At 42.8% G+C, this 57,671-nt stretch carries 16 protein-coding genes (1 of these 16 running past the window's edge); all 16 read left to right on the top strand.

The genetic code is table 11. The features are described from left to right. Positions 1–665 carry the end of an extracellular solute-binding protein gene (locus CTER_RS03005; RefSeq protein WP_004623665.1) on the top strand. 1,753 nt of this gene lie to the left of the window's left edge, so the window shows 665 of its 2,418 coding nt (coding positions 1,754–2,418); its start codon lies off the left edge, out of view; its stop codon occupies positions 663–665. Between the two features lie 455 nt (positions 666–1,120). Then, positions 1,121–1,720 carry a flavodoxin family protein gene (locus tag CTER_RS03000; RefSeq protein WP_165585944.1) on the top strand — a complete coding sequence of 200 codons (600 nt, stop codon included), beginning with the start codon at positions 1,121–1,123 and terminating at the stop codon, positions 1,718–1,720. A 151-nt stretch (positions 1,721–1,871) separates the two neighbouring features. Next, entirely contained in the window at positions 1,872–3,842 is a 1,971-nt protein-coding gene (locus tag CTER_RS02995) for a cyclic peptide export ABC transporter (RefSeq protein WP_004623660.1), read from the top strand. An 85-nt stretch (positions 3,843–3,927) separates the two neighbouring features. Next, positions 3,928–4,635 (top strand): thioesterase II family protein, encoded by a 708-nt coding sequence (locus CTER_RS02990; protein WP_004623651.1) that lies wholly within the window; start codon positions 3,928–3,930, stop codon positions 4,633–4,635. 27 nt (positions 4,636–4,662) lie between these two features. Continuing rightward, entirely contained in the window at positions 4,663–5,967 is a 1,305-nt protein-coding gene (locus CTER_RS02985; RefSeq protein ID WP_004623682.1) for a C45 family autoproteolytic acyltransferase/hydrolase, read from the top strand. Between the two features lie 147 nt (positions 5,968–6,114). Then, positions 6,115–17,040, top strand: coding sequence for a hybrid non-ribosomal peptide synthetase/type I polyketide synthase (locus CTER_RS26745; RefSeq protein ID WP_004623654.1), 10,926 nt, complete (start codon positions 6,115–6,117; stop codon positions 17,038–17,040). Then, positions 17,037–21,740: a type I polyketide synthase gene (locus CTER_RS02975; RefSeq protein ID WP_004623650.1), complete on the top strand. Its 4,704-nt coding sequence runs from the start codon at positions 17,037–17,039 to the stop codon at positions 21,738–21,740. The genes CTER_RS26745 and CTER_RS02975 overlap by 4 nt, the downstream gene beginning before the upstream one ends. Beyond that, on the top strand, positions 21,718–32,250 hold the full coding sequence (locus CTER_RS02970; RefSeq protein WP_004623626.1) for a type I polyketide synthase: 10,533 nt from the start codon (positions 21,718–21,720) through the stop codon (positions 32,248–32,250). The genes CTER_RS02975 and CTER_RS02970 overlap by 23 nt, the downstream gene beginning before the upstream one ends. Positions 32,251–32,269: 19 nt before the next feature. Continuing rightward, a complete protein-coding gene (locus tag CTER_RS02965; protein WP_004623636.1) occupies positions 32,270–38,332 on the top strand; it encodes a hybrid non-ribosomal peptide synthetase/type I polyketide synthase in 6,063 nt (2,020 codons plus the stop codon). A gap of 48 nt (positions 38,333–38,380) precedes the next feature. Continuing rightward, positions 38,381–40,321 carry an oxidoreductase gene (locus CTER_RS02960; protein ID WP_004623633.1) on the top strand — a complete coding sequence of 647 codons (1,941 nt, stop codon included), beginning with the start codon at positions 38,381–38,383 and terminating at the stop codon, positions 40,319–40,321. A 229-nt stretch (positions 40,322–40,550) separates the two neighbouring features. Continuing rightward, on the top strand, positions 40,551–42,851 hold the full coding sequence (locus tag CTER_RS02955; protein ID WP_004623676.1) for a condensation domain-containing protein: 2,301 nt from the start codon (positions 40,551–40,553) through the stop codon (positions 42,849–42,851). Next, entirely contained in the window at positions 42,852–44,123 is a 1,272-nt protein-coding gene (gene fabD, locus CTER_RS02950) for an ACP S-malonyltransferase (RefSeq protein ID WP_004623652.1), read from the top strand. Positions 44,124–44,162: 39 nt separating this feature from the next. Further along, positions 44,163–49,004, top strand: a complete 4,842-nt coding sequence (locus tag CTER_RS02945) for a type I polyketide synthase (RefSeq protein ID WP_004623644.1) — start codon at positions 44,163–44,165, stop codon at positions 49,002–49,004. Further along, complete coding sequence (locus tag CTER_RS02940; RefSeq protein ID WP_004623662.1) at positions 49,004–55,186, top strand: SDR family NAD(P)-dependent oxidoreductase; 6,183 nt, start codon at positions 49,004–49,006, stop codon at positions 55,184–55,186. The genes CTER_RS02945 and CTER_RS02940 overlap by 1 nt, the downstream gene beginning before the upstream one ends. Continuing rightward, positions 55,173–56,408: a glycosyltransferase family 2 protein gene (locus CTER_RS02935; RefSeq protein WP_004623624.1), complete on the top strand. Its 1,236-nt coding sequence runs from the start codon at positions 55,173–55,175 to the stop codon at positions 56,406–56,408. Before CTER_RS02940 ends, CTER_RS02935 begins: the two co-directional genes overlap by 14 nt. Before the next feature lie 82 nt (positions 56,409–56,490). Continuing rightward, complete coding sequence (locus tag CTER_RS02930; protein WP_004623671.1) at positions 56,491–57,516, top strand: D-alanyl-D-alanine carboxypeptidase family protein; 1,026 nt, start codon at positions 56,491–56,493, stop codon at positions 57,514–57,516. The last annotated feature ends 155 nt before the right edge of the window (positions 57,517–57,671 follow it).

Raw genomic sequence — 57,671 nt, 5'->3', positions numbered from 1 at the left:
AGTCGTTCACCGACAGCAGCCTGGCCGACAGCAGTATTAAAACGGATATGGTTTCGGTACTGGATGCCGCAGGCAGAGGAGCACTGGTATTTTATCCGTATACTATCACGGATTATAATATGTACGCATTAATGAAGTCCGCTTATAAAGAGAAATTAAGTCTTTATGAGCTTCCTTCCGAGGGAGCTTCCAATGGCAAAACCTTTACCTCAAGTTCTTTATATGCCATAAATAATAATTCCAAATATAAGGCTGAGAGTTGGGAACTGCTAAAGACACTTATTTCGGAAGAAGTACAGGCACAGAGCACCCAGAGTGGAATGACCCAGTCAAAAGGAAATGGAAATGCCGGAGGCTTTTCAATAAACAGGGCTGCCCAGTTGAAGAAGGCCCAACAGGCCATAGATGCATCGGCAGGAGGAAAAACGAGAATGATGATGAAAGGTCCCAACGGAAATATTTCTCTAAGTCCCGCGGCAATGTCACAGTCGGATATTGACTATATTGACGGATTCATATCAAAACTGAATAAATTTGCAAATGCAGATGAAAATATCAACAGCATTATAGTTGATGAAACAAAGGCCTTCTTCTCGGGTGAAAAATCCGCGGAAGAGACAACAAGGCTGATTCAGGATAGAGTAAATACCTATCTGGGGGAATGATTACAATATAAAACAGCCGTCTTAAAACAAGGAAGTTGTTATTAAACATGTTTCGAAAAGACCTGCAGGACAGTGGAATGTTCTACAGGTCTTTTGTTATTTTCAATTCCGGTTTTCTGAAGCTCTGAGTTAATGATAATACGAGGATAAACGATTAAAAACAATTGCAATAAATTGTCGACGAAGGCAAAGTATGATTTAAATAAACAGGATAAATTATTAAATTTTTATAAAATAAATGTTATAAATAATTGGCTATTATCGACATATAAGTATTTTAGTGGTAATATATAATAAATTACTATAAAACAACATAAATAACTGATAATACCATATAGGCTGTCTGATATATGCTTTTTCGAAAGTGAGGGTTTACAATGGTAAGACAAATTTCAATACTGATATTGCTGCTTACTTCAGTTTTGCTTATTCCGGGAGGCTGCTCGGCAGAATCTATGGAAAATGCCTATTCCAATTCCCGATTAGCCTCAAGCGCAAACGCTTCGACGAACACAATGTCGAATTCACCTGAAAGTTCAAATGCAGAATCAACCCAATCATCCAAAGCCGGCAATGAAAAAATACTGGTAGTTTATTATTCATTAACAGGAAACACAAAAGACATAGCAAATATTATTAAGAATGAGACCGGAGCTGATATTTTTGAAATCAAGTCAGAATTTGATTACTATCGCAAAGATGTGGAAGAAGTAGTAAAAAAACATTTAAGTGAAGGCTATAAGCCAAAACTGACAAGTTCATTACACAATATTGATCAATATGATTTGATTTTTGTCGGAGCACCAGTTTGGTGGTTTTCTGTTCCTCCTCCAGTTATGTCATTTCTGTCTCAATATGAATTAAAAGGTAAAAAAGTTGTACCATTTTGTACATGTGGGAGCGACTATGGAGATTTCTTCAAACAGTTTGAAAACGAATGTTCAGATGCAGAGCTGCTCAAGAGTATAAGTTTTACAAAAAATCAGTTAAGTAAAAAGGACAATGTTAAAAAAGATATAATTGAATGGCTCAAAGAGATTGGTATTAAAAAATAATCCAAAAGCAAAAAAATATAAATCAAAAAAATGGAAAAATGTTGTATTTTAAAATAAAAATGTTATAATGAGTATAAATATGTAAAATAACCCCGATATTTGTAAAACAGTTTAATAAATAGCAATTTGTTAATCATTGGCATGGAAGGGGATGCTCCAAGTGAGTGTAGCAGCAATATCTATTATATGCATTTCAGTTTTATTTTTAATAGCAACACTGTTTTTCTTTATAAAAGGAATTTGGGGAATATTCAGCAGGAAAACAAAATTCATCGGTTTTAGTATAAAAGGGCTTATCGGTTTCATATTCTCAGTGGTTTTATTTCTTGCAGTTATGTATTGCATTTACCACATGCCCGATATTTTGTTAGCCAGCGGCACATGGCCGTTTTTAATGGTTGAGGGGCCCATAAGTGTTATATATGCCGGTCTGTCTCTGGCAATAGTAGTACCTGTTTTTTACATATATCTGATTTTTTCCATTTATTTTGTCAATTCTGAAGAAATCCCGTATTTTACTTTGACGGGGTTAAGTATTATTGGCGGTCTTGGAAACACTCTTCTGATTTTTACAATTAACAGTGCGGTCAATAGAAATGACAGAGTAGATAGCGGATTATATTTATACCTTATCATTGGACTTGTTGTATTTGCCGCATGCTCGGTAATGTCAAGAAATAAGTTGGTTGTTTATACCAACCAGCTTGTCTTTAATAAAAGAATGCAGATTACAGATAAAATTCTGCATATGCCGTATGAGGAGTTCGAGGCGTTTGAACAGGGTAGTATACAGGCTGCTCTCAATAATGATACAGAAACGATCAGCAGCTCGGTCAATATAATAATCAGCGGATTAACATCAGTTATATCACTTGTTTGCTGTCTGATCTACCTTGGAAATCTAAACATTTACGGTCTATTCTTTTCGGTTGTAACCATATTGCTTGCAGCAAGTATTTTTTATATGGCCGGAATGTCTGTAAACAAATTTTGGGAAAAAACAAGGGATATACAGAATAAATTTTTTAAATATATAGATGAATTAATCAGCGGATTTAAAGAGCTTTATTTGAATAGCAGCAAGAAATCTGAATTCAGAATGGATATGCAGAATACTTGCCAGGACTATAAAGAGAGCCGTTCAAAAGGTGATTTCAGGTTTGCCAATGTTACTGTGATGGGAGAATTGTTATTTACATCTGTCATTGGAGTTGTTGTTTTTGTATTTCCATTAATCTTTAATAATGTTGATAATGCAACATTGAACAGCTACGTTTTCATCTACTTATACATGTCAGGGGCAGTCAATGTTTTATTAAATGCAATGCCTAATATTGTTAGAATATCAATCAGCTGGAAAAGAATAAACCAAATTCTTAATTCAATTTCCTATGAAAAAAAATCCCGGCAGAATCTTTCGGATGCCTGCAGTTCCGGCAGTATAGAATTGGTTTTAAAGGATATAGTTTACGAGTACAGGAGTGAAGAAGGGGAAGAGAACAAAATGTTTTCTGTAGGTCCTGTCAATTGCAGCTTTAAAGCCGGTGAAGTCACATTTATTACCGGTGGAAACGGCAGCGGAAAATCCACTCTTGCCAAGCTGATTACAGGGTTGTACAGTCCCAAAGCGGGTGATACTATTCTTAATGGAAGCAAAATTGAGCCTGTTGATCTGGGAAAGTACTCCTCCACTATATTCAGTGATTTCCACCTCTTTGAAAAATTATATGGAATAGACAGCGAAAGCAGGAGCGATGAAATAAAAGCCCGGTTGAAAGAATTACGTTTACAAGACAAGGTTGAGGTTATTGATGGTATGTTCAGCACTACCAAACTTTCGACCGGTCAAAGGAAAAGACTGGCATTGATGCTTTGCTATCTTGAGGACAGGCCCATATGTCTTTTTGATGAATGGGCTGCCGATCAGGATCCTGAGTTTAGAGAACTGTTTTATAATCAGCTGATTAAAGAACTGAAAGATAGAGGAAAGTGTGTTATTGCAATAACACATGATGACCGTTACTTTGATTTGGCCGATAAGGTCATAAAAATGGAAAGAGGTAAAATAACCGGATATGTTGGAGAAATCAATAATTTACAGCTCGACCTGGTCGGTGTCTGACATATCAATTGCGTTTTACGAAAATCAGTCTATACATACAATTAAAATAAATAAAATTCATCTGCAACCGTAAAGGAAGTTATATATGGAAAAAATTAAACTAATTTGTTTACCATATGCCGGAGGTTCGGCAACGGTTTATTTCAAATGGAAAAAATTAATCGCGGAAAATATTCAGATTGAACCGGTAGAACTGGCAGGCAGGGGTAAAAGATTTAATCAGCCTTTTTACAAGGATGTTGATGAGGCGGTTGACGATATCACAAAAGCGGTTTATGAAAAAATAAATAATTCTCCTTATGCTGTTTTTGGGCATAGTATGGGCAACCTTTTGGCATATGAGCTGGTTAATAAACTGATGAAGCTGGGCTGCCGGGAACCCGTACACATTTTCTTTTCAGGAAGGTGTCCGCCACATATAGTAAAGAACGAGTCCAAGCTGCATTTGCTTCCTGATGAAGAATTCAAGGAATGCATACTGGGCATCGGCGGAACCTCCAAAGAAATATTTGAATCAACAGAATTATGTAATATATTTATTCCGGTGTTAAAAGCTGATTACAAAATCGTTGAAGAATATGTATATAATCCTGACAGAGATTACAGGTTCAGTTGTCCGATAACTGCACTCAGCGGAAGTGACGATGAAGGAACACCTTTCGATGAGATGCTGGAATGGAAGAAGTATGCCGGCAACGAATTTAACTGCTGTCAATTTAACGGAGGACATTTCTTTATTCATTCTCAGATGGAAAATGTTTTAGACCTCATAAATAAATCATTGATAAGATAGAACAAAATCAATTATTGGAGGTATCCAATGTTTAAAAAATTGTGTTGTATGTTTATGATAATTATATCACTTCTGCTTTCAGCATGCGGAGAAGCAACACTACCTGTTATTAAGGGTCAGGATACCTATTCGGCTGAAAATGTAAAAATAATAAATGAAGGCGATTATTTCCGGGTTGAGCTTGATTTTTCAAAAATGTCAAGCCACATGCAAATAGGTAAGGATTATTCCGAAGGTATTCTGAAAATGGTGCCGGATTTTGAAATGTTGGTTGATACATATCTTGAAGAGATATTCAGCAATCAGGACACCTATGATGAAATGCTGAGAAGAATTGAGGATTTGAAGCCCCAGATACCTCAGCAGTTCAGAGATGAAATAGAAGGAATGGCTTCCAATTTTTCAGGAGGAAGTCAAAATGTAAGAGGAGACGACAAGGTTTCTATTGATGAATTTTATATGTACAACTTATTTCCGGATATTCTGAGAGCCACACAATGCACTTTTGTATCGGTTTTCGGCAGCCGCTCCTCTAATGGAAATACAATTTCAGGAAGAAATCTGGATTGGTATGGCGGCTCACAAATGCAAATATCCAGGTTTCCGGCAGTGACATTTATAAATAATTCTTCAAACCGCATATGTTCGGTTGGGTATTTGGGTTTTATGGGAATTCTGACCGGATTTAATGGTGAGGGGGTTTTTGCAGCAATTCTGGATTCTGCATCGGGTTCAGTGTATACCTCCCAGGGAAGAATATCTTATGTTTTTGATTTGAGGCTTGCACTTGAAAATGAGAAAACATTGACCGGTGTTGCGGATTATATGAAAGCACCTGCCAAACTTTATACATTTAATCATATTGTAGCTCTTTCCGATTCTAAGGAAAGTAAGGTGCTGGAGAATAACTTCAGCGGTTCGGGACCTGATGATGAACGTGTAAAACGTGAGCTCAGGAGCGACAGTTCAACATTAAACAAAGGTATAACTTGGGGAATTCAAAACGCAGTGGGCAGTGTAAACTCATTTGTTCTGAAAGGTAATAGCGATAACCATACCGATAACAAGTATAATACCAAGAGATGGAATAATATGAGGGAACAGCTGCAGGCCAAGGGTGACAGTGTCACACTGGACGAGCTCAAAGATGTTATATCCTTCGGAAAAGGTTCACCAGGAACCTTCAATGACAGCGGTCATCTTTATAACAGATTGACAAACCAGTCTATTATTTTTGAACCCGCTACATTTTTATTGGAAATATCTTTTCATCCCAAAACCAAAATGTGGGCTAACGCACCTACATATCATAAAGTAGCTGTTGATTGGTAATCAATTTGAGGAGTCGTTCTTTATTAAGGAGGGGCCAGCGTGAAAGATAAATTTGTGTTTACATACTGAAATTTCACGCACAAAAATCCACAAGCGGATTTTCATTCCTATTTGTGACGCCGCAATTGCGGCGAAATGGAGGTTGTAATGAGCTTATCTGAAAAAGAAGCAGGATTTGATTTTTCTGATTTGGTTGAACTGCTGCAATACCGGGCCAAAAAGCAGATAGATAAGAAAGCATTTATTTTTCTCGAAGACGGGGAAGTTGAGGGGCCGAGCTTTACATATCAGCAGCTTGACAAACAGTCAAGAGCTATTGGTGCTGAACTGCAGGCATGTACACAGAAGGGTGACAGGGTGCTCCTGCTTTATCAGCCTGGATTGGCGTTTATTGAAGCATTTTTTGGCTGTCTTTATGCCGGAGTGATGGCCGTACCCGCGTATCCGCCTAAAGTTAACCGGCCAATGCCCAGACTGCAGTCCATTATATCCGATTCCTGCGCAGCTGCAGTCTTAACTGAGGAAGCAGTATATTCAGGCATGGAAAAAAGGTTTGAGATGGCGCCCGATTTGAAACTTATGAAATGGATTGTTACCGACCAGGTCAGAGAAGACCTCGCAGATAACTGGGTAAATCCTGAAATAAACAGCGAAACCATTGCATTTCTTCAATATACCTCGGGATCAACCGGGGCGCCCAAAGGTGTTATGGTAAGTCATGGTAATCTCATTCATAACCAAAGAATGATAAAAAAAGCGTACAATCACACTGAAAATACAATATATTTAAGCTGGCTGCCGCTATTTCATGACATGGGTCTGATCGGTAACGTAATTCAGACTGTTTATCTTGGAACCACATGTATAACTATGGCTCCGGCAGCCTTTCTGCAAAAACCTTACAGGTGGCTCAAAGCAATATCGGATTATAAGGCAAATACCACCGGAGGGCCAAATTTCTGTTATGACCTGTGCGTTAAGACCATAACTCCCGAACAGCTGCAGACAATTGATTTAAGCAGCTGGACAGTAGCCTACAGCGGCGCCGAGCCTGTCAGGAGTTCAACTCTTGCCTCATTTGCCAAAATATTTAAAGAACGCGGTTTTAATGAAAATAATTTTTATCCCTGCTATGGACTTGCAGAAGCGACTCTGTTTGTTACAGGGCTTTTGAGAAATAGCCCGCCAGTGATTGTTGGTGTTGATTCAAAAGCCCTTGCAGAAAACAATATTATTGAAACCGAATCAGATAATGAAAATAGACAGGAGTTCGTCAGCTGCGGGCATGTCTGGCTGGAACAGGAAATAGTAATTTCAGACCCGGAAAGGTTTGAGGAACGCCCTGAAAATCTGGTCGGGGAGATAATGCTATCCGGCCCCAGCGTGGCAAAAGGTTATTGGAACAGAAAAGAAGAATCGGATTATACCTTTAAAGCATATTTGAAGGATGGCCGGGGCCCCTTTTTAAGAACCGGTGATTTGGGTTTTCTCAGACAGGGTGAACTGTTCATCACAGGCAGATTGAAGGATCTGATTATTATCAGAGGCAGAAATCATTATCCCCAGGATATAGAATTCACAGTGGAAGAATGTCATGAGGCATGCCGGCAAGCGGGAGGCGCCGCGTTTTCAATTGATGCCGGCGGGGAAGAGAGGCTTGTAATTGTTCAGGAGGTTGAAAGACAGTACCGCAATAAAAATTTGGATGAGGTTTTAGCTGCAATCAGGAGAAATATTTCTGAAAATCATGAACTGCAGGTTTATGCTATTGAACTGATAATGCCCGGGAGTATCCTGAAAACCTCAAGCGGCAAAATACAGCGCCGTGCAAATAAAGCGGCATTTTTATCAAATGAGCTAAGTCTTGTTTGTGAATGGAGATCCGAGCTTAGTTCGGTACATGAATCTGAATATCAGGATTATAATTATAATGAAAGCAGTAATGATATAAAGTCCTTATTAAGGCAAATGATTTCAGCAAAACTTGGGATTCAAAACGAAATGCTGTATGAAGATCAGCCCATAGCCAACTACGGTTTGGATTCTCTTCAGGTAGTTGAACTTATGCACAATATTGAGGCTTTATTTGGAATACAAATTACCTTTAGCAGCTTCTTTGACTTAAGTTTTAACGAAATGGTTTCAAATATTGCTGCTCAAAAAGCAGCATTGGAACTTCCTGGAGATACAGCTTCTAACGTTGGGAATGTCAATGTCATTCCCAAACAGAACAGGTTTATTGAAAGGCCGCTGTCAAGAGGGCAAAAAGCTCTTTGGTTCTTGCAGCAGGTGCAGCCGGATAATATAGTTTACAATATAACAAGAGCGGTATGGATTGATACAGGTCTTGATGTTCATGCGCTTGAGAGGACTTTCAACAGATTGGCAGAACGCCATTCCATTTTAAGAACCACCTTCCATGATAGGGACGGTGAACCGGTTCAACATATCTATGACATACCGGGAAATTTATTTAGGGTTGAGGATGCTTCGGCTTGGAATCAGGATTATTTGGAAAAAAGAATATTCGAGGAATCCAACAAACCTTTTGATCTCGAAAAAGGCCCGCTTTTCAAAGTATGTTTATTTACAGCTTCAGAAAACAGGCATTTGATGCTCATATCTGTTCATCATATAATTACTGATTTCTGGTCGTTATCAATAATATTAAACGATATGGCGGTATTTTACAATGAGGAAAAAAGCGGTGTTAAGACTGAACTTGCTCCAATTAAATACGACTATTTTGAATTTGTGGAACAACAGGAAAAAATCCTACAGGGAGAAGAGGGAAAACGTTTATGGAAATACTGGAAAAATCAGCTTGGTGGGGAGCTGCCCGTACTAAATCTTCCAACCGACAAACAGAGGCCGCCGGTACAAACCTATAAGGGACAAACCATATCATTTAAAATCAACAATGAAATTGCCGGAAAACTTAAAGAAATTGCCAAAAGGAACGGTGCCACACTTTACATGGTTCTGCTTGCTGCATATGAGATACTGCTGCACCGCTATTCAGGCCAACACCAGGTTTTGGTCGGATCACCCACGTCAGGAAGAGAGGATGCTGCCTTCTCGGAGGTAGTCGGATATTTTATAAATCCGGTAGTTCTTAAATCTGAATATGCTGATAATCAAAAGTTTTCAGAATTTCTCTCAGCAACACGGAAAACGGTATTGGAAGCATTCAGTAATCAGCGTTTTCCGTTCCCTACGCTGGTGGAAAGGCTTCAACCGCAAAGAGAAACCGCCTATTCTCCTGTATTTCAGGCTATGTTTGTGCTGCAGAAGGCACATGTACTTAATGATAAAGGACTTACCCCATTTGCTCTTGGAATGCCTGATGTACAGATGCAGCTGGGGGATCTTACGCTCAGATCTGCGGAAATCAGTCAAAAAACCTCCCAGTTTGATTTGACTGCAGCTTTTGCTGAAACAGAGGATGGTCTGGCGGCTACATTGGAATATAACTCGGATTTGTTCTACCCTTCAACAGTGGAGAGAATTGCAGGGAACTTTGAAGTTCTGATTATGGATATTTCAAACAATCCGGATAAAGTTGTTTCAAAATTGCAGATAATCAATGAAAAGGAACGGGAAAAGGTTCTTACAGACTGGAATAAAACTGAAGGTGACTATCCGCAATCCTGCATTCATCAGATGATTGAAGAACAGGTGAGAAAGACTCCCGATAAAACTGCAGTAACTTTTAAGAATGAAAGGCTTACATATCTGGAGTTGAATAAAAAATCCAACCAGCTGGCACATTATTTAAGAAAACAGGGGGTTGGTCCGGGTACATTAGTGGGGCTTTGCATAAACAGGTCGTTAAATATGCTTATGGGACTATTGGCCATACTTAAGGCCGGAGGAACCTATGTACCGTTGGATCCGTCATATCCGGCTGAGCGGCTGGCTTATATGGTTCAGGATTCAAAGCTGCCATTGTTATTGACAGGTAGTGACCTTTCTGCCTTTGCATCGGACATTCCTGTGAAAATTACTGACCTTGATGCTTTATGTGTACAAGTATCAGATGAGAACTCAGAGAATCCCGAAAATGATGTATCGCAGGATAATGCCGCATATGTTATTTACACTTCGGGCTCGACAGGCAAGCCCAAAGGTGTACAGATATCACACAGAGCACTGGTGAATTTCATTATTTCCATGCAGAAGGAACCCGGACTGACACAAGGGGATAATTTACTCTCAGTAACTACCTTATCCTTTGATATTGCCGGTTTGGAGCTGTATTTACCGCTGTCTGCTGGGGCAGGTCTGGTTATTGCAAGCAAAGAGGCAGTATATGATGCCGATGAACTGATCAGCGAAATCAGCAGGAATAATATTACTGTTATGCAGGCTACCCCTGCAACATGGAGAATGCTTATTGATGCCGGATGGAATGGCAATGGTAAACTAAAGATTCTGTGCGGGGGCGAGGCAATGCCAAGGGAGCTTGCAGATCAACTGCTGAAAAGATGCGGATGTCTTTGGAATATGTACGGCCCGACAGAGACTACAATCTGGTCCACAATAATGAATGTAAAATCAGGTAGAGGGCAAATATCAATCGGACGCCCCATTTTAAATACTCAAATATATATCCTGGACAGCAATATGGAACCCGTGCCCATTGGTGTTACCGGTGAAATCTACATCGGAGGCCATGGACTGGCCGATGGATATTTGAACAGACCCGAACTGACCTCTGAAAGATTCGTTGATAATCCTTTCAAAAACGGCCGGAATTATAAAATGTACCGTACAGGCGATTTAGGACGGTATTTGCCTGATGGAAACATTGAAGCATTAGGAAGAGTCGACAATCAGGTTAAAATCAGAGGTTTCCGCATAGAACTGGGCGAAATTGAAGCGTTGTTGGCAAGACATCCTGATATACATGAAGCAGTGGTGGCAGCAAAAGAGGTAAATAGAGGTGACAGGCAGCTTATAGCCTATTACACCTGCGGGAATGAGACGGTACCGGCTGATATTGAACTCAGAAACCTGTTGAAACAGGACCTTCCCTCGTATATGATTCCGTCTGCCTTTGTCAAAATGACTGCTTTGCCCTTAACTCCCAACGGGAAGGTAGACCGGCTGTCACTTCCGGTGCCCGAAGCTTTAGCAGGTGCTGTTACAGCTGTTGTAGCAGATAACGTTGAAAAAAGAAATACTAATCCGCGGAGCAGCATTGAAAAAATGATTGTTGAAATCTGGAGGGAAGTACTTCACATAGAAAATATCGGAACTGAAGATAACTTCTTTGATATCGGAGGCCATTCCCTGCTCCTGTCAAGGGTTTATAATCTCCTTAAGAAACAAGTCAACAAGGAGATAACAATGGTTGACATGTTCAAATATCCAACAGTTCAGTCATTGGCAGGATTTTTGGACACTGATGGAAAACAGGATAAAAAGGATTCAAATAATTCAAAGATCAAGCTTTCCTATGGAACTAAAAAGGAGGACATCGCCATTGTCGGTATGTCGGGAAGATTTCCGGGGGCAAAAGATGTGGAGGAATTTTGGGACAACCTGTCAAAGGGAGTCGAAGCCGTATCCTTCTTTAATGATGAAGAGCTTAGTAAAGCAGAGGTTGATGCAGCTTTACTGAATAATCCCGATTATGTAAAGGCAAGAGCTATACTTGATAAGGCCGAATACTTTGATGCCGCATTCTTTGGCTTCAGTCCCAGGGAAGCAGAAATCCTTGATCCACAGCACCGGCTGTTCCTGGAATGTGCATGGGAGGCACTTGAAAATGCCGGCTACAACCCAGACCGTTTTGAAGGAAAAATAGGAGTGTACGCCGGGGTGGGACTTAACCACTATTTACTGAACTTGTATTCGGAAAACGGACTTATTGACTCACTGGGTACTTATCAGACCTTTATTGGCAATGATAAGGATTTTGTTCCCACAAGAGTTTCCTACAAGCTTAACCTGAAGGGGCCAAGCATAAATGTGCAAACCGCCTGTTCAAGTTCACTGGTTGCCATCCACCTGGCGAAGCAAAGCCTCATAAGCGGAGAATGCGATATGGTGCTGGCCGGCGGTGTTTCAGTAAAGACGCCGCAGACCGAGGGCTATATATACCAAAAGGGAGGCATTCCGTCACCGGACGGGCACTGCAGAGCATTTGACGCAGAAGCACAGGGGACGGTGTTTGGCAACGGAGTTGGCATTGTAGTATTGAAGCGTCTGGAGGCTGCAATCTCGGATGGCGATTATATTCATGCAGTCATTAAAGGAACGGCCATTAATAATGACGGTTCCTCGAAAATAGGGTATACCGCGCCAAGTGTGGTCGGCCAGTCGGAGGTTATTGCCGAGGCATTAATAAACGCGGGTGTAACTGCCGATACCATAGGATATATTGAGGCACATGGTACCGGTACGCCTCTGGGAGATCCCATTGAAATCTCAGCTTTAAAAGAAGCTTACAGAGATGTAAAGCTTAAGCAGCAATGCAGGGTAGGTTCGGTCAAAACGAATATCGGTCATCTTGATACAGCTGCCGGAGTGGCGGGAATTATCAAAACAACTCTGGCCTTGAAGCATAAAGCCATACCTCCGAGTTTGAATTTTAAATCACCAAATCCACAGCTGGGTTTGGAAGACAGTCCATTTTGTATAAATGACAGGCTGTCGGACTGGACTGCAAGCGAAACCGGCAACCCGCGCAGGGCAGGTGTCAGTTCCTTTGGTATTGGCGGAACCAATGCACACATTATACTGGAGGAGGGTCCTGATATTATAAAATCCGGAGAAGTCAGGCCCTGGAAACTTCTTATGCTTTCTGCCAGAACCGAAACCGCATTGGAGACTGCTTCCTTGAACCTTTCCAATTATTTAAAAAAGAATGCAGAGGTTGAACTGGCAGATGCTGCTTTCACTCTCCAGACAGGACGAAAGTCAATGCAGTGTAGAAGGTTTGCCGTTTGCCGTGATACGGAGGATGCAGCTGCTGTTTTGGAAGCGCTTGACCCTCAAAGAGTGATTAATGGAAATTCAAGCGTCAGGAATCCGGCAATTACCTTTATGTTTCCGGGCCAGGGTGCCCAGTATGTCAATATGGCACATGGATTATATCAAAGCGAACCTGTCTTCAAGGAAACAGTTGACAGATGCTGTATAATTTTAAAACCTATTCTTGGCTTTGATCTTTTGGAATTGATTTATCCGGAAGAAGCCGATACTGGAATTCATGGGGAAAAACTTCAGCAAACAGCTATAACCCAACCGGTTCTGTTTGTAATTGAGTACGCTGCAGCAGCGCTTTTCATGTCGCTTGGAATATATCCGGCTTCAATGATAGGCCACAGTATAGGAGAATATGTTGCAGCGTGCATTGCAGGGGTTTTTTCACTGGAGGATGCACTCAAGCTGGTGGCAGCCAGAGGGAGACTGATGCAGTCTGCGGCTCCGGGTTCAATGCTGGCAGTGCCACTGCCGGAAGAAAAGGTAATTCAATATTTGAGGGAAGGGCTTTCTATTGCTGCAGTCAACAGCCCTTCATTATGTGTGGTATCCGGGACCCATGAGAGTATTAATGAACTTGAGCAGCAGCTTGCTCAACTTGATACAGCCTGTAAGCGCCTGCATACATCCCATGCATTCCATTCAGTCATGATGGAGCCGGTTTTGGATGAATTCAGACAAATAGTTTCCCGGATAAAAATGAATTCACCTGAAATTCCGTTCATTTCAAATCTGAAAGGTGATTGGATATCAGATAGCGATGCTGTTGATCCTGAATACTGGGCAGGTCATTTACGCGGTACTGTGCGCTTTGCTGACGGCATAAGAAAGCTCTTGCAGCAGCCGGATGGAATATTGCTGGAGGCCGGCCCCGGACAAACCCTTTGCACTCTGGCAAGGCAGCAGCCCGGTTCAGGAAATACACATGCGATACTTTCCTCAATACGCCATCCCAGGGAGAACCGGGCCGATGAAGAATACTTTCTGAATGCCGTAGGAAGAATCTGGCTGGCAGGAGTTGAAATTGACTGGAAAAACTATTACTCAAACGAAAGAAGATACAGAATTCCACTGCCTGCATATCCATTTGAGCGACAGCGCTATTATATTGAAGTTAATAAAAATAAACCCGATAAAAACAACAGGACTTTGAATAAAATCAATGATATGGCCGACTGGTTCTACATTCCGTCCTGGAAAAAGACAATGCCGCCGGTACTTGAACAAGCTGAAAGAACTACTGAAAATTGGCTGATTTTCACGGACTCTTGGGGATTAGGCGTTGAGACTGCGTCACTTTTGATTAATAAAAATATAAATGTCATCTCGGTTGCAAGAGGCAATAAATTCGATAAAGTATCAGCTTCACAGTACACAGTGAATCCTCTGGAAAAGAAGGATTACACAAGTCTCTTTGAAGAACTGGAAAAAGAAAATCTGCTTCCCGGTGCAATAGCTCATTTCTGGAGCCTTACTGAAGAAGTTGTACCTATGGGTGCTCTTGACGAGGGCTTGAATGCAGGCTTCTACAGTCTAATGTATATTGCACAGGCGGCGGGAAAATACCCTGCCGGAAATCCTATCAGAATAGAGGTTATTACAAACGGTATGGAAAAAGTTGAGAACAGGGATATTATCTATCCTGTCATGGCCGCTCTTAAAGGTCCTCTGAAGGTAATACCGCAGGAATATCCGGGGGTATCCTGCAGATGCATAGATATAGGTACGGCATGTACAGATTGCAGTTGGCGGGAGGATGCGGCTGAACAAATTATTGCCGAACTGTTGTCAAAACCCCAGAATGAAATAGTTGCCTACCGTGGAGCCGAACGTTGGGTTCAGAGCTACGAAACAGCTAAAATTGGTGAGAGCACCGGAATTCCTCAAAATTTGCGGGAAAAAGGAGTGTATCTCATAACAGGCGGCCTTGGCGGAGTTGGATTGGAGCTTGCCGGTTATCTGGCTGAAAGAGTGAAAGCCAGACTTATACTGATAGGCCGTTCGGTATTTCCTGAAAGAGAAGAATGGGGACAATGGATTTCGGGGCATGATGTGCAGGATGAAACAAGTCTCAAAATTAATAAAATCAAGGAGATTGAAGAGCTGGGCGGAAAGGTTTCGGTGCTTTCGGCCGATGTTTCAAACGCCGAAGAAATGAAAGCTTGTGTTGACTTTGCAGTAAAAACCTATGGTGATTTAAATGGAGTTATTCATGGAGCTGGTTTGCCGGGCGGCGGAATTATTCAGCTGAAAACCCGGGAAGCTGCAGGAAGGGTTTTGCTCCCAAAAGTGCAGGGTTTAACCGCACTTGCTTCAGCGCTGGAAAATACCAAGCTTGATTTGTTTGTGCTCTGTTCATCTATAAATTCTGTTATAGGAGGTTTCGGACAAATTGATTACACTGCAGCGAATGCTTTTCTTGATGCATTTGCAGTAAATAAAGCCGCAAGAAAAGGAACCAGATATATATCGATCTGTTGGGACCGATGGAAAGATGTGGGGATGGCTGCTCAGGCCGGAGGAACAAATGATCACCAGAAAGGCGGCTCTTTGAGTACTACACCGGTTCATCATCCTCTTCTGGACAAATGTATAGTTGAAACACTTAACAGGGATGTTTATTCCACTTCATTCCAGGTTGAAAAACATTGGGTATTATCGGAGCATACCATTGCAGGCAAGCCGACGGTACCGGGTACCACCTATCTTGAAATGGTAAGAGCTGCCTTTGAAAAACATGCAGTCGGCAAAGGCATTGAAATTTCCGAAACTGCATTCATGGCACCTCTTGTTGTTAATATGGATGAGACAAGGGAAGCTCTTACCATACTTGATGAGAAAGGTGAAGCTTTTGAGTTTAAAGTAATGAGCAGACTTGTTTCCCGGGACGGAAAAACAATGTCGTGGCAGCCGCATGCCGCAGGAAAGATAAGAAGCTGCGAGGAACAGCCTTTAAAGCAGTACGACATTGATAGTCTTATTTCACGCTGCAATATAAAGGAAATGGAAGTCAATAAAAATGATATTGTCGGAGAAGCTGAAAGGTTTGTGGGCACCGGTCCAAGGTGGAATAATCTTAAAAAGATATACTTCGGTGAAAACGAAGCCTTAACGGTGCTGGAGCTTTCTCATGAGTTCCTGGGCGATATGGAGCATATGAAACTGCATCCTGCTGTAATGGATGTAGCAACAGGCTTTGTTCAGCGTTTTGCAGGTGATGGGAATTATCTGCCTCTGGCCTATGAAAGGCTGACTGTTAACGATAGTATGGCTGCCAGAATGTACGGATATGTGAGGTTTAAGGATAAAGGACCAAAAAGCCAAAAGGATACCATAACCTGTGATATATCCATAATTGATGAAAACGGCACAGTACTTGTTGATATTGCCGGATTTACCATGAAAAGAGTCAATCAGGAGCTTACTGCTTCTCTGAATAACTCTTTTGCAGAAGGCAAGCTAGAAGAAATAGAAAGTGAGGGGTTAATAGCCGCTGCCAATCCGCTTTACGGAAGGTTGTCGGAGAAAGCACAGTGGCCGCTGGATGGAGGTTTATCGTCAAAAGAAGCTATAGCGGCATTTGAAAGAGTACTTTCAGGCTGTACGGTGCCAAATGTAGTAATATCAACAAGAGACCTGACCTCTGTTATTGAAAGTATTAATTCATTCAACAGAGATACAATTGCCGGTGAAATAGCTTCGATTGAGATAAGCCAGCCTGTTCACGCCCGGCCTAGTATCAACAGTGCATTTATTGCACCGGGAAATGAATTGGAACAGACCATCGGCAGTGTTTGGCAGAAGGTGCTCGGAATAGATCAGATAGGTATCAATGATAACTTCTTCGAGCTTGGAGGGACTTCTCTGACAGGTATTCAGGTAGTGTCCGAACTTAAAAAAGTTTTGGGTAAGGAACTTCCTACAGTCAGTATTTTCGAAGCCCCCACAATCAGCCTTATGTCCAGGCTCCTCAGCCCCGAGAAAAATCAGCAGACCTTTGAACACACAAGAAATCGTGCCGAGAAGAAGAACGAAGCATTAAACCGGAGAAAAATCCAGTCAAAGGAGAGTAGAAGATGAAGAAGCCAATCAACCCGGACTTAATCGGAGAGAAGGATATAGCAGTTATAGGAATGTCAGGCAGATTCCCCATGTCAGAAGATCTGGAGAAATTCTGGAAAAACCTGAGAAACGGTATTGAATGCGTTACTCACTTTACTGATGAGGATTTGATTGCATCACGAATAGAGCCTTCATTATTAAGCGACAGTCATTACATTAAAGCAGCTCCCGTTTTAAAGGATGTAGAAAAGTTTGATGCGGCTTTTTTCGGATATTCACCTAAAGAGGCTGAAATAATGGACCCGCAGCAGAGAATTTTTCTTGAGCTGTCCTGGCAGGCTCTGGAGGATGCAGGATATGTCCCTTCTACATATGAAGGTTTAATAGGAGTTTACGGAAGCATTGCATGGAATACGTATCTGCTGAGCAATCTTTGTTCAAATCGGGAGCTTTTCAGGCCGGGCAGTGATTTTCAGGTGTTTACCGCAAACGATAAGGATTTCATGACCACACGCGTTGCATATAAGTTAAATCTGAAAGGCCCCAGCATGACCGTTCAGACGGCCTGTTCCAGTTCACTGGTGGGAATTCATATGGCTGTTTTAAGCCTGCTGAACTATGAGTGTGATATGGCGCTGGCAGGGGGATGTACCGTAAAAGTACCGCAAAATGCAGGCTACTATTACCAGGAGGGCTTATTGGGCTCCCCGGACGGACATTGCAGGGCCTTTGATGAGAAAGCTCAGGGAACCATATTCGGCAGCGGTGCCGGTATTGTAGTGTTGAAGAGACTTTCCGAGGCAATGGAGGACGGAGATAATATTTACGCGGTAATTAAGGGAAGTGCCATAAATAACGACGGATCTATCAAGGTCAGCTACACGGCTCCAAGTGTTGACGGGCAGGCTGAGGTCATTGCCGAAGCTCAGGCTGTTGCGGGCATTGACCCGGAATCTGTCAGTTACATTGAAGCCCATGGCACCGGCACATCGCTGGGAGATCCCATAGAAGTTGCAGCTCTGTCGAAAGTATTCTCGGAAAGTACCTCCAGGAAGGGATTTTGCTCAATAGGTTCGGTAAAAACCAATATTGGACACCTGGATTCGGCTTCCGGAGTTGCAGGCTTTATAAAAACAGTACTGGCGCTTAAGAATAGGGAGATCCCTCCCAGCATTAATTATGAAAAACCAAATCCCAAAATAGATTTTGAAAACAGCCCTTTTTTTGTTAACAGTTCACTCAAAAAATGGACAAGCACAGACGGGCCGAGAAGAGCCGGTGTCAGTTCCTTCGGAGTAGGCGGAACCAATGCTCATGTTATTCTGGAAGAAACGCCAGAGTTTGAGCCTGCAGCCGACACTGGCAGGGAACAGCTGCTGGTGCTTTCTGCTAAAACACCGGCGGCGCTTGACATGGCCACTGCCAGGCTTGCCGAATATTTGAAGAACCACCCGGATACCAACCTGGCAGATGCAGCCTATACATTAAAAGTGGGAAGGACTGTTTTCAGGCATAGACGTATAGTTATCTGCAGTGATTTGAAGGAGGCGTTTTCAGCACTTGAGGCCGTTGATCCGGCTAAAGTGTTTACAGCTGACGATTCTCTTGAACCCAGACAGCGTCCGGTAATATTCATGTTCACAGGTCAGGGCTCACAGTACGTCAATATGTCCTTACAGCTTTACCGGCAGGAACCTGTCTTCCGGGAGAATATTGACAAATGCTGTTCAATTCTTAAACCGTATTTGGGGCTGGATCTGAGAGAAGTTATATTCCCGGCGGACATAAATACAGAGGAGATGGCAGTCAAACTGGGTCAAACTTCCTTTACGCAGCCGGCACTTTTTGCTGTTGAGTATTCAATGGCAAAGCTGCTTATGGATTGGGGTATAGAACCGAAAGCAATGCTTGGGCATAGTATTGGTGAATATGCGGCCGCCTGCGTTGCCGGAGTATTCCGTCTGGAGGATGCCCTGATGCTGGTGGCAAAGCGCGGGCAGCTGATGCAGCAGCTGCCTTCTGGTTCCATGCTGGCGGTTTCACTTCCGGTAAAAGACATGGAAAAGTATATTGGAAACGAAATCTCTCTTGCGGCAGTAAATAGTCCATATCTTTGTGTACTATCAGGAGCTGACGAAGCTATAGCGGGACTTGAGAAAGAATTATCCGCTCAGGGGAATCACTGTACAAGGCTGCATACCTCCCATGCATTCCACTCGTACATGATGGAGCCAATATTGGATAACTTCAGAGCATGCTTCAGAGGAATTGAACTGCAAGCACCCGAGATACCTTATATATCAAATCTTACCGGAACATGGATAAAGGAAACGGAAGCAACAAGCCCCGATTACTGGGCAAGGCATCTGCGCAGCGCAGTACTGTTTTCGGAGGGCGTGAAGGAGCTATGCAGACAGGAGGATGCCATATTTGTAGAGGTTGGACCGGGGCAAACCTTAAGCACACTTGCAAAACAGCATGTGGATGGTGATAGTAAAATTGCCATAGTTAACACCATACGCCATCCCAGGGATAGCCGTTCTGATATGAGCGTACTGCTTGGGGCTCTCGGCAAGCTTTGGCTGGCAGGATTGGATATAAGTTGGAGACAGATATATAAAAACGAAGAACGCTGCCGTGTTTCGCTGCCGGCATATCCCTTTGAGCTCCAGCGTTACTGGATTGAGCCGGGGGTGCAGAATTATGCCCGGAATGAGAAACGCAAAGACGTTGAGAAGATAAGCAATGTGGCAGAGTGGCTCTATGTACCGTCATGGAAATCCTCATTTGTCACTGATAAATTTACAAAATTGTTTGAAAAAAATAGAACCGGACGTTGGCTTATATTTGTTGATGAATATGGTATTGGCGCCCGGATGACGGATATTCTTAAAGCTAATGGATGTGAGGTTGTCACAGTTACCGCCGGAGATGAGTTCGTGCAAACAAGCCGGGATACCTTCAAAATGAACTTCGAAAGCAGTGAGGATTATAAAACGCTTTTCAGTACTTTGAAATCAAGGGAAGAACTTCCCGGAGAAATCCTTCATTTATGGAGTATGGATGAAAGCCGTAAAGCCGGACAGGAGGAGTACACTTTCTTTGAAGAAGCTCAAAGCAAAGGCTTTTACAGCATGCTGTACCTGGTTCAAGCCCTGGATAAGCTTGATATATCACAGCCTGTAAAGATTGCCGCAGTTTCGAATTCCTCTTTCAATATTGGAGGCGGCAGTACATATTGTCCTGAGAGATATACGCTGGCAGAACTTTGTAAGATCATTTCGCAGGAATTTGCCAATATCTCATGCAGATTTATTGATGTTGAGGTTATGACGTCACAACCTGCTGAACTGGCCAAAAAGTTGATTGGCGAAATTGCCTGTGTTGATGAGAAAAGGGAAATTGCTTATTGCCGGAATAAAAGATGGGTAAGAGACTTCGAACGGATAAGAGCTGAAGAAATTGGCGAGTCGGAGCCTGTAAAGGAAAAGGGTGTTTATATAATAACCGGCGGTACCAGTAATATGGGATTTGAGTTCCTGAAATATATTTCCAAAAGAACAAAGGGAAAAATAATAATTCTTGAAGAGCTGCCCTTTCCCCATGAAAGAGAGTGGGAACAATGGCTGGAAAAACATGCCTCCGACGATGCTGTCAGTCAAAGGATCAGGGAGCTGCAGAAATTGAAACATGAGGGTCCTGACATAAGAATAGTACCGGCTGACTTCACAGACCAGGAGAAAATAATTAAATTGGTCAGCGAGGTTAAAGGCTTGGGAAGTATAAACGGTGTAATACATGCGGCTGAGGTTGAGGAAAATGAAATCTTCAGTCTTATAAGTGAAACAGATAAGAAGAAATGTGAAAAACACTTCAAGTACAAAGCAAAAGCCTTGTATTTACTGGATAATGCTTTAAAAGGCTCAAACCCGGATTTTGCAATTGCGGTATCCTCGCTTGCAACCATTATGGGAGGCCTGGGATATGCTGCATATGCCTCCTCCAATGCTTTTATTGATGCATATGCCAATAAAAATGCCGGTGATGGCAATTTACACTGGACAAGTATAAATCTGGATGCATGGAAAGCAGCCGGCAGGCAGGATCTTGTCACTGACTTCAGCACCAGCCTGTCCCGGCTTGCAATGACATCTGAAGAACTGGAAAAGGTAATCGGAATGGTATTGTCTCTTTCGGAAGCCGAGCAAATCATTGTATCGACTGCCGGCTTATCTGAAAGAATTGAAGAAATCAATGCCAGAAGCAATTCCGGTGATGAACAGGAGAAGGATTCCGGTCTGAAAGCTGAAAAGCTCCACACGCGTCCCAATCTCCAGACCCCTTACGCCGCACCCGAAAATGATCTGGAAAAGACTATTGCGGAGGTATGGGCAAAAGCTTTTGGTTTTGATAAAGTAGGTGTTTTTGATAACTTTTTTGATCTGGGCGGTGATTCCCTGGTTGCCATTCATGTGGTAAATCAGATAAAAAAACTGCTGAAGAGAGAGATACCGGCGGTAAGCCTGTACCAGACATTGAATATAAGGGGAATGGCACAGCTGCTGCAGCAGGATGAGCTGCAAAGCCAGGAAGAAGCAGCAGCGGAATTTGAAGCCCAAAAAGACAAAATGAACAGGCGCAAACAACTACAGCAAAGAAAGCGCCTGAGTAAAACCGAAAAGGATGGCGGGGACGATGAACAATTCTCAGATTATTGAAAGCCTTGATGGATCGGAAATTGCCATAATCGGAATGGCTTGCAGATTTCCGGGAGCAAAGAATCTCAGGGAATACTGGACCAATTTAATAGAAGGTAAGGAATCCATAACTCTCTTTACTGATGAGGAACTATTAAAGGCAGGGGTTGACGGTACTGTTCTGAAGGACCACTCATATGTCAAAGCAGGATCAATTCTGGAGGATTATGATAAATTCGATGCGGGCTTTTTCGGATACTCACCGCAGGAAGCTCAGCTCATGGATCCTCAGCACAGGGTGTTTATTGAATGCGTTTGGGAGGCCTTTGAAGATGCAGGCTACAATCCCGAAAGCTATAAAGGTGAAATCGGAGCCTTCAGCGGAGCAAAGACCGATACATACCTGCTGAATATAGCTGCAGTTCCGGATTACTTGAAATATCTGGATACCATGCAGGTTGCTCTTGGTAATGACTTGGGCTGCCTTTCAACAAGACTGGCCTACAAATTTAATTTAAAGGGTCCCAGCTATGCTATTCATACAGCATGCTCAACTTCGCTTGTGGCAGTTCATCTGGCGTGCCAGAGCCTTTTGATTGCAGAATGCCAGATGGCGGTTGCCGGGGGTGTTACAATAAATGTTCCTCACAAGACAGGATATTTTTACCAGCCTGGAGGAGTAGCTTCTCCTGACGGCCATTGCAGGGCTTTTGATGCCCAGGCCGGAGGAACTGTTTTTGGAAATGGCGCCGGGGCGGTTGTTTTAAAACGTCTGGAGGATGCGATTCATGATGGGGACAACATATATGCGGTAATTAAAGGTTCGGCGGTCAATAATGACGGCTCCAGAAAGGCAAGCTTTACAGCGCCCGGTGTTGAGGGACAGACGAAGGTTGTACTGGAGGCAATGGCAAGTGCCGGTGTTGAGGCGGACACAATTTCGTATGTTGAAGCTCACGGTACCGGAACCAATCTGGGAGATCCAATTGAATTGACCGCACTTACAAACGCATTTCGCGCCAGTACCGACAGGAAAGGCTATTGTGCCATTGGTTCTGTAAAAACCAATATTGGACATCTTGACGCAGCCTCAGGTATTGCCAGCCTGATTAAAACTGCGCTTTCCATAAAGAACGGAATGCTTCCTCCAAGTCTGAATTACTCAAAGCCAAATCCCAAAATTGATTTTGACAATAGTCCGTTTTATGTGAATACCAGGCTTTCCGAATGGAAGAATACAAAGCTGCCTGTCAGAGCAGGTGTCAGTTCCTTTGGTTTTGGAAGTACCAATGCGCATGTGATTCTGGAGGAGGCACCCAAAGCAGAGGCAGTTGTTGATAAAGAACCCTGTAAACTTTTACTGTTATCAGCAAGATCGGAAGCTGCTCTGGAAGAGTCAACCTGCAGACTGACCGATTATTTGAAGCAGAATCCCCAATCCAGTATGGCTGATATAGCATATACACTAAAGGTTGGAAGAAAAGTCTTCGGATACAGAAAAATGGTTGTATGCAAAGAAAAGACAGATGCTGTTGAGCTTTTGGAAGCTCCCGATTCTCAGGAGGTTTTGACAGGTTATGAGGAGAGGAGTGACAAGTCCGTCATATTTATGTTCCCGGGACAGGGAGCTCAATACGTGGATATGGCCAGGGAATTATATGAAAGTGAGCAGGAATTCAGGAAGGATATGGACCGGTGTGCTGAAATTCTGAAACCATATCTTGGCAAAGATATCCGCTCAATATTATTCCCCGGTAAAGAAGTCAGTGAGGCTGCAGCAGCCGAGCTAAACCAGACTTATATGACACAGCCGGTTCTGTTCAGTGTTGAATATGCGCTTGCAAAGCTTTTTATAAAGTGGGGAATAAAACCCAAGGCCATGATCGGACACAGCCTGGGCGAATATGTTGCGGCATGTCTGGCGGGAGTTTTGTCCCTGGAGGATGCTCTCCTGCTGGTGGCTCAAAGAGGACAGCTGATGCAGAGTCTTCCGGGAGGTGCAATGCTTTCGGTAAGCCTTTCGGAAAAACAAATTGAAGCATATCTCAATGAGGATATATCTATGGCTGCCGCCAACAGTCCTGTATTGACTGTTGTTTCAGGAACCTTTGAAGCTGTTGGCAGGCTGGAACAACAGCTTCAGGAAAATAATATTCAATGCAGAAGACTGCATACCTCCCATGCTTTTCATTCTGAAATGATAGAGCCAATACTTGAAAAATTTGCGGTCACTTTAAAAAGTATTACGTTCAACAAACCGAAGATACCATATATATCGAATGTAACAGGAGAATACATAAAGGATCTGGAACCAACGCAAGCTGAATACTGGACAAAACATTTAAGAGGTACAGTAAGCTTCAGTGCTGGAATACAGCAATTACTGAAGGAATCAGGCAGCATCTTCCTTGAAATAGGGCCCGGTCAAACATTGAGCACCTTTGTCCGTCAAAATGAAAGTGAAGACTCGGAAGCAACAATACTTAATTCACTTCGCCATCCAAAAGATCAAAGATCGGATATGTCATTTCTGATGACAGCTCTTGGCAAGCTATGGCTTTGCGGAGCGGGAATCGACTGGAACAAGTACTATGAAAACAAACGGCAGAAACGTGTGTCACTGCCCACTTATCCGTTTGAGAGACAGCGTTATTGGGTTGAAGCTCTGGACAGGTTGGTAAATTCAAAGCAAGGTTTAAAACTCACACTGGATAAAACAGAGAACATCAGCCAATGGTTTTATGAGCCGGTCTGGAGTCAGTCAGAGCTGCAGTCAGCCTCAAAAGAGGTACGGCATGCGACCGGAACTGATACATGTTATCTTGTATTTGAGGACAGCTGCGGGCTGGGAAAAGAAACTTCGGAATATCTCGAAAAATCAGGCTGTCATGTCGTCAGTGTGGAGCAGGGAGAACAGTTCTGTCATATAGATGAAAGAAAATTCATGGTCAATCCTGAAAGTTACAGTGACTTTGATGAACTGTTGAAAAAAGGCTTGCCGGCAGATAAGTCAAAGCTGCAGGTTTTACACTTCTGGACTGTAACCGGTGCTGAAAATTTGTCAGATGAAAATTTGTTAAAAGAGACAATTGAATTTCATAAAAAAATCGGATATGACAGTATAATTTCCCTGACTCAGGCCATAGGTAACAATGGTAATGTCAGGTCTGCGGATATTTGCCTGGTATCCAGCAATATGCAATGTGTAAATGGAAAAGAAAGAATTGAACCCGGAAAGTCCACTATACTAGGACCCTGCAGGGTTATCCCAAAGGAATACGGCAATATTTCGTGCAGGAGTATAGATATTCCTTTGACTGATCTGGTTGAAAATAAACATAATCTTGTTGAAACTATTTTAACTGAAATCAATAATCAGTCTGATGATCTAAAAAAAGATAATATAGTTGCTTACCGTGATGGAAAGCGATGGGAATATGGATTCAAACCTTATTTACAGGATATAGCACTAAAGGAGACCGGGTCTCTGGACAATAAAATAAGGAAAAACGGAGTATACCTTATTACCGGAGGATTAGGCGGCATAGGATTCGTTCTGGCGGAGCATCTTGCAAAAACAGCCCGGGCAAAGCTTATATTATCAGGACGTTCAGAATTGCCGGAAAAGAATTTATGGGATAATTGGCTGTCAGAACATGATGAAAAGAATTCTGTCAGCATGAAAATAATAAAGCTGCGGCAACTGGAGGAAATGGGCTCCCGGGTAATTGTCATAAGTGCGGATGTTACCGACGCTGAAAAAATGCGCAAGGGTATTTCTGAGGCCGAGTCGGTATTCGGAAGTGTCAACGGTATAATTCATGCTGCCGGAATAGCCGGCGGCGGGATGATACAGCAAAAAACTCCGCAAATGTCCGAGGAAGTATTTGCACCAAAATTATATGGAGCTCTGGTACTTTATGATATTTTCTGCCGGGCGGAATTGGATTTTGTTATATTCTGTTCCTCGCTGCAATCCCTGATGGGAGATCTGGGACAGGCAGACTATTGTGCTGCCAATGCGTTTCTGGATGCTTTCGCAGGCTGCTGGAATTCAAAAGGGCATAATAGAATTACCTCCGTGGACTGGGATAATTGGCAGGAAACAGGTATTGCCGCCGATACGCAGGTTCCTGATAATATGAAGGCCCTGAGACGGGAAATTCTCTCAAAAGCCATCAGCTCCAGAGAAGGCGTTGAAATATTCGAGAGAGTTTTAATTTCGCAGCCCCAGCAGGTTATCATTTCCGCTCAACCTTTACAGGAACGCATTGAGCTCAGCAAAGCCTTCTCTCAGGATAATTTCCCGGGGAATGGGACAAGCTCAGGCTTTGATGAAGCGGATCAAGCCGGGAAAGTGCAGATTAAAGGCTCCATTTCAAAGAATGAAATTCAGAATAAAGTGGCTGACATTTGGAAAAAAGTTCTCGGGGTCAAAAAGCTTGGGCCAAATGATAATTTCTTTGATCTGGGGGGGAATTCACTGACGGGACTTCAGCTTGTTGCTGAAATAAAAAGAGAATTTGATATACAAATAGCTCCGGTGGTAATTTATGAGGCTCCTACAATAAGTGCCATGGCCAGACTTCTGGGACATGATTCGGCTGAAAATAATGACGAATCCGCGGAGAAACCGGTAAAGGAAAATAGCGGGACAAACGGGGATGAAAACTCTGAAATTGCCATTATCGGCATGTCCTGCAGGTTCCCCGGTGCAAATAATATTGATGAATTCTGGAAAAATCTTTGCGAGGGTGTTGAGTCGGTAACGCAGCTTTCGGATGAAGAGCTGCTTGAGGCAGGCGTCGATCCCGCTCTGCTCAATAATCCCAACTATGTAAAGGCTGCACCTATGGTCGAGGGATATGATATGTTTGATGCCGAATTTTTCGGTTACAATCCAAGAGAAGCCGAGATGATGGATCCTCAGCACAGATTGTTTCTGCAGTGTGCGTGGGAATCACTGGAGAATGCGGGGTATACCCAGGACAAATACAGGGGACTTATCGGAGTATTTGCCGGTGCCAGTCTGAGTACATATATGTTCAATTTGTATTCCAACAGGAAGCTGATGGAATCAGTTGGGAATCTGCAGGCTATCATAGGGAATGACAAGGATTCTCTGACAACGTCGGTATCCTACAAGCTGAATTTAAAGGGTCCGAGTATTGCGGTTCAGACCTTCTGCTCCACCTCGCTGGTAGCCGTGCATCTGGCTGCCAAAAGCCTTTTGAGCGGTGAGTGCCATATGGCTTTGGCGGGAGGTGCCACAATAAATGTTCCTCATAAAAACGGCTACCTGTACAATGAAGGCGGAATATTTTCACCCGACGGGCATTGCAGGGCTTTTGACAAGGATGCCAATGGAATGCTGTTTGGCAACGGAGTGGGAATTGTTGTTTTGAAAAGGCTCAAGGATGCACTGGCAGACAGGGACTCCATCATTGCGGTCATAAAGGGTTCGGCAATCAATAATGACGGCTCCCTGAAGGTGGGTTATACCGCTCCAAGCGTGGAAGGACAGTCTGAGGTTATATCAAACGCTCTTGAAAATGCAGGGATAACAGCGGATAGTATAGGATATATTGAGGCTCACGGCACGGGTACGCTGATGGGAGATCCGATAGAGATTGCCGCATTGACAAAGGCCTTCGGTGCCACAACTGAAAATAAGCAATTTTGTGCCATCGGTTCGGTAAAAACAAATCTGGGGCATTTGGACAGGGCTGCCGGTATAGCAGGCCTGATCAAGGCCGCATTGTCTCTGAAAAATGGCATGATACCGCCCAGTCTTAACTACACAAGCCCAAATCCCAAAATTGATTTTGAGAACAGCCCATTCTTTGTGAATACTTCACTTAAAAAATGGGAAACAACGGATATACCTCGCAGAGCAGGTGTCAGTGCACTGGGTTTTGGAGGAACAAATGCCCATGTCATACTGGAGGAAGCACCACCCTGTCAGAACCCGGCAGATAATTCACCTTGCCGGCTGCTGCTGTTTTCAGGAAGAACTGAAAATGCTCTTGCTGCCAATATGCACAATTTCCATGACTATCTTAAATTAAACGGCAATGCCAATATTGCAGATATGGCATATACCCTTCAGGTGGGGCGTAAGGATTTCAGATACAGAAAAGCATTTGTGTGTTCAAGTGTCGAGGATGCACTGAATGTATTGGGCGGTGAGGATGCCCGGCGAATTATATCGGGTGAATGTGAGAATGAAAACAAAACAATTACCTTCATGTTCCCGGGACAGGGTTCGCAGTATCCGGGCATGGGTCAGGGCTTGTATCAGCTGGAACCTGTTTTCCGTGAACAGGTTGATAACTGCTGTGAAATATTAAAACAGTATATTGATATGGATTTGCGCAGTCTCATATACCCTGAAGGCCCCGCTGACATAAAACAGGCGGAGGAAACTCTGAGCCAGACCGGGTATACCCAGCCGGCGGTTTTTGTAATAGAATATGCAACTGCAAAAATGCTGTGCAGCTGGGGTATGGAACCTGATGCAATGATCGGTCACAGCATTGGGGAATATGTTGCGGCGGTGCTTGCAGGGGTAATGACCCTTGAAGACGCATTAATGCTGGTTTCTGCACGGGGAAGGCTGATTCAGGAATTACCAGGCGGAACCATGCTGGGAATTCCACTGGCTGAAAATGAAATTACTCCGCTTTTGAATAAGGATTTATCAATGGCTGCCGTAAACGGACCTGAGCAGTGCGTTGTGTCCGGCAGCTATGAAGAAATAAGTCTTCTGAAAGACAAGCTGGCTAACATGGGGGTGGAATGCAGAGAACTGCACACTTCACATGCTTTTCATTCCGGTATGCTGGAACCTGTTGTAGAGCCGTTTAAACAACTATTTACAGCTATACAGCTGCATGCTCCAAACAGACCGTTTATTTCCTGCGTAACAGGAACCTGGATTACAGAAAGCCAAGCTGTGGACCCTGCTTACTGGGCTCAGCATCTGAGGGGAACCGTACTTTTCTCTTACGGAATAAGTGAGATTTTGAAAGATACTTCCCGGGTACTGATCGAGGCGGGACCGGGGCAGACGCTTTCAAAGCTGGCCAGACAAAATGTCAAGGACGGTATCGAAAGATGTATCATCTCAACAATACGTCATCCAAGCGACAAAACCGGGGATATGGCATTTTTGCTGACAGCGCTTGGAAGGCTCTGGATTGCAGGGAAACACCCGGATTGGGATAAATTCAATAAACAGGAATGCAGGCGTCGAATTCCTCTGCCGACATACCCCTTTGAAGGCAGGCGTTACTGGGTTGACAGGGTGGAATCTCCGGAGCTGCACCAGACAAGTTTTAAAGCTGATGAAAAGAATTGGATTCTGGTGCCTTCCTGGAAACGGTCCAAGCTGCTCAATTCCTTTAGACCCGAAACATTGTCCCATAAGAGCAGAAAATGGCTTGTATTCGTTGAACCTTGCGGGCTCGGAGGGGCTATAGCCCAAGGGCTGCTGGCAGCAGGCCAGGAGGTGGTAACGGTAACTGCCGGAGCAGAATTCAAGGCGGAAAACGACCGGACATACACTCTGAAGCCTGAAAGAGCCTGGGAATTTACTGCTTTGGTAAATAAGCTTAATGATCTGAAACTGATGCCCGATGCAGTGGTACACCTGTGGAATTATGCAGAAAGTCCGGGGGCTGAAGGAGATGCGGAATACTTTAAACAGTACCGGTTTTCAGGTTCGTTAAGTGTTTTGAATCTTGTACAGTCTATTAAAAGTATAAGTAATGACAAAAAGTTGGATATATGGGTTATTTCCAGCAGCACTGCCGATATCAGTGGAGAAGAGGCGGTCAAACCTGAAAAAGCAGCCGCAGTGGGAATGTGCAGGGCAATCAGCGGAAATTCGGAAAATATAATTTGCCGCAGCATTGATGTATTGCCCGGGGTTCAAATCAGTAGAACCGCTGATAATATCCTGGCTGAAATTGCCGCCGGACATTCAGAGGTTGAAGCTGCTTTCAGAGGCAGGTACAGGTGGATACCGGATTTTGAAGAACTTGAGTATACGGCGGAAAGTACTGCTAAATATGAATCTGCAGCACAAGGTACTGATAAATTTGAATTCAGGCAAAAGGGTACATATTTCATAATGGACGGCTTGACAGGTATGGGCTTTGAATTCGCACGCTATCTGGCTCAGTCGGTAAATGCCGGACTTGTACTTCCACAACCCTGTGTGCTGCCTGATAAAAGTGAATGGGATGGGATAATAGACAATGGCGGTGCTATACCGGATAACCGGGATATAAGAACACCCGGAGCACCGGCATACCCACTATCCTCCTTTGAAAATGATGACTGTGCATCAGAAATAAACCGGCTATGGGAACAAAATATTGGTTCCTCAGAGACTTCAGCAGTTCCGGAGGATATTGAAACGGAGCTGGACAGGCTTTGTTCAGCGTACATATACAGTTACTTTGCTAAAAACCTGGATATAAAAAGGCAGGTAGTATATTCAGAAGATGAATTGAAGCTTGCTTTGGGAATAACAGCTAAATATTATAAATTTTTCGGTTTTATGCTCTCGGTATTGGAGCAGGAAAGCTTTATTGAAACAGAAGGAGAAACAGTAAGATTTATTAAAGAGCAGGATAAAATATCAGGACCTGAGTTCCTGTCAGCAGAGCTGTTGAAAAAGTTTCCTGAATTTGAAAATGCCCTCAGTGCTCTTAAATACTGTGTTGACAGCTACAGTGATGTATTGGCTGGAAGGACCGAGGCCATGGCTGTATTCAGCCAGGATAACGGTTTGAATGTTCTTGAAGTTGTTGATGAGGTACAACAGAAATACTCGAATGGAATACACATCCAAAGAGTTATTTCTGAATATTTCAGAAAACCTGGGAATATGGGAAAGGGCAGAAAGATGCGGTTTCTGGAAATCAACGCAGGTGATGACCGGCTTACCTGGCACATTGCAGAAGCTTTGAAGGATAAGGATGCAGAATACTGTTTTACCTCTTTAAACAAGAATTTGATAAATAATGCCCGAAAAAAAGCTGTACAAAACGGCTGGGGCTTTATGAAATTCAGAGTTCTGGACGTTTCTGAAAAACCTGAGGAACAGGGTTTTGCTCCATACAGCTTTGATTTTATTGTGGGAACTAATGCTGTTCATGCTCAGCCCGACATAAGCAGCGCGGTTCAGAATGTTGAGAAGCTTTTGATGCCGGGAGGCCTGCTGCTGATGATGGAAGCTACCAGGCCCCGGCGTTGGGTAAACCTGATATGGGGCCTGGCAGATCACTGGTGGAATTACTCAGATAATGCTTTAAGAACAAATTCTCCGCTGCTTGCTCCGGAGGTATGGAAAAAAGTATTGTGTGATCAGGGTAATACCGATGTAACTCTTTACCCGGCAGGCGATGAAAATGCCGACCACTCATTGATTGTGGCAAGGCAGAATCCGTTACTTGACTCAGAGGATTATAAAGCATGGCTGCTTGAAGTCAAAGCGAAAGAAAAGCAGGATATAAAACTCAGAATTGAAAGGCTCAGACAGCTTGAGCAGCTTGGCGGTGAAGTTTTTGCACCATCTGCAGCCGGCTGGACTGAAGCTTCCATAAATAAGGCCGTTGATTCTGCCATGGAATTGTTTGGAAGCATACAGGGAGTCATTTTCACACCGCTGCAATTGTCAGAGGGTTTAAAACAACAGCAGGTTAATGACGAGGTTGAAGAGTCAAGCAGCAAACTTGAACAGAATATATCTGCATTAAATTCGCTGGAAGCTGTGCTTCCAAAAATGAAACCTGACTTTATTTCATTAATGTCACCGGATGAATGGGGGCTGCAGACTTGTGACAGCTATTTCCTGGCACAGTTAGTACCATATATGAGCACGCTGTCACAGAAGCTTTCGGCAAATTGTAATAATGCAAAGCTGATACAGTGGGACAGCTGGAGTAAGGAAAATGAGTATACTGCAGAAACAAATGGCGGATATATAGACTCTGAACATGGGATATCAGCCTTCCGGCATATAGTTTCAATGACAGATATAAATCAGATTATGATATCCCCCAGGAATGTAAGTCAGTTTACACTGGAGCATAACAGGCCATGGCTTAAAAACAGAGGCAGGCTTAAGCAGGTGGAAAATATGAATGCCGTAAATGACAGGCCTGATTTAGGAAGTTCATATATGGAACCACAGAATGAAACGGAGCAAAGGATTTTAAAGGTCTGGCAGGAAGTCCTGGGTATTTCGCAAATCGGTGTTTATGACAGCTTCTTTGAAATAGGAGGAGACTCCCTTCAAGCCACACAGCTGAACTCAAGGATCAGGGACCAATTCGGTGTGGAGCTGCCAATGCAGGATTTCTTTAATGCACCGACCATTGGAGAGACAGCTGCTGCCATTGAAGATATAAAAAACAGCAGAGAGAGAGAAGCAGAAGCTGAAATTCTAAAAATGATTGAGCAGCTTTCAGAAGACGAAATCGAAGCTGAAATTATGAATAGAATGAAAAATCTTGAGTGACCTTAGGGGGGATAGATCAATGAGTGATATTTCAGGTAAACAGGATAGCCTGGCTGCTAAAAAGCAGATGCTTTTTGAAATGCTTATGAAGGAAAGAAAAAAGGCAGAAGTCAACGGAGAAAATCAGGCTATACAGAAAAGGAAGGAAGCCGGTTTATTACCCTTGTCCTTCGCTCAGCAGAGGCTCTGGTTTTTGGAGCAGATGAATCCGGGAAGTCCGGCTTATAACATACCGTCAGCCGTTATAATGAACGGAAGATTGGACATTGATGCCCTTAATGACAGCTTTAACCTTGTGATTAAACGCCATGAAGCTTTGAGAACGGTTTTTAAAATGGCTGATGGTCAGCCGGTTCAGGTTATTTTGCCCGAACTGAAAATCGATTTGCCCATTAAGGAGCTGACCGGTTTTAAAAGAGCTGAACAAATGGATAAGGTGCGGCAGATTATTACCGAAGATAATCTGAAGCCTTATGATTTAAGCAATGGACCTCTTCTGAGAGTAATGCTGATCAGACTTAGGGATGATGAAAATGTGCTGTGTCTGAATATGCACCATATTGTATCGGATGGCTGGACATTACAGGTATTGATGAAAGAGGTCTCAGCTATTTATACTTCACTTGCCTCAGGTCAGGCAGCTGCCATGCCGGAACCGGCGATTCAGTACGGAGACTACACAATATGGCAGAGAGAATGGGTAAAGGGTGAAACCCTGAACAGGCAATTGGACTATTGGGCAGAAAAATTAAGAGGCTGCCAGTCTGTTCTTGAGCTTCCGGCAGATCATCAGAGACCTCCCGTACAAGGCTACAGAGGGGCAAGAAAATATTTTGAAATATCCTCCGGCCTGTCAGGGGAATTACATGAACTTGCACAGAAAAAGGGTGCGACTATCTTTATGGTACTGCTGTCTGCACTTAAAATAATTCTGCAAAGGTACTCCGGACAGAGTGAAATCATTGTAGGCACTCCGATTGCAGGCCGTAACAGAACCGAACTGGAGGGCCTTATAGGTTATTTTGTCAACACACTTGCGCTGCGCACCGAGCTGTCAGGAAATCCAAGTTTTGATGAACTCCTGGAAAGGGTTAAGGAAACTACACGCGGAGCTTATGACAATCAGGATATACCCTTTGAAAATGTAGTTGAGGCATTGCAGCCCGAAAGGGATCTGAGCCGGAATCCACTGTACCAGGTATGCTTCAGTTATCAGAGCGAAGCAATTCCCGAGATTCACATGCAGGGTTTGAAACTTGCTTCTCTTGAGGTGGAAAGCTCTACTGCAAGATTTGACATAGAGCTTCAGCTATGGAAAGCCGACGAGATAATAAGAGGTTTCTTTGAGTATTCCTCTGATTTATTTGAAAAGAGTACTATAGACAGGTTTACAGAGCACTTCTTAACTCTTTTGGAGAATATCCCGAAACACCACCAAATTCCTATCAGCGATATACCTGTTATGACTGAACAGGAAAAGCAGAGGATTCTTTATGCCTGGAATGACACCTGCGTTGAATATGCCAAAGACCTGTGTGTTCATCAGTTGTTTGAACAGCAGGTTCTTAAGACACCTGATAATGCCGCTGTCATTTTCGGTGACCGGAAACTTACATATAAGGAATTGAATGATAGGGCCAATCAGTTGTCCCATTACTTGATAAAAATGGGTGCCGGCCCTGAACCCTTTATCGGTATTTGTGTGGAACGCTCGGAAGATATGCTTGTAGCCCAGCTGGGGATACTCAAGGCCGGCAGTACATATATTCCCATAGATCCGGCATATCCCTCCGAACGGATATTATACATGATCCAGGATGCCCGGATGCCGTTCATTATCACGCAGCAGAGGCTTTCAGACTCCATTTCCGGTCAGGGGGCCAAAATTGTGTGTATTGATGAAGAATGGACGGCAATAGCCAAGGAAAGCAGAGATAACCCGAAAAATAAAATAACCGGATCAAATCTCGCCTATACCATCTACACATCAGGCTCAACCGGAAAACCCAAAGGTGTGCAGATTCCGCATGGAGCTGTTGTGAATTTCCTTAAAGCCATGAGTAAGGAACCGGGTATGATTGAGAATGACAGACTCCTGTCGGTAACAACAATTTGTTTTGACATTGCCGCATTGGAATTATTTCTTCCCATTACCGTTGGTGCCTGCGTTGTAATTGCAGAGCGCGAAACTGTTCTGGATGGGGCCGCTCTTATTAACGCCGTTAAAAAGTATGATATCACAGTCATGCAGGCTACTCCTGCAACATGGAGACTGATGCTGGGAGCAGGCTGGCAGGGAAGTAAAAAACTCAAAATCCTTTGCGGCGGTGAGCCCCTGTCTGTGGAACTGGCAGAACAGCTGTTAAAGCGGAGTTCCTCCCTGTGGAATATGTATGGGCCTACCGAAACCACCATATGGTCGTCTGTATGCAGAATAGAAGCCGGGCAGGAGCGTATAACAATAGGTAAACCCATTGATAATACCCAGATGTATATACTTGATCCGGAGTTGAAGCCCGTTGTCATAGGAGCCGCCGGGGAACTTTTCATCGGCGGTGACGGGCTGGCAAGGGCATATTTGAACAGGCAAGGGCTGACGCAGGAAAAATTCCTTCCCAACTCCTTTCTTAAGGAGACATCTGCAAGAATCTATAGAACAGGTGATGTAGCACGCTTTTTACCCGATGGTCAAATTGAAGTGCTTGGCAGGACCGATCATCAGATAAAAATCAGAGGCTTCAGAATAGAACCGGGTGAAATTGAAGCAGTTTTAAGCAAATATGCAGGCATTAATCAGGTGGTTGTTGCAGTAAAAGAGTTTTCTTCAAACGATAAAAGACTGGTTGCATATTACACTGTCCCAAATACCGGTGCGCTTGCCATAGCAGATGGAGAGCTCAGAAATCATTTGAAAGCAGAGCTTCCTGAGTATATGCTTCCGGCAGCTTTTGTCAAAATGGAGGTTTTGCCTCTGACACCCAACGGAAAAATAAACCGCCTGCTGCTTCCCATGCCTCAGACTGCAAAAGCTGAAAAGGCCGGAGCTGATTCAGTTCCACAGAATGAAACGGAAAAAACAATTTGCGGGATATGGCAGGAAGTTCTTAAGGTTGAGAGGGTGGGAGTCAATGATAATTTCTTTGACCTGGGGGGACATTCCCTGCTAATGACCCAGGTTCATACCAGGCTTAAGGAGATATTCAATGCTGAAATTACAATGCTGGATATGTTTAAATATCCCACAGTAAGTGCAATTGCCAGGTTTATAAACAGTGGTAATGAGGCAGAAGCGGATCTGGAAAGCGGAGTACAGCGCGCCAGAACCAGAAGGCAGTCATTAAACCGGGACAGTAATACAGATATTGCTATCATAGGTATTGCGCTTAGATTTCCCGGAGCCGATTCCCCTGAGAAATACTGGGAGAACCTGAGAGATGGGATAGAATCGGTATCCTTCTTCTCGGAGGAAGATGTTCTTGCAGCGGGAGGCAGTGAAGAACTTTTAAGTATGCCCAATTTCGTAAAGGCCGAAGCTGATGTTGCCAATGTTGAATTGTTTGATGCAGGCTTTTTCGGTTACAGTCCCAAGGAAGCTGAAAGCATGGATCCGCAGCTGAGGTTTATGCTGGAATGTTCCTGGGAAGCGCTGGAGCGGGCCGGGTATGACCCTGAGAGCTGCAAGGAGCGTATCGGTGTATTCTGTGGTGCTGCCATGAGTACGTATATGATAAACAACATGACTGATGAGCACAGTGCTCATGGGGTGATGATCAACTATAAGGAGAGAATGGCGCTCCTGGCAGCAAATTCAAGTGATTTCGTAGCACAGAGGGTATCTTATCACCTGAAGCTGAACGGCCCCAGTATGAATATCCAGACAGCCTGCTCAACTTCAATGGTTGCAATTCACACTGCCTGCCAAAGCCTCATACACGGCGAGTGTGATATGGCACTGGCCGGCGCGGTGCAGATAAGAGTACCTCAAAGAATAGGGTACCTGTATGAAGAAGGAGGACTTCCTTCGCCGGATGGGCATTGCAGACCTTTTGATGCAAAGGCCGGCGGGACAGTCCATGCCAACGGAATAGGAGTAGTTGTTGTCAAGCGCCTGGAGGATGCGGTGCGGGATGGGGATAACATATATGCAGTCATTAAAGCCTCAGCCATAAATAACGATGGAGCAATGAAGGCAGGTTTTACGGCTCCAAGTGTTGAGGGGCAGGCAAAGGTGGTGGCTGAGGCGCAGGAGATGGCCGGAATCAGTCCCGATGCCATAAGCTTCGTTGAAGCCTTTGCAACCGGAACTCCGCTTGGCGATTCCATTGAAGTGGAGGCTCTCACCCAGGCTTTCAGATTAAAGACCCAGGAAAAACAATTCTGTGCCATTGGCTCTTCAAAATCAAACCTGGGACACCTGGATCATGTATCCGGTATGGCAGGTATTGTTAAAGCAGCTTTAGCTCTTCAGAATAAAGCTATTCCTCCTACCATATATTTTGAAGCCCCAAACCCAAGGATTGATTTTGACAATAGTCCGTTTTATGTGAATAACAGGCTGATTGCCTGGGAGACAGATAAGCTTCCCCGTCTGGCAGGGGTTAACAACTTCGCAATCGGAGGCACGAATGTGCATGCTATTCTGGAGGAAGCACCACTGCAGACCCCTTCAGGAGCATCGAGACCTTATCAGCTTTTTACCCTGTCGGCAAAAACCTTTAGTGCACTTGAAAAATATAAAACCAATTTGATTGGCTATTTGCAGGAAAACCGGCAGATAAATATGGCGGATGTGGTCTATACGCTAAAAAAGGGCAGAAAGGCATTTAATCACAGATTTATGGCTGTTTACGGCCATAACGAAAATGTGATTGACATGCTTTCAGCCATAGATTTTAATACTGAGTCCTATGCAAATATAAATTCAAATAATAGAGAAATTGTATTTATGTTCACGGGAGAAAGCACCAAATACGTCAATTCGGGAAGGGCGCTTTACAGCACTGAGAAAGTTTTTAAAGAGAGTATGGACCGTTGCAGTGAATATGTAAAGGCAAAGGCTGGACATGATTTGTTAGATGCTCTGTATCCTGAGAATAATACAAAAAATAATACTACTGCTAAAGATATGGATAAAACAATAGAGTGTTGTATTGCTTTTGCCGTGGAATACTCACTTGCGCAGTTGTGGATGTCATGGGGTGTAAAACCCAGGGCCATTATCGGAAGCGGAACAGGAGAAATAACTGCGGCGTGTATATCAGGTGTTGTTTCAGTGGAGGATGCTCTCAAGCTGCTGCTGGATGGTGGGAAGGCAGCCGGGTCAATAAACTTTAATCCTCCTGTCATACCTTTTATTTCAAATAAAAGTGGGAGCTGGATAAAAAGCTCTGAAGCCACACAACAGAGCTTTTGGAAGGATAAACCCCTGCCTGTTTCAAATAAGGGCCTGGAGGAAATATTCAAAGCTTCCGACAGAATTTTTCTCGTTTTAGGAGCGGAAGATAAAAAGATTTTCTGGACAGAGAAACTCTCGAATGACACCAGGAACAGGTCAATCATCTGTTCACTTCCCGATAGCAGCTGTCCGGTATCCGAAGCAGAATATATCACAGCTTCACTGGGAAAGTGCTGGTTGGCGGGCATAAATATCGACTGGTACCGATATTACCAATACGAGACCAGAAGGAACCTTGTGCTGCCTACTTATCCATTTGAGCGTCAGAAATACTGGCTGAAAAAGCACACATCCACGCAAAAGAAATATTCAGCTTCAGATAAATCCATGAGAAATGACCATGCAGAACCCAAACTGGGAATTGAGCAGGAAATAGCTGCAATTTGGAGACATTTGCTGGAAGTGGATGAGATAGCCGCTACAGATAACTTCTTTGATATGGGAGGAGATGAATTTACAGCAGTTAAACTGGTTAACCGGATAAGGAACCAATTTGAAGTTGAAATTGAACTGAAGCAGGTTTTTGAAAAGGCCAGCATCAGAGAATTGGCAGAATTAATTGTTGAAAAGCAAATTGATGCACTTGATCCCGAACAGCTTGCCTTATTGCTTGAGGGCGACAAGTAACGTAATGGTAACATATGCCCCGTTTATTAATTGCAGGAGGATGTAAATATGGAGAAGAAAAAGCCGTTTCCCAATCTGTTTGCACCTGGAAGAATAGGAAAGCTGGAAATTAAGAACAGGGTTGTGATGGCACCTATGTCAATGGGTTTCGCTCAACAGGATCACTGTTTTTCAAAAAAAGATATAAATTATTATGAAGCGCGTGCTAAAGGCGGAGTTGGGTTGATTATAACAGAGAGTGTGCTTGCCGAGACAGAGATTTCGATTATTCCGCCTGAAGCACCCGTTGTTGCATGTGATTCGGATAGTGTGATGCCCGGCTTAAAAGCATTGGCTGAGGCAGTTCACAGTTACGGAACTAAAATTGCCATGCAGCTTTCACCTGGCCAGGGTAGGCAATCTTATATAGCAAATAAGATGGCAATTCCTGCCGCACCTTCACCGGTACCTGCCTTTACCGACCATGATATTACTTGCCGGGAACTGACGCGGGAGGAAATAGGAAAAATTGTGAAGGCCTGCGGAGACGGAGCTGAAAGAGCTGCAAAAGCAGGTTTTGATATGATAGAAATTCATGCTCATACGGGTTATTTGGCGGATCAGTTCATGACACCGCTGTGGAATAAGAGAACTGACGAATATGGGGGAACCTTTGAAAAAAGGCTTAAATTTATAAAAGAAATAATCAAAGAAATACGTAAAAGAGTGGGAAGTGATATTCCAATCGGTGTTCGTCTGTCAGGTGAACACAAAATTGAAGGCGGACGTACCATAGAGGAGTCGGCGGAAATTGCTAAAAAGCTTGAGGCATTTGGAGCTGATGTGCTTCATATAGATGCAGGCTGCTATGATGCCAACATATGGATGACACCGCCTGAATATATGGGGGAAGCCTGTTATGCAGAGCTGGCCGGAAAGATAAAGAGTGTGGTTGATATTCCGGTGATAACAGTCGGTAATATTAAAAGCCCTGAAACCGCTGAAAAGATTCTTTCGGACAAAATGGCCGACTTTATAGGGCTTGGAAGAAGCCTTCTGGCTGATCCAGACTGGTCAAACAAAGCAAAGGAAGGAAATACTCAGGACATTCGAAGCTGTTTGATTTGTAATGAGCATTGTGTGGGTAAAATAGTTTCAGCCTGCTCGGTTAATCCTATTCTGGGAGAAGAGACGGATTATAAATTGCCTGAAAAGCTCAAAACTAAAAATGTACTGGTCATAGGCGGAGGGCCCGCAGGTATGGAAGCGGCCAGAATAGCATCAATAAGAGGACATAACGTAACTCTTTGTGAAAAGGAAAAGGAACTTGGGGGGCAGCTGGTTGCAGCTGCTGCAATTCCGGTCAAAAAGGCAATTGCTGATTTTACGGCATATCTGGTAAATCAGGTTAAAACATCAGGAGTCAATGTTTTGCTGGGATGTGAAGTCAAGCTGCCTTTCATTGAGCAGATGAAGCCGGATGTGGTTATTGCAGCTGCAGGTGCAGTTCCTGTGATCCCATTAATACCGGGTATTGAAAATGAAAAAAACATATCTATTCTTGATTTTCTCTCGGGTAAAAAAGACACGGGCTATTCAGTGGCCATTGCCGGAGGGGGGATTAAAGGGTGTGAGGCAGCCATATATCTGGCGCACAAGGGTAAATCAGTAACAATCGTAGAAAGACTGTCTGCCGTTGCAGCAGATGTCAATCCCATAAGCAGGAAAACAATACTAAAACTGCTGCAGGATGCCGGAATAAATATACTTACAGGTAATACAATCAAAGCATTTACAACGGAAGGCATGCTGGTTGAGGACATGAGCAGGCAGAAAAAAGAGATTAAAGCCGATACTGTCATTATTGCACTGGGAGTAAAACCTAAGAATGACCTGATCAAAAAATTAGGTGACAGGGTTCAGGAGATTTATTCAATAGGGGACTGTAATAATCCCCGTAAAATCGGTGATGCAATCCATGAAGGATTCAGGGTAGGGTCTATAATTTAACTAATGTCCTAGTAGTTTAGGCTGATTATACAGGTGCGCGAGTACAGCTTCATGAAATAAGATGCACAGTTAAAAACAATTTTCGTAATTGTTTTGGGGGCATCCTTATTTCATGAAGTTAGTACGGAAGTACCTGTATAAATAGAAACAATTTTTACTGACAAAATTGATTTTAACTAATTAGCATAACGAGATAATTTAAATCCGTTGAAGACAGGGGGAATTTGTGATGGAAGACCTTTCGAAAAAAGCTGCAGCTTTATCTCCGGAACAATTGGAACTTTTAAAGAGAAAAATCAGTGAAAAGGCTGTCAAAAACAAGCCTGAAACACATAAAAGAATAATGCCCTACAAAAGCAGGGACGGCTGTTATCCCCTGTCGGGTATCCAACAAGGACTTTGGGATGACGGGTTGCGTTCCCTGGACAGTATAACCTGCATGGTGATGCTGAAGGGACGGCTTGACTCTGATATCCTGGAAAAAAGTATTATTGCTGTTTCGAAACGCCATAGGATACTGAACTATGTGTTTTGCTCCAATGATAATATAAATGTTCAGGCTGAAAGTCAAAGTTCCGGATTATATATTGAATCAGCTGATATTGAGGGAAAGTACCTGGAGAAAAAGATTTTTGCTGCAGAAAGATTCATTGCCGATGATTTGAAAAATACATCCTGGAATCTTGAAGAGGGTCCGCTTGTCAAGTTCAGACTACTTGCTGTTTTTGAAGGAGAATATTTTCTGTTGATAAAAGCCCATCCATTGATTTTCGATGTTCCCTCAATAAATATATTTCTAAATGATATGATTTGTTTTTATGAGCGTTACAGTACAGGAAAGGGAACCGAATTAGAGGACTTACCGGTACAATACGGAGATTTTGCCTGCCGTCAAAGAGAGCTGTGGTCTGAAGGCATGTACTCCAGGTCACATGACTATTGGCGAAAAAAGCTCAAAAGAGTGGCGCTATGCAAGCCACATTCATCCGAGGGTACCAATACGGCGGCAAATGGGAATACTTTGGGGATGGTTTCATTACAGATGCCGCCTGATATGCTCAAAGAATTGAAATTGATGTGCAGACGTGAGGACGTAACGTTGTATACACTATTGCTGACTGCATTCTACTGCCTGCTTTATAAATCCGACCGGCAAAAAGAGATTTGTATCGGCACTCTTGCCGAAAGCAGGAACAGTGTGGAACTTGAGAAGCTGGTAGGTCCTTTTGAAAATGAAATTGCATTTTTAATGGATTTTACTGATAACATGAATTTCAGAGAACTTTTAAACAACGTAAGGGCTGAGGTACTTGAAACCTGTACTTATCAGGATTTCCCCCTGGTGTGGGCTGAAACCGAACCGGGAGGAGACAGGATATCCCGGAATTGTCCTGCTTGCAGGAATATGTTCTTTTTTAGTACCGAGACAGCTTTTTCAAGGAGTTCCGGTGATCTGACAGCCCGGGTTATTTACGGCAATTATTGGCTCAACGGCAAAGCTTTGGTTTTATCCTTAAAGGAAATAGATCAGGCACTTGGAGGTACTATAAAGTACAATGCCGATTGGTTTAATGAAGAAATTGTCCGGAGTATGAAGGAGAATTATTTATATATTCTCCGGGAGGTAATAAAAAACCCTGGAATTGCCTTAAGTGATCTGAAGATAAATAATAATCAGCAGGAAAGTTATTCTGAAATTGAGGAAAATCTCATTACTATCTGGAAAGAGGTATTGAACTGTGACAGGCTTGGGGTAAGCGACAACTTTTTTGAAATTGGAGGAAATTCTCTGAGACTGGTAAGAATGCATGAGGCAATAGAGAAAATTTATCCGGGAAAGCTGACTATTGCCAAACTTTTCTCATACCCCACCATATCAGGTTTGGCCGCTTATATTGAAGGAGAGGTTACAGACACCGGTACAGAAGATATTAGCGTAACTGTGCCTCTGTTGCCCCTGCCGCTTGATTTCTTTATAAACGGGGATGAGGAAAACGAGGAAATTGCCCTTAAGGCCGGTATTTGTGATGAGGTATGGAACAATCTTCAGGAAGTTGCTTCCGATATTGGAATAGAAGAAATTGATGCACTGCTGGCAATTTACATATATCTGTTATCTGAGACCATCGGACAGCAGCAGGTAACGGTTCAAACGATGATTAACGGCAATGAATTTGTATATCCGCTCAGTATTAATATGGAGAGTATTTCAGATTTTGGTGAACTTTTTAAGACAGTTTCGGTAAAACGGGTAAATGCGTCCGGGTCAGATACATATCCCATAAAGCTGGCAGGCTCCATGCAGCTTAATAAAACCGACAATTCCATTATGGCCATGTTCACAAACCAGGCTGTTGAGAAAGAAGAGTTTCTGGAGAATTACGACATCATAATGAAGATTGATGACAAAAGTGAGGTTATTTCCATAATCTGTGATTACAATTCAAAAAGGCTTAGAAAAGAAAAGGTGGAGGAACTGCTTTCAAATTATATTAATCTAATCAAAATACTTATTGAAAGGATGATTTAAATGAAGAAAACTGCATTTTTATTTCCCGGACAGGGAGCTCAATATGTCGGGATGGGAAAAAAACTTTGTGATATTTATACTTCTGCAGCCAGAACCTTTGAGGAAGCCGATGACGCACTGGAATTCAAATTGAGCAAACTTTGCTTTGATGGCTCAATTGAAGAATTGACAAAAACGGAAAATACACAGCCTTCCCTGTTAACTGCAAGTGTAGCTGCTTTCAGAGTTTTTATGGAGGAATATGAAATAGAGCCCTCCTGTATGGCAGGACATAGTCTTGGGGAGATTTCAGCGCTGGTCTGTGCAGGAAGCATGGATTTTTCCGATGCCGTAAAAATTGTGCGTGAAAGGGGAAGGTTCATGCAGGAGGCCGTTCCGCAGGGAATTGGTGCAATGGCAGCTGTCAGCGGGATTGACAGGAAACTGATTGAAAAGGAATGCAGTACATATGCCGGCAGCAACGAAGTCATCGTAGTTTCAAATTATAATTCACCTGACCAGATAGTTATATCCGGGCATACTTCGGCAGTAAATGCTGCCGGTGAAAGATTAAGGAAGCTGGGAGCGAATATCATACCGTTAAAAGTGAGTGCACCCTTTCACAGCCCGCTTATGCAGCCTGCTGCAGACAGGCTGAGGGCAGAACTTCATAAATATACCTATAAGGAGCTTAAATACCCGGTTTTGTCAAATGTCACGGCACAGCCTTATACCGGACACACCTCTATTATTGAAAATTTAGCGGCACAAATTGTGAGTCCGGTGAGATGGACCGAATCAATGATATTCCTGAAGCAAAATGGTATAAGCATAGCTGTGGAGCTTGGTCCCAAAAATGTATTAAAAAATCTTATGAAGAAAAATGCCCCTGATATGAAAACCTACTCTTTTGATATGGAAGAAGATGCGGCACTTTTGAAGGACGAGCTTTCAGAAAATGCCGGAAGTGCTGGCATTTATAATCCCAACTTGCCGACAGTGGTCACCAGATGTCTTGCGACAGCTGTGTGCACCCGAAATAATAACTGGGATAATGATGAATATCAAAAAGGTGTTATTGAGCCGTATAAGAGAATTCAAAGACTGCAGGAAGAGCTGGAGAAACAAAAGAAGCAGCCTTCAAAGGAGCAAATGGAAGACGCTTTGGAAATGCTCAGATCTGTATTCAGGACAAAGAAAACACCTTCCGAGGAGCAAGCTGAGAGATTTACTCAAATTTTCGAAGAGACCGGGACCTTTGAGCTATTCCAGGATTTTGAACTTGAGGCCTGAATTCAAGAAACAGTTGCGCTGTACAAGGGAGGTTGTTAGATGGCAAATAAAAGTCTGGATTTAAAAGCTGTCAGGTTATCTGACATAAAAGAGAACAAGGAAGAAAAAATAAACAGTATTTCCAAAAGGGACATTGCCATTATTGGTATTACAGGGAGATTCCCCTCTGCTGCAACGGTTGATGATTTCTGGGAAAACTTGAGACAGGGACGGGATTGTGTCAAAGAGTTTCCTGAATACCGCAGGGCGGATGCAGACCGGATTTTAACAGGCAGAGGGCTTGGTCCTGAAGAAATTCAATATTATGAGGGTGCTTATTTTGATGAAGTGGACAAGTTCGACTATGGATTTTTCAGGCTTTCGCCCAAAGAGGCTGCTTTGATGGACCCAAACCAGAGAATATTTCTCGAGGAGACCTGGAAGGCTGTTGAAGCGGCGGGCTATGGAGGGGACAGGCTTACGGGTTCACGAACAGGCATATATGTAGGTTTTAGCTCGGATTTTGGAGAAAGCTATGCAAACCTTATCAGGGAATGCGAACCCACAGCTACCGATCTTGCGCTGCCCGGCAATATAAAGTCCATAATAGCAAGCAGGATATCCTACATTTTAGACCTGAAAGGTCCCAGTATCACTGTGGATACGGCATGCTCATCAGCGCTTGTAGCCGTACACCTGGCATGCCAGGGGATCAGGAATGGTGAATGTGAGCTTGCCATAGCAGGAGGAATAAAAGTTAACCTTTTGCCCGCCAAAGGGCTGGAAGAAGGCTTGGGAATAGAGGCCTCGGAAGGCAGGGCCAAGACTTTTGACGACACCTCGGACGGTACAGGCTTTGGCGAGGGCGCGGCAGTTGTTGTGCTTAAGCCGCTGAAGAAGGCATTGGAAGACAATGACCATATTCACGCAATTATCAAGGGAAGCGCAGTAAATCAGGATGGAGCTTCCGTCGGTATAACCGCACCCAATTCAGCGGCTCAGGAGGACGTTATTATCAGAGCCTGGAAGGATGCCGGCATCAATCCTGAAACAATCTCCTTTATCGAGGCTCACGGAACAGGTACAAAGCTTGGCGACCCTATTGAAATTGAGGGAATAAGCATGGCCTTTGAAAAATATACCAGAAGGAAGCAATTCTGTGCAATAGGGTCGGTTAAGTCAAATATGGGACATCCCGACCATGCCGCGGGGATACTGGGTCTGGCTAAAGCCGTAATGGCGATTGAACACAGAGAAATTCCTCCCACGCTGCATTTTAAAAAGCCAAACAGGAAAATCGATTTTACAGGCTCACCCGTATATGTGAATGACAGGCTTGTCAAGTGGAAGGAAGAAGCATATCCCATGCGCTGCGGCATAAGCTCCTTTGGTTTGAGCGGTACCAACTGCCATCTGATTTTAGAGGAATTTATTAAAGAAAACAGGACTTTGGAAGATAAGCAGAGCAAAGAAGAAAACAGGCAACAGGTAATAGCATTATCTGCAAAGAGTGAAACTGCGTTAATGGATTTGGTTAAAAATTACTGCAGCTTCTTAAACTCTGAAGCCGGGATACAAGCAGACATTGCAGATATCTGCCATACTGCAGATACCTGCAGGGGGCATTACAATTACAGATTTGCATTGATTATAGGCAGCAAGCCGGAATTACAGGAAGGGCTGAATGAGCTGATCAATAAAGGCCTTGATAGCAATCCTGCAAAGGATGTGTTTTTCGGAAGGCATAAAATTGTTACTTCAACCCAACAGAAAAGAACTGATTTTGACGTAACTTCAAAGGATATCAGGGAACTTACCCAGGCTGCGGCTTCATGCATAAAAGAGCTTCAGTCTGAAAGAAGTCAGGCAGGTTTGGCGCAGTTATGCAGTATTTACGTGCATGGAGGTCAGGTTTGCTGGGAGGAGCTATATAAAGGCGGTGCCAGAAAAAAAGTCCTTCTGCCTGTATATCCGTTTGAACGCAAGAGATGCTGGGTATCTGAACCAGGACCGAAGCAGTCTCATTTAGCAAAGCAAACTCCTTTGGCTGGTAAAAAGGAAATACTGCATCCACTGCTTGAAAGCCGCATTATTGAATCAATGGATGCAGACATTTATGAGACTGTATACAGTGTGGACAAGCATTGGGTACTGAAGGAACATCGTGTAGCCGGCAGTTGTGTTGTTCCGGGTACCACTTATCTGGAGCTGGCAAGGGAAATCGGCAATCAGTATTACCGGGGTGCGGCCATTGAACTTAAAAATGTTCTGTTTCTATCCCCCCTCATTGTAAATGGAGATGAACATAGAACAGTTCAGACTATAGTTAGAAATAAAGTGGATTTCATTGAATTTGAGGTTGTAAGCAGAGAAGCTGAATCAAAAAACTGGATAAAGCACGCCGAAGGAGTAATTTATAAAAACATCGAAAATACTCGGCCCTCTGAATATGCCCTGTCAGAAATTATTAAAACCCTGGGAGAAGTTAAAATAATCGATTACAGGAATATAGAGACCGATGGAGTTGATGGCGGGCCAAGATTTAAGAATATGAAGAAAATATATATTGGAACAAATGAAGCTCTTGCCTGCCTGGAATTACCTGAGGCATATGCGGATGATCTGAAGGATTATTTGTTACATCCTGCTTTGATGGACAGCGCTGTTAACATGGCAAACCACAGCATAGGAAACGGACTGTATTTGCCGCTTTCCTTCAAGAAAATCAAAATTTGGGGAGCTACTCCGGCGGTCATCTACAGTTATTTGAGAAAGCGCTCTGTTGACGTTGAAAACCCGGAAACTGCGGCATTCGATGTAACAATCCTGGATGAAGCCGGGAAGGTTCTTGTAGAAATAGAGGGCTTCACAATAAAAAAGGTTCACCGGGCCGAGCTCAAAAAGCTGGCAGGAGGCCGTAACAGCATTTATAAAATTGGCTGGACAAGGAAAGCCATAAGTGAGATAAAAAGTCATTCCGACGGCGGGGTAAACCTGATTTTCAAGGATTTACACCGATTCTCCGGGGAGTTTTCAGGAGAGCTTGTCAATCTAAATAAGAGAGTTATTCAAGTTGAGCTTGGAGACCACTTCAGAAAAATAAGCGATGAGGCATATATGGTGGGAAGCAGCCAGGAGGATTATGACAAGCTGATAAGGGCTGTTAAGAGCAGTACAATTTCCCGTATTTATCATTTTTCCTCTATGAATTATGATAAGGAAATTACAGAAATTAATGATCTGAAAGCCGGACTCAACAAAGGAGTCCTTAGTGTTTTCTATTTGACCCGTGCTATGCTCAACAATGGGAAAAATGAAAATACCGAAATTTATCTGATTTCAGATCTGGTTAACGAAGTCACACTTGGAGAAAAGCGTATAAACCCAAATGCTGCAGCCCTCTTTGGGCTTGGCAGAGTAATCTCGGAGGAATATCCAAAATTCAGAGTGAGATGTATTGATATTGATGAAAATACCTCTGCTCAGGATATTCTCTCTGAATCGGAAGCAAATGAGCATTTTTATCTGGCAGCGTATAGAGATGGAATCCGATTTGTTGAAGAGTTCAGGGAGGCTGAAACTGCTGAATTGACCGGGAATGAAGTGAAAATCAGGGAAAACGGCGTTTATCTGGTAACCGGCGGACTTGGCGGTATTGGGCTTGAAATTTGTAAATACCTGTCACAGAAAAACAAAGTGAAGCTGTGTCTGATCAATCGCTCAAAATTACCCGAGGTTGAAAAATGGGACAAAATACTGGGGAAAGCTGAGGACAAAAAACTCTGCAGAAGTATTGCCGGTATTAAGGCTATTGAGGCTTCCGGCTCCGAAGCTATTGTTTACAGTGCGGATATTTCCAATATTGAGAAAATTGATTATGTATTGAGGGATATCAGGCAGAGATTCCAAAAGATAGACGGTATAATCCACTGTGCCGGAATAGCCGGAGATGGTTTCCTTGTCGGAAAAGAGGCCCCGGTATTTGAAAGTGTTTTATCTCCTAAAATATATGGTACCTGGATACTGGATAATCTGACTATGGATGATCAGCTTGACTTCTTCGTACTGTTTTCATCGATTTCGTCAATATTCGGTGCCCAAGGCCAGGGGGATTATACTGCCGCCAACGCATATCTGGATTCCTATGCTGCTTGCAGAAATAAAACCGGAAGAAGGACATTGTCCATAAATTGGCCGCAATGGAAAGAAACAGGCATGGCTGTGGATTTTGGTGTTGCAGATAATGGTTTGTTCAGAGGGATTACAAATTATTCGGCTATCCACGTATTGGACGAACTTCTTGGCAGCCCGGTATCCAGAATTATTCCTGCCGAATTAAATTATGACATTATAGCCTCCTCCGCCAGGGTCTTGCCCATGGCTGTTTCTGAAGACATTGACAAAGCCATGGCAAGAATCAGGGAAAAGCAGCCGGCTGGCAGAGAGCCGAAAATATCAGAGAGTTCAAGGTGTGGCGTGGCTTTGTCCGGTACAGGCAGTGGAAATGGAACAGATATTGAGCGCAAGCTTGCCGAGGCCTGGGAAAATGTCCTTGGTGTTAGGGAAATTGACGTCAGTGATAATTTTTATGATCTGGGCGGGGATTCTGTCAGGGCGACAAGACTGTTGAAGGAATTGGAAAAGGATTTTGAAGGTGTTATAGATATATCGGATATTTTCACATATCCAACAATATCCGACATGTCAAATTATATTAAAAGTAAATCTGAACGAAAAAGTACATCCGTTCATGGGACTGTTCATGAGTATGAGAATGTTCATGAAACTGTTCATGAGACCGGCAGCGGAACCGATATAGATGCAATTTTAGGCAGGATGGCCAGAGGTGAAATCTCTGCAGTTGAGGCAGATAAATTATTGGGATTGGGGGAGAAAAAATAATGGAATCAGTAAAGAGTTACATTTTAAAAGAGTTTGAATCCAAAAAGCTCACTCAGGAAGAAACCAAGAAAATGTTGACCGAGCTTATGGAAAAAGCTGCTCCTGAAACAGTACATGAAGATATTGCGATAATAGGGATGGCATGTAAGTTCCCGGATGCAAACAATGTGGATGAATACTGGAGCAATCTTAAATCCGGTGTCAACAGTATCAAGGAACCCTCCAAGCAAAGAAGGGATCAAAGTGTTCAATATTATAAGAATAAAATATTTACAAAATATATGCTTGATATGGTAATTTCTGACGATACCGACCTGGATGACAAGTTCTCAAAGGGTGGTTATCTGAACGAGATTGATAAATTTGACGCCGGCTTCTTCAGAATTCCGCCAAGGGAAGCAAAGTTTATGGAGCCGCTGCAGAGGCTGTTTCTTGAGACAGCCTGGGAAGCAATAGAAGATGCGGGTTACGGCGGAGATAAAATTACCGGTACAAAAACCGGTGTATTTGCAGGCCGGGATCATACGGCCGGCTCGCTGTACCAGTATATCTCGGAACCCGATCAAATGCACCTGACTGGTTCATGGGCAGGTATTATGGCCTCAAGAATCCAGTATATATTCAATTTGCGCGGCCCCAGTCTTGTTGTGGATACTGCATGCTCTTCAGGACTGACAGCCACTCATATGGCATGCCGTTCGCTGCAGCAGGGTGATTGTGATATGGCAATCTCGGGCGGTATCCATCTGACTTACCTGCCCTCGATACAGGGACAAAAGAGTTCCATGGACATGGTGGAATCTGCCGACTCCAATGTCCGGACCTTTGATAAAAGTGCAAACGGTACTGTCTGGGGTGAGGGGGTAGGAATACTGTTTTTGAAGAAATTGAGCAAAGCTCTGGCTGATGGGGACAATATCCATGCTGTTATAAAGGGAAGTGCAATCAATAATGACGGTGCCTCCAACGGAATAACAGCACCAAATGCCGAAGCCCAGGAAGCAGTTATCATAAGTGCTTGGGAGGAAGCAAAAATCAATCCCGAAACCATATCTTATATTGAGGCTCACGGAACAGGAACAATTCTAGGAGATCCCATCGAAATAAAAGGGCTTACAAATGCGTTCAGAAGATATACCAATAAAAATCAGTTTTGCGGCATAGGTTCGGTAAAGACCAATTTTGGTCATCTTGTTGCTGCGTCAGGTATGGCGTCTATTATTAAAGTGATTCTTTCCTTAAAAAACAAAATGCTGCCTGCCACCATTAATTTTGAATTTCCCAATCCATATATTGATTTCTGCAGCTGTCCTGTGTATGTAAATAATCAACTGACAAAATGGGATACGGGTGATTTTCCAAGAAGAGCAGGAGTCAGCTCATTTGGTTTCAGTGGTACGAATTGTCATATTGTTCTGGAAGAAGCACCTGAAAGGCCAAAAAAGAAGGGTCTTACCATTTCGAAGGATAAACCCGTATATATTCTTGCTCTTTCGGCAAGAAGTGAAATTGTTTTAAAGGACATGGTCAATAAATATATTGAACTTATTATTAAGGGAGGAGTTACAGACTTAGCAGATATCTGCTACACCGCCAATACAGGGAGGGGCCATTTTACCTGCAGGCTTGCCCTTGTGCTTAAGGATTTTGAGGATTTTAAAGAAAAGCTGCTTCAAGTCAGCAGAACTGATTTTGCCAACTTGAACAGGCAAGGTATATATTATAACGAGCATAAAATAGTACCTGAAAGCAAAAAGGTAAAAGAAGCACGGGAAATTACCGAAAGCCATAAGTGGGAAATCTCTGCTGAAGCAAAACTCAAAATACAGGAGCTGCTGAAGCATAGGGGCGATAATACAAATCTATGTAATGATATATGTAAACTATATGTTGAGGGTGGAAATATTGACTGGGATATGTTATATAAAGGACGCCAGCTAAACAAAGTAAGTGTACCTGTTTACCCGCTAGAAAGGATACACTTTTGGGCAGAGCCAAAAGCCATGGGCAGGGAAAGTCAATTGTTAAAAGAAAAATCAATTGAACATCCCTTGTTTGACAATCTTCTGGCTGATTCCTTTGACAGACAGATTTTCGTTACATACTTTGACAATGCCAGGCATTGGGAATTGGACGAGCACCGGATAAACGGAAGAAGCATTTTGCCGGGAACTACCTACCTTGAAATGGCCAGAGAAGCCGGCAGAGCATATTATGGAAACAGTCCGGTGGAACTGCGGGATCTGGTTTTTGTCTCACCTATGCTGGTGAATGATGGTGAAGTTAAAGAAGTCCAGACAATTGTAATAAATGAAAAGGATTATCTGAGATTTGCTGTTGTAAGCAAGCAAATTTCAGAGGAGCCTGATCATCAGGTATGGGTTACACATTCAGAAGGAAAACTCTTTATGCTGGAGGATAATGTTAATAAAGCTTTTGATGTTTCCCAACTGAAAAATGAGTGCGGGAACGGAGAAAAAACCATCAGGTTAAGCACAACCGAGTCACCTATTAAATTTGGAACTACCTGGGATAATGTTGAAAGGATTTACATTGGTGACAATTCTTTATTGGTAAAACTTGAAATAGATCAGTCTGTTTCGGAGGCTGCTCTCAGATACAGTCTGCATCCTGCATTAATGGATAACGCAGCCAATATGATCATGCATGGTCTCGGGAATGATGCCATGTATCTTCCGCTGTCATATCATAGTATGAAGCTTTATGACAGAATGCCGGGGAAATTCTACAGCTACATCACAAAACTCAACAATTCCAACAACAGCACAGAAACCTTTTCTTTCGACATATGGCTTATGGACGAAAGGGGTAAGGTTTTTGCAGAAGTTAATAATTACACTATTAAAATGGTTCGTGATGCAGATAAGAGTTTTCAGGGTATCGATAAAAATGCAGCTTCATATTACGACATGGGCTGGATAATTGAAAGTCTGGATAAGCAGGCAAAAAAACCTGAATGGAAAACCGCTTTGGTATTCAGGGATGATGCCGGAGCAGCCGATGTGATCACAGCCGGCTTGAAAGGAAGTATATTAAGTGAAGTCATTGAAGTGACCTTCGGTTCGGGCTATCAGAAAACCGGTCAAAGCTCTTACATTATTTCAGGCACAGAGGAAGACTATCTTAAGCTTATGACCGAACTAAAGACCAGGGATATTGATAAGATCGTCCATCTATCCACTGTAAGCCGTTCCGATACAATGAACACTCCTGCTTTTGAAAGAAGTTGTGATGATGTGCAAAATAGAGGGATATACAGTCTGTTTTACCTGACAAAAGCACTTGCTGCCAACAAATATAACAATGAAATAAGTATTGATCTGTTATCAGAAAATGTTGAACAGGTTACGGAGGAGGATTCATTGATTAATCCCGATAACGCTGCTTTCTTCGGACTTGGAAAAGTTGCTGCCCAGGAGAACCTGAAGCTGAAATTGAAGTGCATTGATTTTGACCAGGCCACTGCTTTGGACTGTATAATAAATGAAGTCATATCAGAATGTAAAGCTCAAAGGGTAGCTTATAGAAAAGGTAACAGGTATATTCCCGAATTTTCAATAGCTGAATTAAATACATCTCAAGAGGAGCTGAATATAAAAAATGAAGGAGTATATGTCATAACAGGTGGAGCAGGTGGCTTAGGCCTTGAGATTGCGAGATATATTTCTGAAAAAGGCAATACAAATATAGCGTTGATCAACCGTTCAAAACTGCCTGATGCTGAACAGTGGGACGACATATTGGAAAGGAATGGCAACGAAAGGCTGTGCAACAAACTCAGAAGCATAAGAAATATACAGACATCCGGCTCAAAAGTAGTTTGCTGCAAAGCTGACATATCAAATGAGGAAGAAACAAAAGAAGCGCTTGATTCATTAAGAGAGAGGTTCGGGCACATTAACGGGATTATTCACGCTGCCGGTGTAGCCGGTGATGGATTTTTAGTGATAAAGGATTCTGATATATTCAGCCGCGTTATGGCACCCAAAATAAATGGAACGCAGATTCTTGACAGGTTAACCATTGACGATAAAATGGACTTTTTTGTATTGTTTTCTTCCATGGCATCAGTTACAGGGGGTATGGGACAAGGTGATTACACTGCTGCCAATACTTACCTGAATTCATTTGCACAGCGTAGAAACAAGGCAGGTAAACGGACTGTCTCAATCAACTGGCCCGGCTGGAAGGAGACAGGCATGACTGTTGATAATAATACGACCGATGATAATTTCCCGTTCAGAGCCTTAACGACCTCAAAAGCTTTAAACATTTTTGAGGATGCATTAAGAAGCGGCAGATGTGTAATATATACCGGAGAACTGAATATTCCGTATCTTTCCAGTGTGACCGACAGCTTACCCGTAAAGCTGTCAGGTAAAATAAAGACTTCAATAAATAAATATTTGCTTGATAAAAACAAAACAAAGCACCAGGCTGAAGTTAAAGATACAAATGCCCAGGCAGCAGCAAATAGTGCAGCCGGTAATAACAGCAGCAATAGCCTGGAAAACAAACTAGCTCTAATATGGGGTTCTGTTCTTGGAATAAAGGAAATTGATGTGTATGATAATTTCCACGATATGGGCGGAGATTCCATTCTTGCTACTCAATTACTAAAGGAGATTGATAAGGAGTTTCCCGAAGTGATCAGCATTTCTGACATTTTCACTTATCCTTCAGTAAGCCAGCTGGCCGGGTTTATAAGCGGTAAACTTGGACATGGAACTGATAATTCTGATAATCCCGATAATCTCAATAATGTGGTTAAAGAGGATGTAAGCTTTGAAATGTCTCGGAAAGTTACAACTAAAGTTGAATTATTGCCTGTTCAAAGATGCTTCTTTGCCAGAAACTTTAACAGTATGAATCACTGGAACGAATCTGTTCCGATTTATATGAAGGATGGAATCGATGAGAATATACTGAGAAAAGTCATTTTAAAAGTAATGCGGCAGCATGATGCACTCAGATTGGTTTTCAGGTATGAAGACGGAAGCTATGTCCAATATCTGAAAAGCTGTGATGAAATTCACGAAGACTTGTTTGTGTACCATATGTCAGCAACTGAAGCTTCCAGGGAGGAAATGCTTATGGAGCTTAACAAGCTGATTTCAAGCATGGACCTTGCTGAAGGCCCGCTTATAAGGTTTGTTCTGTTTAAAACCGACAATGGTGATTACATTTATTGTACCATGCACCATCTTATTATTGACGGATTCTCAATACACATCATTATGAAGGAAATAATAACGGGATATTTTCAGGCAATCAGCGGTAATGATATGGGTGCTTCAGAAAAAAGTGTTTCAATTGTGACCTGGGCAGATTTTATTAACCAATATGCCATGAGTAAGGAAATAACCCATGAAATCGAATATTGGGATAAAATTGACAGTACTCCTGTTGACATGCTTCCAAAGGATTTCATCAGTGAGGATCAGAGCCTGATCAACAATGCCTGTGAGCATCTCGTACTGCTTGATGAGACAGAAACAGACAGTTTCCTCAAGGAGTCCTGCAAGTTATACAAGGTAAATGCCGAAACCATACTGCTTACAGCACTGGGAATGGCATTGGACAGATGGGGCAGTATGGACAAGGTGCATTTGAGGCTGTGCGGAAACGGGCGTGATCTGCCATTCAGTACTTTTGATTTATCCGGAACAGTGGGGTGGTTAAGCATATCCTATCCATTTGTGCTTGACACAGCCCGTAATCTCCCAGTAGAAGACAAGGTGGAAAATGTCAGGAAGGAGCTTTCAGAAATTCCTAACAAGGGAGCTGGATATGATATATTAAGATTTATTACAAACCCCATAAAATTCCCTGATAAAAAATACTCGGTACAGCCTGAGATATTCTTTAATTACATGGGTGTATACGGAATGCCTGATGCAGAAGAAAATGACATGATTGCAGCCTTTAAAACAGTACCCGAGAAAAGTCCGTATTCCGACAGAGAATATGTATTTGTTATTGAAAGTTCTATTTGGGAAGGAAAGTTAAAGATTATGGTGGAGTATAATGCCAGGGAATACAAAAAGGAAACTATACTTGCCTTGTTGATGGAGTGCAAAAAGGCGTTGGCAGACATTGTTGAGGCTAAGGGAAAAGGCAGGCAACAGCTTGAGCAGGGAGGCCAATATGAAGCGATATAGTTTTGTTATTCCGGTGTATCAGTGCAAAAATCTTATTAAAAATACTCTGGAAACTCTTAACAGACTGGAAGGATTCCCGTTGGATGCCATTGAAGTTATTGTTGTCGACGACGGTTCAAAGGATGGAACCGGTGAAGTTATAAAAGACATGGAAAAGAAGTACGATTTTAAGTATATCTATCAGGAAAGAGTTGCTGAGTCTTCAAGGTCAAGAGCCAGAAATACCGGTATTAATGCTGCCAAGGGTGAAATTATAATTTTTTTGGATGGGGATATGCTTCTAAAGCATAACTATCTTGAAGAATTGGACAAGTACTTCGTAATCAATAACAATATAATAGTAGTCGGCAACCGGATAAATCTAACAGAAGATGTGTCTTTTGAGGAGATTTCTGCAAACAGTTACTATGGAAATCAGAAATTCAAACTGGACAGTATAAATAAGTTTGAGATAAGACATCTCAGTTACATGGAATCCTCATATAACGCCGAATGTCAACTTTATCCGTGGCTGAAGGTCTATACATGCAATCTGGCCGTACCGAAAAAATATTTGGATGAACTGGGAGGCTTTGATGAAAATTTCAAAGGGTGGGGAATTGAGGATATTGAATTGGGATATAGATTATATATGTCCGGAGCCAAAATCATTATCAGCAACAAGATTGAGACCTTTCATCAAAAGCATGATAAATCAGGGAACCTGAGAATCAGTAAAGATAAATTTCCTGAGATTGACAGAAATACCGAACACTTTATTAAAAAACATCCCAATGCCTTGCAGCTTCCCGAGAATGTAATCATTAAATTTTTCAGGGGACAAATTGTACCAAAATTCAGTGCTTTGACTGGAATCAGAAAAAAGGTAATTATTAATTATAACAGCACTGATAACCTGGAGGAGGTTAAAGCCAAAATACTGTTGCTTTCAAAGAAAAAGTCATTGAAAATAGTTGTTCAGGATCATGTCGAGAACACAGATCTCGATATTTGGATCCAGCTATTGGGAAAGCAAAAATCAACGCCTATGTATTTTCCTGCATCCAAGCAGCTGGAGGTTATGAATAGTTTGGGCGCAATCGGTATTTTGACCATGAGACTGGTTTTTGCAAGACTGAATTTTATGAGTATTGTATTGTCCCTCTATGAGAATATATTCAGAAGTCATAAAAAAAGAGTTCTGCCGGAAAACAGTAAAGCTTCCGTTATAAGAAAATCTTAAGAAGTTCATAAGATAGAATTCCAACATAACTCCTTCTTCTGTGCTTAAATAATATCAGCACAGAAGAAGGAGTTGTTTTATTATGGTACGAAAAGTAAAAAAGAAAAAGTCAGGAATACGCATATTTGTGGTACTTGCGTTGATGGTTGCCATTGCTGCTTTTGTTTACAAATCCGTCATTGCTCCAGGAACCTACCAAATATTTGAGAAGGAATATGACCATAAAACCTCGTCATATTCTTCTTTAAAGATAACACCAGATTCTTCTGAAGATAGAACAGCACCCATTCCTCCGCAAAAGATAGAACCCGATCCATCTGTTTCTATATCCTTCGACAAACTTAACAGTCCTAATGCGATTCTGATCCGTTTAAAAGATCATACCATCCTGATGCAGAAAAATAGTGAAGATAAAATCTATCCTGCTTCTTTAACTAAAATGATGACTGCCATTGTTGCGATAGAAAGTTTACATGACCTGAAGGAAGAAATCAAACTTACCAATTCTACATTTCAGGGGCTGTACGAAGCAGATGCATCAATGGCAGGTTTCCAACCAGGTGAGCAGGTCAGGGCAATAGATCTGTTATACGGAGCAATGCTTCCGAGCGGTGCGGAGTGCTGTATTGGAATTGTTGATCAGATTGCGGGATCAGAGCAGAATTTTGTAAAGTTAATGAATCAAAAGGCGGCAAATCTTGGCATGGAAAATACCCATTTTGAAAATTCGACCGGACTTCACAATGAAGACCACTACACAACAGTCAAAGATCTGGCTGTTCTTTTAAGCTATGCTTTGCAAAATGATACTTTCCGGGAGGTATTTACGTCGTCACGTCATTCTACACGGCCTACGAATAGACATCCTGATGGGACAACTTTTTACAGCACCATGTTTAAAGAACTTAGTGATCAAAACATTATCGGCGGAAAAATACTAGGAGGAAAAACTGGATATACTGATGAGGCTGGTCTGTGTCTCGCAAGTCTCGCTAAAGCGGGTAATAAAGAATATGTTTTGGTTACAGCCGGTGCAAAAGGAGATAACCACTCGGAACAGTTTAATATTACCGATGCAATAGCTGTGTACAGCAGCATAGGAAAATAATAGTTCTTTACGAAAGCACAGGCCTTGATATGAAATATCTGGAAAGCAAGGTGTTTAATCTGCGCCTTGCCGTGGAGCCTGAAGAATGGCATATTATTATACCAGAGTTATAAACTGAACGTCAAAGAATAAGCAGGGATAAAATGTAAAATGGA

The organism is Ruminiclostridium cellobioparum subsp. termitidis CT1112, assembly GCF_000350485.1.
GTDB classification, from domain to species: domain Bacteria; phylum Bacillota; class Clostridia; order Acetivibrionales; family DSM-1351; genus Ruminiclostridium; species Ruminiclostridium termitidis.
Note: the sequence above shows the minus strand (reverse complement) of the source record. Positions and strands in the feature narration are given on the sequence as shown.

Bases quoted from the DNA above. Each gene is read 5' to 3' on its own strand.
- CTER_RS02990 (WP_004623651.1), top strand. From the start codon at position 3,928: ATGGAAAAAATTAAACTAATTTGTTTACCATATGCCGGAGGTTCGGCA.
- CTER_RS02985 (WP_004623682.1), top strand. From the start codon at position 4,663: ATGTTTAAAAAATTGTGTTGTATGTTTATGATAATTATATCACTTCTG.
- CTER_RS02935 (WP_004623624.1), top strand. From the start codon at position 55,173: ATGAAGCGATATAGTTTTGTTATTCCGGTGTATCAGTGCAAAAATCTT.
- CTER_RS02945 (WP_004623644.1), top strand. From the start codon at position 44,163: ATGGCAAATAAAAGTCTGGATTTAAAAGCTGTCAGGTTATCTGACATA.
- CTER_RS02960 (WP_004623633.1), top strand. From the start codon at position 38,381: ATGGAGAAGAAAAAGCCGTTTCCCAATCTGTTTGCACCTGGAAGAATA.
- CTER_RS02940 (WP_004623662.1), top strand. From the start codon at position 49,004: ATGGAATCAGTAAAGAGTTACATTTTAAAAGAGTTTGAATCCAAAAAG.
- CTER_RS02930 (WP_004623671.1), top strand. From the start codon at position 56,491: ATGGTACGAAAAGTAAAAAAGAAAAAGTCAGGAATACGCATATTTGTG.
- CTER_RS02955 (WP_004623676.1), top strand. From the start codon at position 40,551: ATGGAAGACCTTTCGAAAAAAGCTGCAGCTTTATCTCCGGAACAATTG.
- CTER_RS03000 (WP_165585944.1), top strand. From the start codon at position 1,121: ATGGAAAATGCCTATTCCAATTCCCGATTAGCCTCAAGCGCAAACGCT.
- CTER_RS02995 (WP_004623660.1), top strand. From the start codon at position 1,872: ATGCTCCAAGTGAGTGTAGCAGCAATATCTATTATATGCATTTCAGTT.
- CTER_RS02975 (WP_004623650.1), top strand. From the start codon at position 17,037: ATGAAGAAGCCAATCAACCCGGACTTAATCGGAGAGAAGGATATAGCA.
- fabD (WP_004623652.1), top strand. From the start codon at position 42,852: ATGAAGAAAACTGCATTTTTATTTCCCGGACAGGGAGCTCAATATGTC.
- CTER_RS02965 (WP_004623636.1), top strand. From the start codon at position 32,270: ATGAGTGATATTTCAGGTAAACAGGATAGCCTGGCTGCTAAAAAGCAG.
- CTER_RS02970 (WP_004623626.1), top strand. From the start codon at position 21,718: ATGAACAATTCTCAGATTATTGAAAGCCTTGATGGATCGGAAATTGCC.
- CTER_RS26745 (WP_004623654.1), top strand. From the start codon at position 6,115: ATGAGCTTATCTGAAAAAGAAGCAGGATTTGATTTTTCTGATTTGGTT.